The organism is Enterobacter sp. UNJFSC 003, assembly GCF_036903355.1.
Lineage (GTDB): Bacteria > Pseudomonadota > Gammaproteobacteria > Enterobacterales > Enterobacteriaceae > Enterobacter.
In genome coordinates, this window is sequence record NZ_JBAKHK010000003.1 from 284862 (window position 1) to 342532 (window position 57671).

Here is a 57671-nt window from a genome sequence, read left to right on the forward strand (position 1 = left end):
CGATGTTGTGTGCAGTCAGCCACTGAAAACTGTCGCTGTTTTCCAATCCGTCCCAGCGGGCCTCTTCGAGAAACTCGAGATAGCGAGCGTTATTCACATGCTGGTAAACATCGAGGTGGAAACCGCGTACTTTTATTTTTGTCTGCATAGCGCATGCCTTAAGCGTTATTATAGGATGAGAGGCCATAACTGGTATGACCTCTTTATTCTGGCAAATTTTTGCCGCTGTGCAAGTAATTATGTGATTACAACGTCAGGTGTGAGAGGTTGCGCTCAACCAGGGAACTGCCCATGCCCGGAACCTGCTTGAGATCGTCGACAGTTTTGAAGGGGCCATACTCTTCTCGGTAGCTGACGATAGCTTGCGCTTTCTTCAGCCCTACGCCATTCATTGCACGAGCGAGTTCTTCTGCAGACGCCGAATTAATGCTGACTCGCGTGCCGTCGTCCTCGGTATTGTTACTGGCGTCAGCTGCTTTGACGTGTAAGGGTGACTGCGCGGTTGGGTCGGATTTACTCTGCATAGCCTGCGTTTTGGCCGCGGGGGTTGCAGCCAGTACGCCAGTGGTCATCCCGGTAGTGGCAATAGCCAGCGTAATTAACAGTGCTTTGATTCCACGTTTCATGCTGTTTTCTCCTTGTTTGTTGACAGCCACGTCACGATAGCCGCAAGGAAAAACAGGCACAAACAGCAGATTCCAGATATGGAAAAGGCCGCGAAAGCGGCCTTTAGTTTTTGCAGTGCGTTACGAAAATCTGCGAGCAGATACGTAATTATTGCTGCTGAGTGATCGCATCGCCCAGCTTAATTTTGGCTTCTTTACGCAGGTTGCTCATCATCGCTTCAAAAGCGATCTGGGCATTGTTCTGAGTAATGCCCTGCACCATCGCTTTCTTCTGCGCTTCTGGCATCGTGCCCGCTTTTACCTCGTCCAGAGCCAGCAGAACAACGTTACCCTGCATATCGGTCGTGGTACCGAAGCTTGGCTTGTCCTTCGCCGGCAGGCTCAGACCAAATGCCGCCTGGCTGATGGGATCCTGACCGGTACGGCTCAGCGTTTTCGCCTCACCAAAGCTCAGGCCTGCTGCTTTCAGCGCATCATTTTTGCCTGCTTTCAGATCTGCAACGATCTTCTCAGCATCCAGTTTTGCCTGCTGAACCGCTTTGTTGTGCTTAACCTGCGCAACAACCTGATCCTTCACGTCTGCCAGCGGTTTTACCGCTTCAGCTTTGTGCTCGCTGACACGCAGAACGAACGCACGATCGCCATCGACGGTAATGATGTCTGAGTTACTGCCCGGCGCGCCGTTCTCGCCGATCAGGCCACCATTAAAGATGGCATCAGAAACCGGTTTAAAGTTCAGCTCTTCAGGCAGGGTGTCGTGACCGAACCAGCCTGTTTCAACCGCTTTCACGCCAGCCGCCTGCTCCGCACCCGCCAGGGATTCATTGTCGTTGCTCGCCGCATCGCTCACTTTCTGTTGCAGGGCATAGAATGAATCCAGTGCTTTTTCCTGCTTCACTTTCGCGGCGATATCATCACGCACGTCAGCCAGCGGTTTAGTTTTTGCGGCTTCGATATCGTCCAGGCGCGCGACCAGGAAACCGACCGAAGATTTGATGACTCCGGACAGCTGGCCTTTGTCTTTCAGACCGGCATTTTTCAGCTCATCTGGGGTGGTTGCATCTTCCAGCCAGCCCATATCTCCGCCGTTTTTGGCAGAGATAATATCGGTAGATTTTGCTTTCGCGACGGTGGCGAAATCAGCTCCTTTGTTCAGTTCATCCAGAACCGCCTTAGCATCTGCTTCGGTTTTGGTCTGGATAACGCTGTAGCGGTTACGCTGCGGCTGAGTGAACTGATCCTGATGCTGATCGTAATAAGACTGGATATCCGCGTCAGACACGTTTGCCTGCAGCGCAGCTGCGTCCAGCTTGATATAGCTCACGCGGAACTGCTCTGGTGCAACGAAGGTGTTTTTATTCTGCTCGTAGAACGCGTTAATTTCTGCGTCGCTAACCTGCTGTTTTGCCGCCAGCGCATTCACATCAATGGTTGCTTCACGAACAACACGCTGTTGAGCCACCAGCGCGGCCAGTTCGTCAGTTTCACCCTTGAGCATGAAATCGGTGCCAACAACCGCATTGATCAGCTGCTGAGTCGTCAGCTGGTTACGCAGCGCCTGTGCATACTGATCTGCAGTCATGCCCATCTGGTTCACAATGCTGTTGTAACGAGCGTTATCGAATTTGCCGTTTGACTGGAACGCCGGAGTAGAGAAGATGGCTTTTTTAACCTGCTCGTCGCTGATGCCCAGGCCTAAGTCTTTAGCGTACTGATCCAGCAGCGCTTCGTCGATAAGGCGGTTCAGCGTCTGCTGACGCAGGGTTTTCATATAACCTTCATTCGCCGCTAGCTCAGAGAATTGATCGCCCAGCTGTTGCTGCATACGGTTACGTTCACCGGCGAAAGCATTCTCGAACTGTCCACGGCTGATTTCCTGGCCATTCACTTTTGCGGCATAGTTTGCGCCACCGCCGATAAGGTAGCTACTCACGCCGGTCAAAATGAACGACACGATAATGATACCGAAAATAATCTTGAGCACGAGACTGTTAGCAGCCGTGCGTAAGCTGTCCATCATGGTGTGACAACACTCCGCTGTAGGTGACTGGTTACCTGACGCTGACGGAAAATCCTGACCGTCGCGCGTAAAGACGTATTGTGACAAGAAAACAGGGCAATTGTCAGCCCACAACTCGCATAAACTCGCACAAATCAGGTATGGACAAACAAAAAAGGCACATCAAATGATGCGCCCTTGTACTTTTGGCTTCCCTGAAACGGGAAAGCAATCAGTTTACTGCGTCTTTCAGCGCTTTACCTGCACGGAAACCCGGCACTTTAGCGGCAGCAATGGTGATCTCTTTACCGGTCTGAGGGTTGCGGCCAGTACGGGCAGCACGCTCTTTAACAGCAAAAGTACCGAAGCCTACCAGTGCAACGTCGTCCCCAGACTGCAGAGATTCAGTAACAGAAGCAATTAATGCATCTAACGCACGTCCAGCTGCAGCTTTAGAAATATCAGCACCAGCAGCAATTTTGTCAATCAGTTGAGATTTATTCACTGTTCTCTTCCTCTCTTTATAATTTATATCGCGCCTGAATCCTTCACAACGCGACCGCGCAGCAGTTATATCAGGCCTGCCATGACCTTACAACACCCGTTGTTGATGGCTGGCCTAATCAGCAATCTAAATTAGCTATACAAAAAAAGGCTGGCAAGTCCGAATTGACTTACCAACCTTGTTTTTATTGGCGCTCTTTGCGCGAGGTCACTATTTTGCGGTTACAACCTGCATTCCGGAGGGTTCATTCTGCAGTGCGAGAGTCAGAACTTCCTCAATGCGTTTCACCGGATGGATCTGCAGATCGGCAATCACGTTGTCCGGAATCTCTTCCAGATCGCGTTTATTCTCGTAAGGAATCAATACGGTTTTGATCCCTCCACGGTGTGCCGCCAGCAATTTTTCTTTTAACCCACCAATTGGCAGAACCTGACCACGCAGGGTAATTTCCCCCGTCATCGCCACATCGGCACGCACCGGGTTCCCTGTCAGACAGGAGACCAGAGCGGTGCACATGGCAATACCGGCGCTTGGGCCATCTTTCGGCGTTGCCCCTTCCGGTACGTGAACGTGAATGTCGCGTTTTTCGTAGAAATCTGGATTGATACCCAGTTTTTCCGCGCGCGCGCGTACCACGGTCAGTGCAGCCTGGATGGACTCCTGCATGACTTCACCCAGCGAGCCGGTGTAGGTCAACTTACCTTTACCTGGCACACAGGCGGTTTCGATGGTCAGCAGATCGCCGCCCACTTCCGTCCACGCCAGACCGGTCACCTGGCCAACGCGGTTTTCGTTGTCCGCACGACCATAGTCGAAGCGCTGAACGCCCAAATACGCGTGCAGATTATCGCCGTTAATCACGATATGTTTCAGGCTCTTATCCAGCAGCAGCTGTTTAACCGCCTTACGACACAGCTTCGAGATTTCCCGCTCAAGGCTACGCACGCCTGCTTCACGGGTGTAATAGCGAATAATGCCAACAATCGCGCTGTCCTCAACGGTCAGCTCGTTGGCTTTCAGGGCATTACGCTCAATCTGTTTCGGCAGCAGGTGCTGCTTCGCAATGTTCAGCTTCTCGTCTTCGGTGTAACCGGAAAGGCGGATCACTTCCATACGGTCCAGCAGCGGAGCCGGAATGTTCATGGAGTTAGACGTCGCGACGAACATCACATCGCTCAGATCGTAGTCCACTTCCAGGTAGTGATCGCTAAACGCCACGTTCTGTTCTGGATCAAGCACTTCCAGAAGAGCAGAGGCCGGGTCGCCACGCATGTCCGAGGACATTTTGTCGATCTCATCGAGCAGGAACAGCGGGTTTTTAACCCCCACTTTTGCCATCTTCTGGATCAGTTTACCCGGCATAGAACCGATGTAGGTACGGCGGTGACCGCGGATTTCCGCTTCATCGCGTACGCCACCCAACGCCATACGGATATACTTACGTCCCGTCGCTTTCGCGATGGACTGACCCAGAGAGGTTTTACCGACGCCAGGAGGTCCCACCAGGCACAGGATCGGGCCTTTAATTTTGTTCACACGGCTTTGTACCGCGAGATACTCAAGAATGCGGTCTTTCACGCGCTCTAAGCCGTAGTGGTCGGTGTCCAGAATCTCCTGAGCCTGACGCAGGTCTTTTTTGACCTTGCTGCGGGCATTCCACGGAACCTGCACCATCCACTCGATATAACCACGGACAACGGTCGCTTCTGCCGACATCGGAGACATCATTTTCAGCTTCTGCAGTTCCGCTTCGGCTTTTTCTTTTGCCTCTTTCGGCATTTTCGCCGCATCGATCTTACGTTTCAGCGCTTCGTTTTCGTCCGGGGCGTCATCCATTTCGCCGAGCTCTTTCTGGATGGCTTTCATTTGCTCATTCAGATAGTACTCACGCTGGGATTTCTCCATCTGCTTTTTCACGCGGTTGCGAATACGCTTCTCAACCTGCAGCAGATCGATTTCAGACTCCATCATCGCCATCAGGTATTCCAGACGTTCATTAACGTCGGACATTTCCAGCACAGACTGTTTGTCAGCCAGCTTCAGCGGCATATGTGCAGCGATGGTATCCGCCAGACGTGCAGGATCGTCAATGCTGTTCAGCGACGTCAACACTTCTGGTGGGATTTTCTTGTTCAGCTTGATGTAGCCTTCAAACTGGCTAATCGCGGTACGCACCAGCACTTCCTGCTCGCGCTCATCAAGTTCAGGCGAGTCAAGGTACTCTGCCTTGGCAGAGAAATGTTCGCCATCGTCTGACAAAGTGGTAATACGCGCACGCTGCAAGCCTTCTACCAGCACCTTCACGGTGCCGTCAGGCAGCTTCAGCATCTGCAAAATAGAGGCCACGGTCCCGACGGTGAAAAGATCGTTTACACCCGGCTCATCCGTTGATGCTTCTTTCTGCGCAACCAACATGATTTTTTTATCATGATCCATGGCGGCTTCGAGGCAACGGATAGATTTTTCCCGCCCTACAAATAAGGGTATGACCATGTGCGGATAAACCACCACATCGCGCAACGGCAATACGGGGATTTCAATGCGTTCAGAACGCTCAGGATTCATAGAGCTCTCTCTTAGTTTAGTGTCCGCCAGGTAATCTGGTCATGTAACTGTGCTTCACACAACCATTAACATGTAATCCAGTATATGGGGATGTTTCCCCTACATTCAACGCCATGAATACGGAAAAAGTAAAGGGGAGATAAAATCCCCCCTTTTTGATTAACTGCTTGTATGATTTGGTGAATTATTCGCCAGATGCCTGCTGTGCTTCCGGTTTCCCGTAAATCAGCAGTGGCTTGGTCTGACCGCCGATTACGGCTTCGTCAATAACCACTTTCTCAACGTCTTCCATAGAAGGCAGATCGTACATGGTATCCAGCAGCGCCGCTTCAACGATGGAACGCAGACCACGCGCGCCGGTTTTACGGATCATCGCTTTCTTCGCGATGGCGTCCAGCGCTTCGTCACGGAATTCCAGCTCAACGCCTTCCAGATTGAACAATGCCTGATACTGCTTGGTCAGCGCATTTTTCGGCTCTTTCAGGATTTGAATCAGCGCGTCTTCGCTCAACTCATTCAGCGTTGCCACAACAGGCAGACGCCCAATGAACTCAGGGATCAGACCGAACTTGATCAGATCTTCCGGTTCAACCTGCGACAGCAGTTCACCTTCGTTCGGTTTTTCTGACGTGGCCTTCACCGTCGCGCCGAAACCAATGCCGGAGCCGGTTTCAACACGGTGAGAAATCACTTTATCTAGCCCTGCGAAAGCTCCGCCACAGATGAACAGGATCTTGGAGGTATCAACCTGCAAGAACTCCTGCTGCGGATGCTTGCGACCGCCCTGCGGTGGAACCGCGGCAACCGTACCTTCGATCAGCTTCAGCAGTGCCTGCTGTACGCCTTCACCGGAAACGTCACGGGTGATCGACGGGTTGTCCGATTTACGGGAGATTTTGTCAATCTCATCGATGTAGACGATCCCGCGCTGTGCTTTCTGCACGTCGTAATCACACTTCTGCAGCAGTTTCTGAATGATGTTTTCAACGTCTTCACCCACATAGCCGGCTTCGGTCAGGGTGGTCGCATCCGCCATAGTGAACGGAACATCCAGAAGACGCGCAAGCGTTTCTGCCAGCAACGTTTTACCGGAGCCAGTTGGGCCGATCAGCAAAATGTTACTTTTGCCCAGTTCCACGCCATTGCTGGTGTCACCGTTACGCAGACGTTTGTAGTGGTTGTATACCGCTACCGCCAGCACTTTCTTCGCCTGCTCCTGACCGATGACATAGTCGTCAAGATGATGACGAATCTCATGCGGTGTTGGCAGCGCGCTACGCTCACGGTGAGGCGCTACTTCTTTAATCTCTTCGCGAATGATGTCATTACATAAGTCGACACATTCATCGCAGATATACACGGACGGCCCGGCAATCAGTTTACGCACTTCATGCTGGCTTTTGCCGCAAAAAGAGCAGTACAGCAGTTTGCCCGAACCATCTTTGCGTTTATCTGTCATGAGTCCAAACCTCTTTTTAAGTTCTTTGTGCCGCACATGACGACGCAAATGCCATTCTCAGACGCAAGCTGCTTACAGCAGCGTGCCGCCCTACCTTAGTATAGCGGCACACTCGCGTCGCGGGCATCAATTACGATGGGTCAAAACGGAGTCGACTAAGCCGTACTCAACTGCCTCAGGTGCAGAGAGGAAGCGATCGCGCTCGGTATCGCGCTCGATCTGCTCAAGAGATTGACCCGTATGCAGCGCCATAAGTTCATTCATGCGCGCTTTTACTTTCAGAATTTCGCGGGCGTGGATTTCGATATCCGTCGCCTGGCCCTGGTAACCACCCAGCGGCTGGTGAATCATCACGCGGGAGTTTGGCAGGCAGAAACGCTTACCTTTTGCCCCTGCGGTTAACAGGAAGGCACCCATAGATGCTGCCTGACCCATACAGATCGTGCTCACATCCGGCTTGATGAATTGCATGGTGTCATAAATGGACATACCCGCCGTAATCACGCCACCAGGGGAGTTAATATACAGGTAAATGTCTTTTTCTGGGTTTTCCGCTTCCAGAAACAGCATCTGCGCCACGATCAGGTTAGCCATGTGGTCTTCTACCTGGCCAGTCAGAAAGATAACGCGTTCCTTGAGCAGACGGGAATAGATATCAAAAGAACGCTCACCACGTGAGGTCTGTTCAATAACCATTGGCACCAGCGCCATATGGGGTGCAAAGTTATCTCGTTCGCCACTGTATGACATTTCCGTCTCCTGGATCTAAATTGAAAACACCTGCTGTACTGATTGTAACCTTATGGACGGATTATCAGCCAGTCTCATTGATCGTGATTACATACTTATGGGGTTCACATTGCCCTATTTCAAGCATAACAACCTTTTGTTGTTACGCTAACACTGAAAGGGCGTTTTAGCACTCTTCCTGGACTATTGGTGTGATAAAAAAAACCCGTCGCCGGAAGGCAACGGGTTTTCTGTTCAAACTTTAAACCGTTGGGGCGAAATTACGCCTGCTGGTTCATCAGTTCGTTGAAAGAGGTCGCTTTTTCGGACACTTTAGCTTTCGCCAGTACCGCTTCAACAGCCTGTTCTTCCAGTGCGACGTTGCGCATGTTGTCCATCAGCTCTTTGTTCTTGCCGTAGAACTCAACAACTTCTGATGGATCTTCGTACGCAGAAGCCATCTCTTCGATCAGGCCTTTCACGCGCTCTTCGTCAGCTTTCAGCTCGTGGGTACGAATAACTTCGCCCAACAGCAGGCCAACAACAACGCGGCGTTTTGCTTGCTCTTCGAACAGCTCACGCGGCAGTTCCATCGCTTGCTGCTGATTGCCACCGAAACGCTGTGCAGCCTGACGGCGCAGAACGTCGATTTCGCTGTCAATCAGTGCAGCGGGAACGTCAATGTCGTTCGCTTTCACCAGACCGTCGATTGCCTGAGATTTAACACGGTTACGCACAGCGCCGTTCAGCTCGCGCTCCATGTTTTTACGTACTTCGGCACGCAGACCAGCGACAGAACCATCTTCCACGCCGAAACGCTTGATGAACTCTTCGGTCAGTTCTGGCAGTTCGCGCTCTTCAACTTTCTTCAGGTTGATCACGAACTTCGCTGCTTTACCTTTCAGGTTTTCAGCGTGGTATTCTTCAGGGAAGGTCACGTCGATGGTGAACTCTTCGCCCGCTTTGTGGCCTTTGATACCGTCTTCGAAGCCAGGGATCATGCGACCCTGACCCATTGCCAGTACGAAGTCAGACGCTTTGCCGCCTTCGAACTCTTCGCCGTCTACTGAACCGGTAAAGTCGATGGTGACACGGTCTTCAGCGTCAACAGCGCCTTCTTTGTCTTTCCAGTTCGCCTGCTGCTTACGCAGGGTGTCCAGCATGCCGTCAACGTCTTCGTCAGTTACAGAAACAACCGGTTTCTCAACTTCGATGGACTCCAGACCTTTCAGCTCAACTTCCGGGTACACTTCAAACTCTACAGAGTAAGTGAAGTCTTCACCTTCTTTGTATTCGCCTGGAACGTAGTTTGGTGCGCCGGCCGGGTTGATTTTTTCTTTGATGATCGCATCGATAAAGTTGCGGCTCATCAGCTCGCCCAGCACATCCTGACGCACGGAAGCGCCATAACGCTGAGCAACAACATTCATTGGTACTTTGCCCTTGCGGAAGCCGTCAATACGTACTTTTTTTGCTACGTTGACCAGCTCGCTTTTCACAGCAGTTTCGATGCTGTCAGCAGCGATAGTAATCGTTACACGGCGGCCAAGGCCTTGAGTGGTTTCAACTGAAACTTGCATCTTGTTACCTCAAAAAAATCACAGTGCTCGGTCAACTCTGAATCTGTCTGTTATACCGGGATGCTCTCTTAGTGCAGATTCACATTCCCTGTCGCCAGAATCATCCCGAAGACATTCAATAAGACGCGGCATTATAGCGGCATCACTTAGGTGAGTCGAGAACGGTTGGGGCATGTAGCTGCGGCTTTTTTCACACTTTAAGGCTATTTTTAGTCTTAAATTCGCACCATCCGTTCAAAACTCAGACAAAACAAAACGGCCCGAAGGCCGTTTTGACGAAATCTGTATGCAACATACTGGAAAAACTCCGGCTGTTGCAAATCCGATTTATCAGGCTATGCTGCCTGCCCCGCGACAAGGCGGTGATGCGAAGACCGTATCCTGCAAACCTTCCCATTCCTTAATGGTATAGGTGTGCAACGCCAGCGCATGTACGGTCGTGGAGAGTTCTTCCGTCAAAGTACTGTAGATCAGGCGGTGTCGGTTCAGGAAACGTTCTCCCAAGAAACGATCGCTAACCAGAACCACTTTGAAGTGGCTTTCAGAACCTGCCGGCACGTTATGACGATAGCTTTCGTCGACAACTTCGAGGAACACAGGGTTGAACGCTGCCCTTAATTTATCTTCAATCTGCTCACGTATCATCATGAAATTACTCCTCCGACAACGCCAGGATGTCACCCATCCCTTTAAATGTTAGCCGCTTTTACCGTTTCCATTACAACAAGACAACAAATATTTAGCTTTCGTCTGATTTTCTCATTCAAACGAATGAAGTCTACTGTGAGGCTCATACGTTTTGTCATTCGCGGGTGGAGAAAAAAGGCACATTGGTCAGTTTTCAGACAAGGCGATGAATTTACATGCGTTGACCACTTCCCCTGGCCGTTGGCGATGTTATGATGGCGGCAATTTTTCTCTCTATATGCTTACGATTTGTTGAGAACCTGAAAATGTTAAAAAAACTCTTCTTTCCGTTGGTAGCACTTTTTATGCTGGCAGGTTGCGCTACCCCGCCAACGACAATTGATGTTTCACCAAAAATTACCCTGCCTCAGCAGGATCCAAGCCTGATGGGCGTAACGGTGAGCATTAACGGGGCTGACCAGCGTCAGGACCAAGCTCTGGCAAAAGTCACGCGTGACAACCAGCAGGTGACATTGACCGCATCCCGCGACCTGCGCTTCCTGCTGCAGGAAGTCCTGGAGAAACAGATGACCTCGCGTGGTTATATGGTTGGCCCAAGCGGCGCGGTTGATCTGCAGATCATCGTGAACAATCTGTACGCTGACGTTTCCCAAGGTAACGTTCGCTACAACATCGCCACCAAAGCGGACATTGCTATCATCGCTACCGCGAAAAATGGCAATAAGATGAATAAAAACTACCGCGCAAGCTATTCCGTTGAAGGCGCGTTCCAGGCCTCCAACAAAAATATTGCTGATGCTGTTAACAGCGTGCTGACCGACACCATCGCCGATATGGCGCAGGACACCAGCATCCACGACTTCATCAAGCAGAACGCGCGTTAATCCCGCGAACTGACCCGGTGTTGTACCGGGTCAGTTTTTAAAAACATGTCCAGTCATTACTTACGCATTTTCCAGCAACCGAAATCAGCCATTCTGCTGATCCTTGGTTTCGCCTCCGGTTTACCTCTCGCGCTCACCTCCGGCACCTTGCAGGCATGGATGACCGTCGAGAATATCGATCTCAAAACCATTGGGTTCTTCTCTCTCGTCGGCCAGGCTTACGTCTTTAAGTTTCTCTGGTCGCCAGTGATGGACCGCTACACCCCGCCGTTTTTGGGGCGTCGCCGCGGTTGGTTAGTGATTACTCAGCTCCTGCTGCTGTTGGCCATTGCCGCAATGGGGTTCCTTGAGCCGGCAACACAGCTACGCTGGATGGCCGCTCTGGCGGTAGTGATCGCATTCTGTTCGGCATCTCAGGATATCGTATTCGATGCCTGGAAAACGGACGTACTCCCGGCGGAAGAGCGCGGTGCTGGGGCTGCAATCAGCGTACTCGGCTATCGCCTGGGGATGTTGGTATCTGGCGGGCTGGCGCTCTGGCTTGCCGATCGTTACCTCGGCTGGCAGGGCATGTACTGGCTCATGGCCGCGCTGCTTATTCCCTGCATCATTGCCACCCTGTTTGCGCCGGAGCCAAGCGATGTTATCCCGGTTCCTCGCTCACTGGAGCAGGCCGTCGCCGAACCGTTACGCGACTTCTTTGGCCGCAATAATGCCTGGCTGATCCTGCTGCTGATTGTCCTTTATAAGCTCGGCGATGCGTTTGCGATGAGCCTGACGACCACGTTCCTCATCCGCGGTGTGGGATTTGATGCTGGAGAAGTCGGCGTAGTCAATAAAACCCTGGGGCTGCTGGCAACCATTGTTGGCGCATTGTACGGCGGTGTTTTGATGCAGCGCCTGACGCTTTTCCGCGCGCTTCTCATCTTTGGCATTTTGCAGGGAGCGTCTAACGCGGGCTACTGGCTGCTGTCCATCACCGATAAACACACGATCAGCATGGCAACAGCGGTGTTCTTTGAAAACCTCTGCGGCGGTATGGGTACCGCGGCGTTTGTCGCCCTGCTGATGACGCTCTGCAATAAGTCATTTTCAGCAACGCAGTTTGCCCTGCTGTCGGCGCTTTCCGCCGTCGGTCGCGTGTATGTTGGTCCTATTGCGGGCTGGTTTGTTGAAGCGCATGGCTGGCCGGCATTTTATCTCTTCTCTGTAGCTGCCGCTGTGCCGGGCATTTTACTGTTGCTGGTTTGTCGTCAGACGCTGGAATATACCCAGCGGACAGACCACTTTATGCCGCGCACCGAGTATCATCGTGCCTATCGTTTTGCTTTGCGTCTGTTAATGGTGGGCTGTCTCGCGCTGGCGCTGTGGCTTGTGGTGCTCATTATTAATGCCACCACGTCGTTGGTGCTTCCTTTCGAAACCCTTCTGCTGGATGCCGGAGCACTGCTGGCAATCGTTGGGATCCTGACCGGTGGGCTACTCGATTTTCTGGCTTTACGTAAAACTCGGATGAACTGAAGGTAAAAGCGAAAGGTTATTTCCCGTTGTAATCACGACACGAAATTATAACGGCGAAATAACCGACAGCCGCAAAAAAAATATTTGTTGTTTCGTGCGGGATAGCATTCGGAAATTATTGGAGCCAATTCCAAAATACTATTTTTCATTAAACGATTCAGCTTTTGAAAGATTGAATTTTCGTTTTTTAGTTGTCTTTTAATTGATAATTAATTGTTAATTTTTTGTTTATTTTTAACAATGGTTATACCAATTGCCCCATTTAGGGTATGCTTGGGGGTCCTTTCGTTATAAAGCCCGTACCGTGCGGCTTGTGTCTTAAAAAACGACATAATTTGCAACACTTGTGACATGTGCGGCAGAACCCAGTAACACCTTCCTGACACAGGCCTAATGATGTTTACAGTAATGTAACCTTCCCGTAAAATGCCCCCACACTTTAAACGCCACCAGACTCCGTGGAATTGAGGTCGTTAAATGAGACTCAGGAAATACAATAAAAGTTTGGGATGGTTGTCATTATTCGCGGGCACTGTATTACTCAGTGGCTGCGATTCTGCACTACTAGACCCCAAAGGACAGATTGGACTGGAACAACGTTCACTGATTTTGACGGCATTTGGCCTGATGATGATTGTGGTTATTCCAGCCATTTTGATGGCTGTTGGTTTCGCCTGGAAGTATCGTGCGAGCAATAAAGATGCGAAGTATAGCCCTAACTGGTCACACTCCAATAAAGTGGAAGCTGTGGTCTGGACGGTGCCTATTCTGATCATCCTGTTCCTTGCCGTGCTGACCTGGAAAACCACTCACGCGCTTGAGCCGAGCAAACCGCTGGTTCACGATGAGAAACCGATTACCATCGAAGTGGTCTCCATGGACTGGAAATGGTTCTTCATCTATCCGGAACAGGGTATTGCTACCGTGAATGAAATCGCCTTCCCGGCGAACACTCCGGTTCAGTTCAAAGTGACCTCCAACTCCGTAATGAACTCCTTCTTCATCCCGCGTCTGGGTAGCCAGATTTACGCGATGGCCGGCATGCAGACTAACCTGCATCTGATCGCGAATGAAGCAGGCACCTACGACGGTATCTCCGCCAGCTATAGTGGCCCGGGCTTCTCGGGTATGAAGTTCAAAGCTATCGCTACGCCAGACCGTGCCGCTTTCGACCAGTGGGTTGAAAAAGCGAAGCAGTCTACTAACACCATGTCTGACATGGCGGCGTTCGACAAAGTGGCTACTCCAAGCGAATACAACAAAGTGGAGTACTTCTCTAACGTGAAACCTGATTTGTTCAAGGACGTAATTGGCAAATTTATGGATCACGGCAAGAGCATGGACATGACCCAGCCTGAAGGTGAGCACAGCTCGCATGAAGGTATGGAAGGTATGGACATGAGCCACGCGGAAACCGCTCACTAAGGGGCCGAGGAAGAAAATGTTCGGAAAATTGACACTGGATGCGGTGCCGTACCACGAACCTATTATCGTGATTACGGTGGCTGCAATTATCATTGGTGGCGCAGCCTTACTGGGCTTGATCACTTACTTCGGTAAGTGGAGCTACCTGTGGAATGAGTGGCTGACTTCGGTTGACCACAAAAAACTCGGTATCATGTACTGCATCGTCGGTATCGTCATGTTAATTCGTGGCTTTGCGGATGCGATCATGATGCGTAGCCAGCAGGCGCTCGCGTCTGCGGGTGAAGCCGGCTTCCTGCCACCACACCACTACGATCAGATCTTTACCGCCCATGGCGTTATCATGATCTTCTTCGTGGCGATGCCGCTGGTTATCGGTCTGATGAACGTTGTCGTTCCGCTGCAAATCGGCGCACGCGACGTTGCGTTCCCATTCCTGAACAACCTGAGCTTCTGGTTCACCGTTGTCGGCGTTATTCTGGTTAACCTGTCACTGGGTGTGGGCGAATTCGCACAGACCGGCTGGCTTGCTTACCCGCCGCTTTCGGGAATTGAATACAGTCCTGGCGTTGGCGTCGATTACTGGATTTGGGCGCTACAGCTCTCCGGTGTCGGTACAACCCTGACCGGTATCAACTTCTTCGTGACCATTATCAAGATGCGTGCCCCTGGCATGACCATGTTCAAGATGCCCGTGTTTACCTGGGCATCTCTGTGCGCCAACATCCTGATTATCGCGTCATTCCCAATTCTGACTGTCACCGTCGCGCTGCTGACCCTGGACCGCTACCTGGGCACCCATTTCTTCACGAATGATATGGGTGGCAACATGATGATGTACATCAACCTGATTTGGGCATGGGGACATCCAGAAGTGTACATCCTGGTTCTGCCGGTCTTCGGGGTATTCTCCGAAATCGCTGCAACCTTCTCGCGTAAACGTCTGTTTGGTTACACCTCTCTGGTGTGGGCAACCGTGTGTATTACCGTGCTGTCGTTCATTGTTTGGCTGCACCACTTCTTCACCATGGGTGCGGGCGCAAACGTAAACGCCTTCTTCGGTATCACCACCATGATTATCGCAATCCCTACCGGGGTTAAGATCTTCAACTGGCTGTTCACCATGTACCAGGGCCGTATCGTGTTCCACTCAGCCATGCTGTGGACCATCGGCTTCATCGTCACCTTCTCTGTCGGTGGGATGACTGGCGTACTGCTGGCGGTGCCAGGTGCTGACTTCGTTCTGCACAACAGTCTGTTCCTGATTGCGCACTTCCATAACGTTATCATCGGTGGCGTAGTCTTCGGCTGCTTCGCTGGCGTAACTTACTGGTGGCCTAAAGCGTTCGGTTTCACCCTGAATGAAAAATGGGGTAAACGCGCGTTCTGGTTCTGGATCATCGGCTTCTTCGTTGCCTTTATGCCGCTATACGTGCTGGGCTTCATGGGTATGACCCGTCGCCTGAGCCAGCAGATTGATCCACAGTTCCACCCAATGCTGATGGTTGCAGCGGGCGGCGCGGTTCTGATTGCCTGCGGTATTGCGTCTCAGCTGATTCAGTTCTACGTTTCTATTCGCGACCGCGATCAGAACCGTGACCTGACCGGTGACCCATGGGGTGGCCGTACGCTGGAATGGGCGACCTCTTCTCCACCTCCTTTCTATAACTTCGCTGTTGTGCCGCAGATCCATGAACGGGACGCATTCTGGGAAATGAAAGAAAAAGGTGAAGCGTACAAGCAACCCGATCATTACGAAGAAATTCACATGCCGAAAAACAGCGGTGCGGGCATTGTTATTGCTGCCTTCGCGACGGTATTTGGTTTCGCCATGATCTGGCATATCTGGTGGATGGCGATTGTTGGCTTCGCTGGCATCGTAATCAGCTGGATTGTGAAGAGCTTTGACGAGGACGTGGACTACTACGTACCAGTCCGTGAAGTTGAAAAGCTGGAAAATCAGCATTTCGACGAGATTTCTAAAGCGGGGCTGAAAAATGGCAACTGATACTCTGGCGCACTCAACTGCCCACGCGCATGAGCATGCGCACCACGATACAGGACCGATGAAAGTCTTCGGTTTCTGGATCTACCTGATGAGCGACTGCATTCTGTTCTGCTGTCTGTTCGCGACCTATGCCGTTCTGGTGAACGGCACAGCGGGCGGCCCGGCGGGTAAGGACATTTTTGAACTGCCGTTCGTACTGGTTGAAACCGCACTGCTGTTGTTCAGCTCCATCACCTACGGCATGGCTGCTATTGCCATGTACAAAAACAACAAGAGCCAGGTTGTTTCATGGCTGGCGCTGACCTGGTTGTTTGGTGCTGGATTTATCGGGATGGAAATCTATGAATTCCATCACCTGATCATGGAAGGCTTCGGCCCGGATCGCAGTGGTTTCCTGTCCGCGTTCTTTGCGCTGGTAGGTACTCACGGTCTGCACGTAACGTCCGGTCTGATCTGGATGGCGGTACTGATGTTCCAGGTACACCGTCGCGGCCTGACCAATACTAACCGTACCCGTATCATGTGCCTGAGCTTGTTCTGGCACTTCCTGGACGTGGTATGGATCTGTGTGTTCTCTGTTGTTTATCTAATGGGGGCGATGTAATGAGTCATTCAAACGATCATGGCGCTTCCCACGGTAGCGTAAAAACCTACATGACAGGTTTCATCCTGTCGATCATCCTGACGGTTATCCCGTTCTGGATGGTGATGAACGGCTCTGCGTCTAAGCCGGTTATTCTGGGTGCAATCCTGGTAACCGCTGTGATTCAGATTCTGGTGCATCTGGTTTGCTTCCTGCACATGAACACCAAGTCCGATGAAGGCTGGAATATGACGGCCTTTATCTTTACCGTGATTATCATCGCTATCCTGGTAGTCGGTTCCATCTGGATTATGTGGAACCTTAACTACAACATGATGGTTCACTAAGAGCGGCGAGTATGTTTAAGCAATACCTGCAAGTAACGAAACCAGGCATCATCTTTGGCAACCTGATCTCCGTGATCGGAGGGTTCCTGCTGGCCTCTAAAGGCAGCATCGATTACACCCTCTTTATTTCTACGCTGGTCGGTGTGTCCCTGGTTGTTGCGTCCGGTTGTGTATTTAATAACTACATCGACATGGATATCGACAAGAAGATGGAAAGGACCAAAAATCGGGTGCTGGTGAAAGGCCTGATCGCCCCTTCCGTCTCGCTGGTGTACGCCACCTTGCTGGGTATTGCTGGCTTTATGCTGCTGTGGTTTGGCGCTAACCCGCTGGCCTGCTGGCTTGGGGTGATGGGGTTCGTGGTGTATGTAGGCGTATACAGCCTCTATATGAAACGTCACTCCGTCTACGGTACGCTGATTGGTTCTCTCTCCGGCGCTGCGCCGCCGGTGATTGGCTACTGCGCCGTCACGAACGAGTTCGACAGCGGTGCGCTGATTCTGCTGGCTATCTTTAGCCTGTGGCAGATGCCGCACTCCTATGCCATCGCGATTTTCCGCTTCAAGGATTATCAGGCAGCGAACATTCCGGTTCTGCCGGTCGTGAAAGGCATTTCCGTTGCCAAGAACCATATCACGCTGTACATCATCGCCTTTGCCGTGGCGACGCTGATGCTCTCTCTGGGCGGCTACGCTGGGTATAAATATCTGGTCGTGGCAGCTGCCGTGAGCGTCTGGTGGCTCGGTATGGCCCTGCGCGGCTACAAAGTGGAAGATGACAAAGTCTGGGCACGCAAGCTGTTTGTGTTCTCGATTGTGGCGATTACCTCTTTGTCCGTGATGATGTCCGTTGACTTCATGGTGCCAGACTCACATAACCTGCTGACTTACGTCTGGTAAGTCGCATCAGGTGAATAAAGGGGTGCTTCGGCACCCTTTTTTATTCGCTGAATCTATTAATAATGCATGTAATATTTGTTAAATAACCCTTTATTTACCCCGCCCCTTACCCGCACTACACTATGGCCTGCTTTTGAACTGAGGTGGTAATGAACGATTATAAAATGACGCCAGGCGAGTTGCGCGCAACCTGGGGTTTAGGGACTGTTTTCTCGCTGCGGATGCTTGGCATGTTTATGGTCCTGCCTGTTCTGACCACGTACGGCATGGCATTGCAGGGAGCCAGTGAGGCCCTCATTGGCCTGGCGATTGGCATCTACGGTTTGGCTCAGGCGGTATTCCAGATCCCCTTTGGCCTGCTTTCGGACCGCGTTGGCCGCAAGCCGCTGATTGTCGGCGGGCTGCTCGTCTTTGTGCTGGGCAGCATCATTGCCGCCCTCTCCCACTCCATCTGGGGCATTATCCTGGGCCGCGCCCTGCAGGGTTCCGGCGCAATTGCTGCTGCCGTAATGGCGCTGCTGTCTGATTTAACCCGTGAACAGAACAGAACCAAAGCAATGGCCTTCATCGGCGTCAGCTTTGGCGTCACCTTTGCCATTGCGATGGTGCTCGGCCCCATTATTACGCATAAATTAGGTCTGCATGCGCTGTTCTGGATGATTGCCGTGCTGGCGACCATCGGCATTGCCTTAACGCTGTGGGTTGTTCCTGACAGTAAGAATCACGTCCTGAACCGTGAATCCGGAATGGTGAAAGGTTGCTTTAGCAAGGTGCTCGTTGAGCCGCGCCTGTTGAAGCTGAACTTTGGCATTATGTGTCTGCACATTCTGCTGATGTCGACCTTTGTGGCCCTGCCCGGCCAGCTGGCAGCGGCGGGTTTCCCGGCCTCTGAGCACTGGAAAATCTACCTGGTGACGATGTTGATTTCATTCATCTCGGTAGTGCCTTTTATCATCTATGCCGAAGTGAAGCGTAAGATGAAGCGCGTCTTCGTGGGCTGCGTGGCGGTCCTGCTGATTGCCGAGATCGTGCTCTGGGGGTCAGGCCCGCACTTCTGGGAGCTTGTCGCTGGCGTGCAGCTATTCTTCCTGGCGTTTAACCTGATGGAAGCACTTTTGCCGTCGCTTATCAGCAAGGAATCACCGGCGGGTTATAAAGGCACGGCAATGGGCATTTACTCCACCAGCCAGTTTATTGGCGTGGCTATTGGCGGCGCGATCGGCGGGTGGGTAGACGGTCTGTTTGATTCGCAAACCGTATTTCTGGCGGGTGCGCTGCTGGCGATGGTCTGGCTGTTTGTTGCCAGCACCATGAAAGAGCCACGCTATGTGAGCAGCCTGCGTGTAGAAATACCTGACGGCATAGAAGCCAATGATGCGCTGAAACTGCGTCTTGAAGCCACGGAGGGGGTGAGTGAAGTGCTTATCGCCCCCGAAGAGCGCAGTGCCTATGTCAAAATTGACAGTAAGGTGACTAACCGCTTTGAAGTGGAGCAGGCCCTGAAAGCCTGAAAAAATGCCCGGTGTAACCGGGCATTTTTGTCTTAATCGCGGAAATTTTTGAACTGGAACGGCTGTCCCAGATCGCCGCCACGGATCAGCGCCATCACGCCCTGCAGATCGTCACGGGATTTCCCGGTTACGCGAATCTCTTCACCCTGGATTTGTGCCTGCACCTTCAGCTTGCTGTCCTTGATGAGCTTAACGATTTTCTTCTGTACCGCGCTCTCAATGCCCTGCTTCAGTTTGGCTTCAACAAACCAGGTTTTGCCGCTATGCACGAACTCTTCCGGTACATCCAGTGAGGTGCCTTCAATGCCGCGTTTTAGCAGCTTAGCGCGCAGGATATCCAGAAGTTGGTTAACCTGGAAATCTGATTCGCTCAGGACCTTAATGGTCTTATTTGCATCGTTCAGTTCAAACGTCGCCTCAACGCCACGAAAATCGAAACGTGACTCAACTTCGCGGCTTGCGTTATCTACGCCGTTGCGAACTTCCTGGATATCAACTTCGGAAACAATATCGAAAGATGGCATCTTTTCTTCTCCATTCATTTTTGTTGCGTTGCATAATACCCGCAACGAGGCATAACGAGAAGCTTAGCTGACGGCGCTATACTTAGGCCGTAACACCTGGCGCAGTTGCAGGTGAGGAGGAACAATGAAAATTACAGTGCTCGGATGCGGAGCTCTTGGTCAGCTGTGGTTGACCGCACTTTGCAAACACGGACACGAAGTGCAAGGCTGGCTGCGCGTGCCCCAGCCCTATTGTAGTGTAAACCTGATAGCTGAAGACGGAAGTATCTTCAACGAATCACTTATCGCAAACGATCCTGATTTTCTGGCACAAAGCGATCTGCTGCTGGTCACGCTCAAGGCGTGGCAGGTGTCAGATGCCGTAAAAGCGCTGGCCGCCCAACTCCCCTCCACATCACCGGTTTTGCTGCTGCATAACGGTATGGGTACGATTGATGAGTTAAAAAGCATCGCTCAACCGTTGCTGATGGCCACGACAACCCACGCTGCTCGGCGTGACGGCACGATCATCGTACATGTCGCCAGTGGGATAACGCATATTGGCCCGGCCCGCGAGCAGGATGGCGACTACAGTTACGTGGCGGATGTTCTGCAAACGGTCCTGCCGGACGTGGCCTGGCACAACAACATTCGCCCTCAACTGTGGCGCAAGCTGGCCGTTAACTGCGTGATTAACCCGCTAACCGCGCTGTGGGATTGTCCGAACGGTGAGCTGAAAAACCACCCGCAAGAAGTTGCCACGCTGTGCGCAGAAGTGGCCTCGGTTATTGAGCGCGAAGGCTTACACACATCGGCAGACGATCTCCGCCATTACGTCGAACAGATTATTGATAGTACAGCAGAAAATATCTCTTCGATGCTGCAGGATGTTCGGGCGCTGCGTCACACAGAGATCGACTACATTACGGGTTATTTGCTAAAACGCGCTCGCGCACACGGCATCACAGTGCCCGAGAACGCACGCCTGTATGACATGGTTAAACGTAAGGAGAGTGAGTATGAGCGCGTCGGCACTGGTATGCCTCGCCCCTGGTAGCGAAGAAATGGAAGCAGTCACTACCATTGATTTGATGGTGCGTGGTGGCATAGACGTAACAACTGCCAGCGTCGCCAGCGACGGTAATCTCGCTGTCACCTGCTCACGCGGGGTGACGATCCTGGCGGATGCGCCGCTTGTCCAGGTGGCTGATGGGGAGTATGACATCATCGTACTCCCCGGTGGCCTCAAGGGTGCAGAGTGTTTTCGCGATAGCCCCCTGCTGGTCGAAACCGTCAGGCAATTCCACCTTTCTGGCCGCATCGTTGCGACCATTTGCGCCGCAGCCGGAACGGTGCTGATTCCACACAACATTTTCCCTGTCGGCAATATGACCGGCTTCCCTGGGCTAAAGGATACGATTCCAGAGGAACACTGGGTGGATAAACGCGTCGTCTGGGATCCGCGCGTCAACCTGCTCACCAGCCAAGGGCCGGGTACCGCCATTGATTTTGCGCTGAAAATTATCGATCTGCTGGTTGGGCGAGAAAAGGCCTATGAAGTGGCGTCGTCGCTGGTAATGCCGGCGGGGATTTATAATTACTTTGAATAAAAGCAAAACGGCAACACAAGGTTGCCGTTTCATCGATTTTCTCCCTCTCCCCGTGTGAGAGGGAGAGAGTCGGGATCAGGGCCTTAGGCCGCACTCCCCTGCAATACACTATGGGCGATATACCTTCACGTTGGCAAAGCCCTGCTCGCGCAGATACAGCGCCTGCAGACGGCTCATTACCCCACGCTCGCACCACAGCAAATACGTTTTGCTCTTGTCGAGGTCGCCAAATTTTGTGCTCAGCTTGTAAAACGGCAGAGAAATCACCTCTACGCCTTCAACGTTCAGCGGGCTGGCATCCTGTTCGTCAATTGAACGAATATCCACAATCACATCGCTGTCGCCAAAACCGCTGACGGTTTCCACTTCAACCACGTCCTGCTGCGTCTGCTGGGCGATCTCGCGGATATCGATGTTAGACGCTTCCGCCACCACCTTCTCAAGAATAGCGAAATCGAAATTCTCTTCTTCCGCTTCAATCTTCGCCTTCACCGCTTTTACCGTCGGGCTTTTCGAGATCACACCGCAATACTCCGGCATGGTACGGGCAAAATCTTCTGTCCCGATTTCACGTGCCAGATCGATGATGTGCTCTTTATCATGAGAGATCAGCGGACGCAGGATCAGGGTGTCAGATACGTTGTCGATCAGGCGCAGGTTGGTCAGCGTCTGGCTGGAGACCTGGCCCAGCGCTTCGCCGGTGACCAGTGCCTGCACTCCGTAGCGCTCCGCCACTTTGGATGCCGCGCGCACCATCATGCGCTTCAGCACCACGCCCATCTGGCCGTCATCTACTTTTTCAAGGATTTCGCCAACAACCGGTTCAAAGTTGATCGCCACAAAACGCACGCGGTGTGAACTGCCGAAGCGGTTCCAAAGATAATGCGCCACCTGACGCACGCCAATTTCATGCGCGGCGCCGCCCAGGTTGAAGAAGCAGTAGTGTACGCGACAGCCGCGGCGCATCAGCATGTAGCTGGACACGCCGGAGTCGAAACCACCGGAGATCAGCGACAGCACATCCTCCTGGGTACCGATCGGGAAACCGCCGATCCCTTCATAGCGGCCTTTCACCAGCAGCAGGCGATCGTTTTCGATCTCCAGATTCACGGTGACTTCAGGGTTGGTCAGGCGCACGCGCGCGGACTCAACGTGCTGGTTCAGACCGCCACCAACGTAACGTTCCACCTCAATAGAGCTGAATTCATGTTTGCCGCGGCGCTTCGCGCGCACGCAGAAGGTTTTGCCTTCGATCTGATCGCGGTACTGGGCCAGCGCTTTTTCGAAGATGTCATGCATATCGGTGAAAGGAACATCTTCCACTTCCAGAATATGGTGGATACCTGGAATACGGGACAGCGCATCGCGGATATCAAGACGTTTGTTCTCGTCTTTCGCACGGACTTCAACGTGATCCCAGTGACGAACCACAGCGAGGGTTTCGTCGTAATGCTTTAATACGTTACGAATGTTCCCGGTGAGAATTTTAATAAAGCGCAAACGCACAGATTGGCTTTTGATGGTGATTTCAGGGAACAATTTAATGATAAACTTCATGGCGGCAATGTTTCTTAGGCAAGCGGATTAAGGCTTGTATTGGAAAATGATACAGCAGCCCACACCCGTGGCTGCATCCAGGCGCGCAAGTATACCACCAACGCGCCGCTCCTGTGCACATTGCGCGTTATTTGATAATTGCTCCGAGTCCGTTACCATGTCGGGGCGAAGAATATAAGAGTCAATTCACTATGCCGAAGAAAAACGACGCACCGGCCAGTTTTGAAACTGCGCTGAGTGAGCTGGAGCAGATTGTCACCCGCCTAGAGAGCGGTGATTTACCGCTGGAAGAGGCGCTCAACGAATTTGAGCGCGGCGTGCAGCTGGCGCGCCAGGGGCAGGTTAAACTGCAGCAGGCCGAGCAGCGCGTGCAGATCCTGCTGTCCGATAGCGAAGACGCCAAAACAACGCCATTCACACCGGACGCCGAGTAAATGGACTTTGCCAACCAGCTTCAGGCGCGCGTCATGCGCGCCAACGACGCCCTGCGCCGTTTTATCGAACCACAGCCTTTTCAGAACACTCCTCTGGTTGAGGCCATGCACTATGGCGCACTCTTAGGCGGTAAACGCCTGCGTCCGTTCCTGGTGTACGCCACAGGCAATATGTTTGGTATCAGCGATAACACGCTGGACGCCCCGGCAGCCGCCGTTGAGTGCATCCACGCCTACTCGCTGATCCACGACGACCTACCGGCCATGGACGATGACGATCTGCGTCGCGGTCAGCCGACCTGTCATATCAAGTTTGGCGAAGCCAGCGCTATTCTGGCGGGCGATGCTCTGCAAACGCTGGCGTTCTCGATTTTAAGCGATGCACCGATGGTTGAAGTGAGCGATCGTGACCGCCTGGCGATGGTGTCAGAACTGGCGATGGCCAGCGGCGTTGCAGGAATGTGCGGCGGTCAGGCGCTGGATCTCGAGGCGGAAGGCCGTCAGGTTAATCTGGAACAGCTGGAGCGAATTCATCGTCATAAGACGGGGGCATTAATTCGTGCAGCCGTTCGCCTGGGCGCACTGAGCGCGGGCGAGCAAGGGCGTAAAGCACTGCCGGTTCTGGACAGATACGCAGAAAGTATCGGTCTGGCATTCCAGGTTCAGGATGACATTCTGGATGTGGTGGGCGATACTGCAACATTGGGAAAACGTCAGGGTGCGGATCAGCAGCTTGGCAAAAGTACCTACCCCGCCCTGCTGGGCCTTGAGCAAGCCCAACGTAAAGCCCGGGATCTGATTGAGGATGCCCGCCAGTCGCTGAATCAGCTGGCCGCGCAATCGCTGGATACCTCGGCACTGGAAGCGCTAGCGGACTATATAATCCAGCGTGATAAATAAACACACTATCTCGATGAGCCTTTGATGAGTTTTGATATTGCCAAATACCCGACACTGGCGTTAGTTGACTCCACCCAGGAGTTACGTCTGTTGCCGAAAGAGAGCCTGCCGAAGCTGTGCGACGAACTGCGTCGCTACCTGCTCGACAGCGTTAGCCGCTCCAGCGGCCATTTCGCCTCCGGGCTTGGCACGGTTGAGCTGACCGTGGCGCTGCATTACGTTTATAACACGCCGTTCGATCAGCTGATTTGGGACGTAGGCCACCAGGCATATCCGCACAAAATTCTGACCGGTCGTCGCGATAAAATTGGTACCATCCGCCAGAAAGGCGGGTTGCACCCCTTCCCGTGGCGCGGTGAGAGTGAATATGACGTGCTAAGCGTCGGTCACTCGTCCACCTCTATCTCTGCGGGCATCGGTATTGCGGTCGCTGCCGAAAAAGAGAATAAACAGCGCCGCACCGTCTGCGTGATTGGCGATGGCGCGATCACCGCCGGTATGGCCTTTGAGGCCATGAACCATGCGGGCGATATCAAGCCGGACATGCTGGTTGTTCTCAACGATAATGAGATGTCGATCTCCGAGAACGTCGGCGCGCTGAACAACCATCTGGCCCAGCTGCTCTCCGGTAAACTTTACTCCACGCTGCGCGAAGGCGGTAAAAAAGTCTTCTCCGGCGTTCCGCCGATTAAAGAGCTGCTCAAACGCACCGAAGAACATATCAAAGGTATGGTGGTGCCCGGCACGCTGTTTGAAGAGTTGGGCTTTAACTATATCGGCCCGGTCGACGGCCACGACGTGCTGGGACTGGTCACGACGCTTAAGAACATGCGCGATCTGAAAGGCCCGCAGTTCCTGCACATCATGACCAAAAAAGGACGCGGTTACGAACCGGCGGAAAAAGATCCCATCACCTTCCACGCGGTACCCAAATTTGACCCGACCAGCGGCTGCCTGCCGAAAAGCAGCGGCGGCATGCCGAGCTATTCAAAGATCTTCGGCGACTGGCTGTGTGAAACCGCCGCAAAAGATAACAAGCTGATGGCGGTCACGCCGGCCATGCGCGAAGGCTCGGGCATGGTGGAGTTCTCTAAAAAATATCCTGACCAGTATTTTGACGTGGCGATTGCCGAGCAGCATGCGGTCACCTTCGCAGCAGGCCTCGCAATTGGCGGCTATAAACCCGTTGTCGCCATCTATTCCACCTTCCTGCAGCGCGCCTACGATCAGGTTATCCATGACGTTGCCATCCAGAAGCTGCCGGTGCTGTTTGCTATCGACCGCGCGGGCATCGTGGGGGCTGACGGCCAGACGCACCAGGGCGCATTCGACCTGTCGTTCCTGCGCTGCATCCCCGACATGGTTATCATGACGCCAAGCGACGAGAACGAATGTCGCCAGATGCTGTTTACCGGCTACCACTATCAGGATGGCCCGAGCGCGGTTCGCTACCCTCGCGGGAATGCCGTGGGTGTTGAACTCCAGCCGCTGGAAAAACTGGAAATTGGCAAAGGGCTGGTAAAACGTCGCGGTGAAAGAGTGGCGATCCTGAACTTTGGCACGCTGATGCCAGAAGCGGCAAAAGTCGCCGAAACGCTGAATGCTACCCTGGTGGATATGCGCTTTGTGAAGCCGCTCGATGAATCCCTGATCCTCAGCATGGCGGAAAGCCATGACGTGCTGGTGACCCTGGAAGAAAACGCCATTATGGGCGGCGCGGGCAGCGGTGTGAATGAAGTGCTGATGGCGAATCGTAAAGCCGTTCCGGTACTGAACCTCGGTTTGCCGGATCATTTCATTCCTCAGGGTACTCAGGACGAGGCCCGTGCGGCCGTTGGCCTGGATGCTGACGGTATCGAAGCTAAAATTCGTACCTGGCTGGCATAACATCTCCCCTGTTCCGCTCCTGCTATGCTTAAACGTAATATTTACAAAGCAGGAGTGGAACCGTGCAATACACGACGCTAGGACAAACAGACCTTAACGTTTCCCGACTTTGCCTGGGCTGCATGACCTTTGGCGAGCCTGACCGGGGAAAACACGCCTGGACGCTACCGGAAGAGAGTAGCCGTCCCATCATCAAACATGCTCTCGACAGAGGCATTAATTTCTTTGATACCGCCAATAGCTACTCAGACGGCAGCAGCGAAGAGATCGTAGGCCGCGCCCTGCGCGATTTTGCCCGGCGTGAAGATGTCGTTGTGGCCACCAAGGTTTACCATCAGGTGGGCGACCTGGAAGAAGGCCTTTCCCGTGCGCAAATCCTGCGCTCAATCGATGATAGCCTCCGTCGCCTGAACATGGACTACGTCGATCTGCTGCAAATCCATCGCTGGGATTACAACACCCCTATCGAGGAGACGCTCGATGCCCTGAACGACGTAGTGAAGGCAGGCAAAGCGCGTTATATCGGCGCATCCTCTATGCATGCTTCGCAGTTCGCTCAGGCGCTTGCTCTCCAGGCCCAGCACGGCTGGGCACGGTTTGTGACCATGCAGGATCACTACAATCTGATCTATCGAGAAGAAGAGCGCGAGATGCTGCCCCTCTGCTACCAGGAGGGCGTGGCGGTGATCCCATGGAGCCCACTGGCGCGCGGGCGTTTGACCCGCCCGTGGGGTGAAACGACGGCTCGCTCTGTGTCGGATGAGTTTGGCAAAACCCTGTATGAGGGAACCGAGGGCAGTGACGCCTTGATTGCCGAGCGTCTGGCAGGTATCGCAGACGATACGGGTGCCACGCGCGCACAGGTGGCGCTGGCTTGGGTGCTGAGCAAACGCGGCGTTGCAGCACCTATTATCGGGACATCACGGGAAGAGCAGCTGGATGAACTGCTGAGCGCGGTGGATTTAACCCTGACGCCGGAGCAGATTGCTGAACTGGAGACGCCGTACCAGCAGCATCCGCTAGCGGGGTTTAAGTAAGCCTCATCCTCCCTCCCCCCTCTCCCCGAAGGGATGAGGGGGGAGTAGCGAAGATGCGTTACGCGAAATGGTCATAACCTTTCCAGTCGAGCGCCACAGGTACACCCTCTTTCACAAACTTCAGCCCTTCACTCTCGGGCATAATCTGCCCGATACAGGTAAACGTCGCGCCAAGATGGGCTAATGCTACGTCGAGCGTTCCCCGGTTGAGTTCCGGTACGGTAAAGCACAGCTCATAGTCTTCGCCGCCAGAGAGCGCCCATCGCAGGGCCTGCTCAGGTTCAACGTGGCGAAGCAGTTGCTCTGACAGCGGGAACAGATCCAGATCGATACGTGCGCCAACGCCGCTGGCTTTGAGGATATGCCCCAGATCGGAAACAAGCCCGTCAGAGAGATCGATGGCCGAACTCGCACGTTCGCGCAGCGCCTGACCGTGAAGAATACGCGGTGTTGGACGCAGATGACGCTTCACAAGATACGCGGAGTCCTCGCTATCCTTCACGACTAAACGATCCTGAAGAATGGCGAGCCCCGCCGCGCTATCTCCCGGCGTACCGGTTACGTAGATCCAGTCACCCGGCTTAGCGCCCGAGCGTTTTAGCGCGCGTCCGACAGGGACATAGCCGTGGATCGCCAGCGTCATCGACAGCGGGCCGGCTGTGGTATCGCCGCCAATCAGCTGCATATCGTAATAATTAAGCTGTTCGAATAACGCGTCGCTGAAGGCCTCAAGCCAGGGTTCATCGACATTCGGCAGGGTTAAGGCCAGCGTTAGCCATGCCGGATCGGCACCCATTGCCGCCAGATCGCTCACATTAACGGCCAGCGCTTTATACGCCAGGTCGGCAGGATCGATATCCGGCAAGAAATGACGCCCGCACACTAAGGTGTCGGTGCTGATCGCCAGCGTCTGTTTTTCGGGAATATTGAGAAGTGCACAGTCATCGCCGATGCCGGTTTCAACATCAAGACGAGAGGTTCTGACACGGTCAAAATAACGCGCAATCAGGGAGAATTCGCCGCAAGCCATACGTTATGCCTCAGCAAAGGAAATAAAAAAACCGGAGCCGCACTGCCGGTAAGGCAACGCAAGACTCCGGTTTGCGGATCACTTTTTGCGGGGACGGATCGCAGGGGCGGCTTTATCCAGCACGCCGTTAACAAACTTGTGGCTGTCTTCAGCACCGAAGGTTTTGGCCAGTTCGATCGCTTCGTTGATGGCCACTTTGTACGGCACATCATCACGTTTGGACAGCTCAAACAGCGCGATACGCAACACTGCTTTTTCCACCTGACCCAGTTCTTCAAGCAAACGGGAGAGGTATGGCTTCATCAGACCGTCGAGATACGCGCTATTAGTCGCCACTCCCGACAGCAGTTCACGGAAGTACAGAACGTCAACGTCTTTCACGTCCTGTTCTGACAGGAACTGGTATTCAACATCAGCGATGTCGTTCTGGGACAACTGCCAGGAGTAAAGCGCCTGAACGGCACATTCACGGGCGCGGCGACGAGCAGCAGGTTTCACGGAATTCCCCTTACAAAAAAATCAGGCCTTGATGGCTTTCAATACATTGATCATTTCAAGCGCGGTCAGTGCAGCTTCTGCACCTTTGTTACCGGCTTTGGTGCCAGCACGTTCGATGGCTTGCTCAATACTTTCGGTGGTCAGCACGCCAAACGCGACAGGAATTTCAGCATCCTGCGCAACGTGTGCCAGACCATTGCTTGCACCGCCCGCAACGTATTCGAAGTGCGCAGTGCCGCCACGAATAACAGTACCCAGTGCAATCACCGCGTCGTATTTACCGGTTTTTGCCAGCGCGCCAGCTGCCAGTGGCAGTTCGTAAGCACCTGGAACCCAAACAACGGTAATGTTGTCATCTTTAACCTGGCCGATACGTTTCAGTGCGTCGATAGCACCTTCCAGCAGGCTGTCGTTGATGAAGTTGTTGAAACGCGCAATGGTGATGGCGACGCGAGCGTCCGGGGTAGCTACAGCAGCTTCAATAATGTTCATACTCTTCCTTTACGGGTTCATTTGGCCCCGCAGGGGGGCGGATTTTATCATAATACTTTGCGCACTGCTTCCCTATTTCAGGAGCAATTACGCTGTCGTCAAATGGAGGCAGACATCCGGGCCAACCGGACGAATCTCGCTAAATTTGAGTTGTGGGGCGTCGGCCAGTTTTTCAAGGCCGGGCAGCACAAACAGACCGCGCGCATCGCTGCCTAACAGTTTAGGCGCTACGTAGACGAGAAGCTCATCCACCAGCCCAGCCTGCAGCAGCGCGCCGGCAAGCGATGGACCCGCTTCCACCCAGATGCTGTTCACCTGCTGTTTGCCCAGCAGCATCATCAGCACCACGAGATCGAGATGCCCGTTATGCTCCGGCACCATAATGCTGCGCACGCCTTCAGGCCATTCACGCGTATCTTCTTGAGTGCGGGCAATCCAGGTCTCACCGGGCTGTTGCACGATACGGTGCTCCGGTGTCACGCGGTTCTGACTATCAATGATAATACGCAGCGGCTGACGCAGGTTTTGCTGCGGATAGAGCGCCTGAGTATCGGTATTCAATTCGTCCCAGCGCACGGTCATGGCCGGATCGTCAGCCAAAACCGTTTCACTGCTGGTGAGGATAGCATGACTTTGCGCGCGCAGACGTTGCACATCGCGCCTTGCCTGTGGAGAGGTGATCCACTGGCTCTCACCGTTCGCCATCGCTGTACGTCCATCCAGCGAGGCGCCCAGCTTGAGCTGAATGTACGGGAAACCCGTGCGCATGCGCTTCAGGAAGCCTTTGTTGAGCGCTTCTGCGTCTTGCATCATCAGCCCGTGGCTGACGTCGATGCCTTCCTGCTGAAGACGATACAGGCCCCGCCCGGCAACCTGCGGATTGGGATCCTGCATAGAGGCGACAACGCGTGAAACGCCCGCTGCAATCAGCGCTTCGCAGCACGGCGGCGTGCGTCCGTGGTGGCTGCAGGGTTCAAGCGTCACGTAGGCTGTGGCTCCGCGCGCCTTCTCACCGGCCATGCGTAACGCGTGCACTTCGGCATGCGGTTCGCCCGCGCGGTAGTGAAAACCTTCACCCACTACCTCGCCGTCTTTAACAATGACGCACCCCACGTTGGGATTGGGATGGGTAGTGAAACGCCCTCGCTGCGCCAGCTTCATGGCGCGAGCCATGTAAATCTCATCCTGCATGGGCTTAATCCTGTAAGCGGGCGATCTCTTCGCCGAACTCTTTGATATCTTCAAAGCTGCGGTACACAGAGGCGAAGCGGATATAGGCGACTTTATCGAGCTTTTTCAACTGCTCCATCACCAGGTTGCCGATCATTTTGCTCGGCACCTCACGCTCGCCTAAGCCACGAAGATGAGATTTGATGTGGTTTAACGCCATTTCAACGTCATCTGCGCTGACAGGACGTTTTTCCAGCGCTTTCAGCATCCCGCTGCGCAGCTTCTCTTCGTTAAACGGCTCGCGCACGTCGTTACTTTTTACCACGCGCGGCATCACCAGCTCCGCAACCTCGAAGGTCGTGAAACGCTCGTTGCACACCAGACACTGCCGACGGCGGCGTACGGAAGACCCTTCGCCCACCAGGCGAGAGTCGATGACTTTGGTATCCACAGCGGAGCAGAATGGGCAATGCATACGGTATCCCTGTTATCCAGTTAACTGATTTTCATTTTACCCTGATCTGGCCTGACAACAAAGGAAGAGCTTTTTGAGACAAAGGATCTATGCCTCCCGTGACGAAGCTGGCTACCATTACCAAGATCCGTTATTTCAAGGAATTAAACGCAATGACAAGACGTTACCTGAAAATTCTGCTGGTGGGGAGCCTCTTTACCCTTAGCGCCTGTGCACAGCAAACTGAAGTCCGCCAGATGAAACAAAGCGTGAACACGCTTAATACGGCAATGAATAAACTGAACAAAGAAACGGTGAAGATTACCCAGCAAAACGCGCTGAACGCGAAATCCAGCAGCGGGGTGTATCTGCTGCCGGGTGCGAATACCCCTGCGCGACTCAATAGCCAGGTTGGCATGCTAAAAATGTCGCTGGTTAACGTTGCGGCCAACGCGGATGGTACGCGCGCAACATTGCGCATACAGGGTGAATCCAACGATCCGCTGCCCGCCTTTAGCGGCACCGTAGAATGGGGGCAGATTCAGGGCACCACGGAAAGCTACCAGGAAGTGAACGTGAAAAATCAGCTCTTCACCGCCCCCGCCAGCACGCTGGCTCCGAGCGATGTTGATATCCCGCTTCAACTGAGCGGCCTTTCGCCTGAGCAGTTAGGTTTTATCCGCATCCACGACATCCAACCCGCCGCGCAATAACCTCCCTTAGCGGAGTGCAATGTCACTCCGCTAACATTTACATCCCGCAAAGATTGGCAACAGAAATGATTGCCGTTACAATCCCGGCCGTTTAAAGTACGCAAACGTGAACGCAATCGATTACGTATGTGAGAGATATGTGAAACAACACGTATTTTTGTGAGCAAGGATTCCTATAATAGGCTCGCAGAAACATGAAATATTTAGAAACGCAATTCGCGCATTTTTCACTCCCGGAAGGGAATTTCAATCAGTGGCATGATTATGAAAAAAACATTACTCGCAGCTGGCGCAGTGCTGGCACTGTCATCCTCTTTCACTGTTAACGCAGCGGAAAACGATAAACCTCAGTACCTCTCCGACTGGTGGCACCAGAGCGTAAACGTGGTTGGCAGCTACCACACCCGTTTCGGACCACAAATCCGTAACGATACCTACCTGGAATACGAAGCCTTCGCCAAGAAAGACTGGTTTGATTTCTACGGCTATATGGATGCGCCGGTCTTCTTCGGCGGTAACACCCAGGCTAAAGGTATCTGGAACCACGGTTCACCACTGTTCATGGAAATCGAACCACGCTTCTCCATTGATAAGCTGACCGGCACCAGCCTGGCGTTTGGTCCGTTCAAAGAGTGGTACTTCGCGAACAACTACATCTACGACATGGGCCGCAACAAATCCGGTCGCCAGAGCACCTGGTACATGGGTCTGGGTACGGACATCGACACCGGCCTGCCAATGAGCCTGTCTCTGAACGTGTACGCTAAGTATCAATGGCAGAACTACGGTGCCGAGAACGAAAATGAGTGGGATGGCTACCGTTTCAAAGTGAAATACTTTGTACCAATCACCCAGCTGTGGGGCGGTAACCTGAGCTATATCGGCTTCACCAACTTCGACTGGGGTTCAGATCTGGGCGATAAGAGCGGTTACGCAGAGAACGGTATTAAGCAGCGTACCAACGACTCCATCGCCTCCAGCCACATCCTGGCGCTGAACTACGATCACTGGCACTACTCTGTAGTGGCACGTTACTGGCACAACGGTGGTCAGTGGAACGATGATGCCGACCTGAACTGGATGAAAGAAAACGTCCGTTCTACCGGTTGGGGTGGTTACCTGGTCGTGGGTTACAACTTCTGATGTGCATTAAGCCAGCTTAACCGCTGGCTTTTTACTGCTTCACCTTGCGCAGAAAATCGGCCAGCGACCTGTCTGCACTCTCGCTAAACCGCCGCTCCGTCAGCACAATGTTGAGACACCTGTCGAGTCGAAAACAACGATAGTCATTGCGCCGTTCACACCATGCGGCGAGCAGCCAGTGTTCCCCCCAGAAGAATAGCCCCAGCGGCTGAACCTCACGCTTTGAGAGCTGCCCGGCTTCATCCCGATAATGCAGCGCCAATACGCGCTGTGCAGATATCGCCTGATGAATCACATCGAAACCGCTACGTGAATGCGGCTGAAGCGCGATATCGGGCGCATAAATTCGCGTCTGCTCCGCCTTTCGACGACTCTCCTCTGGCAAAATAGCCAGCACCTTCTCCTGAGCCGATTCCAGCTCACGCGACAGCGATTCCCCTCCCCAGGTTTTGAGCAGGCGAATCGCCACCATCAGCGCTTCGGATTCCTTATGGGTCAGCATTAACGGCGGAAGGTCGAAACCCGACATCAGCCTGTAGCCACTTCCCGCCTCGCCTTCCACCGGCACGCCGGAGAGCGACAGGTCGCGGATATCGCGATAGACCGTACGCTCGGAAACGTTCAGCCTCTCTGCCAGATGCGCTGCCGTTGTCAGACGTCTACCCCGGAGGATCTGCACAATCTGAAACAAACGGTCAGCGCGTCGGGTCATGTTATTTTAGCTCTCAAACGGGTTGATGAAGGCCGACGCGATTACCTTCGCTGTCGGTAAACAGGGCAATCGTGCCAATACCGTTAGGTAAATCCAGCGGACCAAACACGCACGCACCGCCTGCAGAAGCAATGCGGTCTAGCGTGGCCGCCAGATTGTCAGTATGCAGGTAAATAATAGCGCCCTGCAACGAAGGTGTAATACCGTCAAATTTTGCCAGCGCACCGCCGGTTCCCGGGTCTTCATGCGGGAAAACAGCAAGTTCCGCACAGTCCATTTTCTCGCGACGCAGCGCCAGCTGCATCACCGGCTCATAAAATTTGATGGCGCGATCCATATCAGCGACGGGGATCTCAAACCAGTTAATTACACTTTTCATAGGTACTCCTTCCTGTTTTTTCGGTTCAGAAGGAGTCTACGACAGGGCTCCTGACAGCATACTGTCAGGAGTGTTTGTCAGGAGCAGACAAAAAAAATCCCGGCCATCAGACCGGGATTTCGATAACGCGCTAAACGTCGCCTTACGGCAGAATGGACGGCTGATCCGCCCCTTCTTTTTCGACCTTCTGCTGGAGCAAGTGCTCACGCTTCATGCCGAGTTTCAGTGCCAGTGCAGATGCCACGTAGATAGAAGACGCAGTACCGATAGTCACACCAATCAACATGGTCAGCGAGAAGCCTTCCAGTACCGGACCACCGAAGAGATACAGCATCAGGATAACCATCAAGGTGGTCCCGGATGTGATCAACGTACGGTGCAGCGTCTGGGTCAACGACACGTTAAAGATTTCGTACGGCGTGCCGCGACGGATCTTACGGAAGTTTTCACGAATACGGTCAGATACCACGATACTGTCGTTCAGTGAGTAACCGATAACGGACATCAGGGATGCCACGATAGTCAGGTCAATCTCAATGTGGAACAGAGACAGTATGCCCATGGTGATCACCACGTCGTGCGCCAGCGCGATAACCACACCTGCCGCCAGTCGCCACTCAAAGCGGAAACCAACGTAAATCAGGATGGAAATCAGCGCCACCATCAGCGCCATCGCACCGGTCTGCGCCAGGTCAGCACCCACGCTTGGACCGACGAACTCGATACGCTTCACCGTCGCATTCTGGCTGGTCGATTCGTTAATCACGTTTAAGACCTTGCTGCCCAGCTCCTGGCTACCGTTGGCATCGTGTACCGGCGGCATACGCACCATGATGTCACGGCTGCTGCCGAAGTTCTGCAGCAGCGGCTCTTCAAAGCCCGCTTTCTGCAGAGACAGACGCATCTCGTCCATATCGACCGGTTTTTCCAGGGTGATTTCAATCACCGTACCGCCGGTGAAATCCAGACCCCAGTTAAAGCCTTTTACGCCCATAATGACGATGGACACAATCAGCAGAAAACCTGAAATGCCGAAGGCCCAGTAGTCCCAGCGCATAAAGTCCCAGACTTTACGGCCGTGGTTCAATTGTTCAACAGTATATTCCTGTGCCACAACGCACTCCTCAGATAGACAGCTTTTTGACGCGCTTGCCGCCATACAGCAGGTTCACGATGGCACGGGTGCCGACAATAGCGGTAAACATCGACGTTGCGACACCGATACCGGTTGTAATCGCAAAGCCTTTGATAGCGCCAGTCCCCACTGCATACAGGATAAGAACCTTAATCAGTGTTGTTACGTTCGCATCGAAGATGGAGCTGAACGCCCCTTTATAGCCTTCTTCAATCGCCTGTTGTACAGAGCGACCGTTGCTCAGCTCTTCTTTAATACGTTCGTTTATCAGTACGTTGGCGTCGACCGCCACCGCAAGGGTGAGAACGATACCCGCTATACCCGGCATGGTCAGCGTCGCCCCCGGCAGCAGGGACATGATACCGATGATCAGCACCAGGTTAGCCACGAGCGCGGACGTCGCAATCAGACCAAACTTCTTGTAGAAGAAGATCATGAAGAGGATCGAGACCACCAGACCGGCCAGACAGGCTTCCAGACCCTGTTTGATGTTCTGCATACCCAGAGTTGGACCAATGGTACGTTCTTCAACAATCTGAATTGGCGCAATCAGCGCACCGGCACGCAGCAGCAGGGAGAGCTGGCGCGCTTCGTTCGGGTTGTTGATACCGGTGATACGGAAGCTGTTACCCAGACGAGACTGGATGTTGGCGATGTTAATCACCTCTTCTTCTTTCACCAGCACCGCGCGGCCGTTAGCATCTTTCTTACCGCTGTCTTTGTACTCCACGAACAGGGTCGCCATCGGTTTGCCGATGTTGTCCTTGGTGAAGTTAGACATAATGTTACCACCCGCGCTATCAAGCGAGATGTTAACCTGCGGCTGGTTGTACTCATCCTGGCTTGAAGTGGAGTCGGTGATGTGGTCACCGGTCAGGATCACGCGTTTGTACAGCACAACCGGCTGCCCTTCGCGGGTCTGTTTCACTTCAGAGTCGCCTGGGATACGGCCAGAGGCAGCAGCGGACTGATCGACGTTAGAGTTAACCAGACGGAATTCCAGAGTAGCGGTTGCACCCAGAATCTCTTTCGCACGAGCGGTATCCTGGATACCCGGCAGCTCTACCACGATACGGTCAGCACCCTGACGCTGTACCAGCGGCTCAGCCACACCCAATTGGTTTACACGGTTACGCAGAATGTTGATGTTCTGCTGAACGGCGTATTCACGCGCTTCACTCAGACGCGCATCTGTCATCACCGCACGCAGCTGATTGCTGCCCTGAGAGGTGATCACCAAATCGCGGTGACGCTGAGACAGGTAAGTTACAGCCTGATCGCGTGCCGCACTATCGCGGAACGTGATGCTCATGCCGTAGTTATCTTCTTTACGCACGGTGGTATAGGCGATGCCTTTTTCACGCAGATCGCTGCGCAGGCTGTCGATATTCTGTTCCTGCAGCTTGCCAAGTGCGGTGTCCATATCCACTTCCATCAGGAAGTGAACGCCACCACGCAGGTCAAGACCCAATTTCATTGGCTCTGCATTCAACGCAGCCAGCCAACGCGGGGTTGCAGGAGCAAGGTTAAGCGCCACGACATATTTATCACCCAGCACGCCCATCAGCGCTTCACGAGCGCGGAGCTGCGTGTCGGTGGTGTCGAAGCGAGCAAGAATAGCGCCCTCTTCCAGTGCCACAGACTTAGCGGTAATTTTTTCTTCTTGTAACGTTTTCTGGACCTGGATCAGCGTTTGCTCACTGGCGGCGACACCGCGCGCGCCAGTGATTTGAACGGCCGGATCCTCACCATACAGGTTGGGAAGCGCATACAGAAGGCCGACAACAATGACGACCACCAGCATGACATACTTCCACAAAGGATAACGGTTTAACACGGCAGTTCCCTTTGGGAAAAGTTGGGATTACAGCGCCTTCATAGTGCCTTTCGGCAGAACGGCAGCTACGAAGTCACGTTTGATAACCACTTCTGTGGTGTCATTCAGGGCGATAGCAATGTAGCCGCTTTCCGCTACTTTGGTCACGCGACCCACCAGGCCACCGTTGGTCAGCACTTCATCGCCTTTCGCGATAGAGTTCATCAGGTTTTTGTGCTCTTTGGTGCGCTTCTGCTGTGGGCGCAGGATCATGAAGTAGAAGATCAGACCGAACACAACCAGCATCAGAATCAGAGACATTGGGCTGCCCTGAGAAGGCGCGCCAGTTGCTGCTACCGCATCAGAAATAAAAAAGCTCATTCAAATTCCCTCATTATTAAAATTAATCAACGTTCAAAGGTGGAACATCCCGACCCTGGCGTTGGTAGAAATCGGTCACGAAGCTCTCTAATTTACCCTCTTCGATAGCCTTACGTAAACCAGCCATTAAGCGCTGATAATAACGAAGATTATGAATGGTATTGAGACGCGCACCTAAAATCTCGTTGCAACGATCGAGATGATGCAGGTACGCGCGAGAATAATTGCGACAGGTATAGCAATCGCACTCGGAATCGAGCGGGCTGGTGTCACTCTTATGCTTCGCGTTACGGATTTTCACCACGCCATCGGTAACGAATAAATGGCCGTTACGCGCGTTGCGGGTTGGCATGACGCAGTCGAACATATCAATGCCGCGACGTACGCCTTCCACCAGATCCTCTGGTTTACCCACACCCATCAGGTATCGTGGCTTGTCTGCCGGGATTTGCGGGCAAACATGCTCCAGAATGCGGTGCATATCTTCCTTCGGCTCACCCACAGCCAAACCGCCGACAGCGTAGCCATCAAAACCTATCTCTACCAGACCTTTAACGGAGATATCACGTAAATCTTCGTAAACGCTGCCCTGAATAATGCCGAACAGCGCATTTTTATTCTGCAGGGAGTCAAAGCGGTCACGGCTGCGCTGCGCCCAGCGCAGAGACATCTCCATAGAACGCTTGGCGTAATCCCAATCTGCCGGGTATGGCGTACATTCGTCGAAGATCATCACGATATCGGAGCCGAGATCGTACTGAATCTCCATCGATTTTTCCGGATCGAGGAAAATCGGGTCGCCGTTGATCGGGTTGCGGAAGTGCACGCCCTGTTCGGTGATCTTACGGATATCACCCAGGCTGAAGACCTGGAAACCGCCTGAGTCGGTGAGGATTGGACCTTTCCACTGCATAAAATCGTGCAGATCGCCGTGCAGCTTCATGATCTCCTGACCAGGACGCAGCCACAGGTGGAAAGTGTTACCGAGGATAATCTGCGCGCCAGTGGCTTCAACTTCTTCCGGCGTCATCCCTTTTACGGTGCCGTAAGTGCCGACAGGCATAAACGCGGGGGTTTCTACCACGCCGCGATCAAACACCAGGCGACCGCGACGCGCGCGGCCATCGGTGGTATCGAGTTCAAATTTCATTTTTTCTCCGACGTCAGAAAAACAGTCCAACGTTGCCATACGGTGCCGCGGACTTATTCCCCGACACGCTCATTCAAAGCCTGCGGATTGTACGTGATAAACATCGCGTCCCCGTAGCTAAAAAAGCGATATTTTTGTTCTACCGCAGACTTGTATGCGTTCATCGTATGCTGATATCCCGCAAACGCGGACACCAGCATAATCAGCGTGGATTCAGGCAGATGGAAGTTGGTGACGAGCGCATCAATCACTTTGTACTGATAGCCCGGGTAGATAAAGATCTGCGTATCGCCGAAGAAAGGCTCGATAAGGCCATTTTCAGCGGCTTGGGCGGCACTCTCAAGAGAACGTACGGACGTCGTGCCTACGGCGATCACGCGGTTTCCACGACCTTTTGCCGCCAGAACAGCCTCTACAACCTCTTGCGGTACTTCGGCATACTCGGAATGCATGATGTGATCTTCGATGCTGTCGACGCGCACAGGCTGGAAAGTCCCCGCCCCCACGTGCAGCGTCACAAAGGCCATCTCAATCCCTTTTACACGCAGTTTTTCCAGCAAAGGCTCATCAAAGTGCAGGCCAGCCGTCGGCGCCGCCACCGCGCCAGGTTTCTCGCTGTAGACGGTCTGATACAACTCGCGATCGGCCTCTTCGTCCGGGCGCTCAATGTACGGTGGCAGCGGCATATGGCCGATGGTGTTGAGGATATCAAGCACCGTACGCTCGTCGTTGAACTCTACTTCGAACAACGCATCGTGACGCGCGGTCATGGTCGCCTTGATGCTCTCGTCGTCACCCAGCAGCAGCTCCGCGCCCGGTTTCGGTGCTTTGGATGCGCGAATATGTGCCAGAATACGTTTATCATCGAGCATACGTTCGACCAGCACTTCAATTTTGCCGCCGCTGGCTTTACGGCCAAACAGACGCGCGGGGATCACGCGGGTATTGTTAAAGACCAGCAGATCGCCAGGGTTGAGCTTGTCGAGCAAATCGGTGAAAGTACCGTGCGTCAGCTCGCCCGTTGGCCCGTCCAGTGACAGTAAGCGACAGCTACTGCGCTCAAGCATTGGATAGTGAGCAATCAGGGATTCAGGTAGTTCAAAGGAGAAATCGGCGACGCGCATGACGTATACTCGTGACTTAAAAACAGGCGGCATAGTCTAGTGCTCACACCCCTTTGCTGCAACAACTAGCCGCCACCGGACAAATAAAAACGCATGAATTTTCTCGCTCACCTGCATCTCGCCCACCTCGCTAACAGCTCCCTTTCCGGAAATTTGCTGGCCGATTTTGTTCGTGGAAACCCCGCAGAGGCCTATGCCCCTGACATCGTCGACGGGATTTTTATGCATCGCCGCATTGACGTCCTCACCGATAATTTGCCTGAAGTGACGGAAGCAAAAGCGTGGTTTCGCCCGCAGACGCGGCGTGTGGCGCCAATTACGCTCGACGTGATGTGGGATCATTTCCTGTCGCGCCACTGGGCACAGCTCTCGCCGGACATGCCGCTGACCGAATTCGTGCGTTACGCGCATGCGCAGGTATCAACAATTTTGCCGGACTCGCCGCCGCGCTTTGTGAACCTGAATAATTACCTGTGGTCAGAACGCTGGCTGGAGCGTTACCGCGAGATGGATTTTATTCAGAATGTCTTGAATGGAATGGCAAGCCGCCGCCCGCGTCTGGACGCGCTGCGCGACTCCTGGCACGATCTGGATGAACACTACGATGCCCTTGAAACGCGTTTTTGGCAGTTCTACCCGCGTATGATGACGCAAGCGAAAAACAAACAACTTTAATAGAACAATGATTGATAGGTGAAAGCTTGCGGAACGATTGTCACCACCTCTTTGTCTTATCCATGAACACTCTCTATACTGGCTCGCGTTGCGTTCCAAATAACCTTAGTATCTACAGGAGAATCACATGGTTCTGGTAACTCGTCCGGCTCCGGATTTTACAGCTGCAGCAGTTCTGGGCAACGGTGAAATCGTTGAAAACTTCAACTTCAAACAGCACACCAACGGTAAAGCGACCGTTCTGTTCTTCTGGCCAATGGACTTCACTTTCGTTTGCCCGTCTGAGCTGATCGCGTTCGACAAACGTTATGAAGAATTCCAGAAGCGTGGCGTAGAAGTGGTTGGCGTCTCCTTCGACTCTGAATTTGTACACAACGCATGGCGTAACACCCCTGTCGAAAACGGCGGCATCGGTGCGGTTAAATACGCGATGGTTGCGGACATCAAACGCGAAATCCAGCAGGCTTACGGTATCGAACATCCGGACGCTGGCGTTGCACTGCGTGGTTCTTTCCTGATCGACGCAAACGGCATCGTTCGTCACCAGGTTGTGAACGATCTGCCGCTGGGTCGTAACATCGACGAAATGCTGCGCATGGTTGACGCGCTGCAGTTCCACGAAGAGCACGGCGAAGTGTGCCCGGCTCAGTGGGAAAAAGGTAAAGAAGGCATGAACGCGTCTCCAGACGGCGTCGCTAAATACCTGTCTGAGAACGTATCCAGCCTCTAATCGGCACGGTTTACGAAAAAGCCCGCTTATGCGGGCTTTTTTTATAAAAAACATCCTGCCCTCTCATGAACCAAATCAGGCTTTTTTGAGCCATCCTGCAAACAGACGGGTCACAATAGGCATCCACAGCCAAACCACCAGCGCGACCACACAGGCATCGTTAATAAAATGCAGCAGCAGTGAGCCTTTCAGCCCCGGCAGCAGCGCGCCGGTTACCAGCGGAACCACGTTGGTACTGGGGAAAATGACCAGCAGGGTGATGAGGAATTGTTTCCACTGTTTAGGTTTACGCACGTGTGGTTCAGGTGGGGTAAACCAGAATGCCGCCTCTGTGCGGACTTCAGTTTTATCCCCTTCGGCCAGCAGCGGTTCGATCTCTTTCACCAGTGCATTGCGGGTGTCAGACTGCGTCCACGCATAGAGATGCTCGAGAGTGTCGAAGCGAATAATCACCGTCCACAACGCCTGACCTTCAGAAGGGCGAATTACGTTTGCCCCAAGATGGCCAGGAAATTCTGCGGCGATGGGCATGATTTTGCCTAGCCACGCCTCGTATTGCTCAGCCTGTCCCGGAAGTAACGTATGGGTGATCACCAGCGTGACATGTGATGTTTGCGCCATTGAATATTCCTGATCGTAAATGGGCGGGAAAGCCAGCCCGAAAAGGGGAGAAGAGCCCTGATAGATAACGTAATTTGAGTATAGCGAGAACGGATTGAGCGGATAGTAAAGATATTTGTCCCCTCTGTTGAATTAATCAGAATAACCGAGGGAATTTCTGCAACCGATATAAGAACCGGCTGCAGAGGAGTATCAATTACCAAACCAGACGGTTGAGGAAATCGCGGGTAATGAGAGGATGCCTTCCTGAATCGAGCCTTTACCCTCTTTACACTGCCACATGCTCACGTTGAGCAGCGGTGAATCGTCCAGCACCACTTCACAGGCCTCACCCCGGTTAATGGCCACCAGCACGCGCTGCTGGTTATGGACGCGGGCAAATACCACCACGTTGTCATGCGCATAGACCACCTGACAGCCGCCATAGCGCAGGGCGAGACTCTGCTTGCGAAGCGTCGCCAGCCGCTGATACAGGCTGAACAGTACCTTGTCCTGTTTCTCTGGCTCCCACGGGAAGGTTTTGCGGCAGAACGGATCGTTGTTGCCGTCCAGGCCCACTTCATCGCCATAGTAGATGCAGGGGACACCAGGCCAGGTGAAGAGCCAGGTAACGGCCAGCGGCAGGCGCGCCACGTCCTTGCCAAGCAGGGATTTAAAGCGCGCGGTATCGTGGCTATCAAGCTGGTTAAACATCCGCAACTGTTGCTGATGCGACAGCCCGGCGCGGTAGTTCTCCATCCACGCTATACAGGTTTCGGCGTCGATATGATTGGGATCGTAGGAGATGTCCGTATTGGCGAGGAATCCCCACAATGGGAAGGTAAAGCCGCGATAGTTCATCGCGGAATCTTCTGCATCCGCCTGCAGCCACTGGCGTGCGTCGCCAAAGTGCTCGCCAAAGACAAACGCCTCCGGCTGCACCGCTTTCGCCGCGCGGGTGATACCTGCAACGTGCTGAAGGTTATTACGTGCCCCACCCGCCTCACCGAGCATATGCACCACGTCCAGGCGCCAGCCGTCCATATTCCACGGGGCCTTTAGCCAATGACGCACAATGCTGTCTTCACCACCGTAAATCTCGTTGACCAGAGAAGGAGACTGGAAATCCAGCTTCGGCAAGCTTGCATAGCCCAGCCAGTCCAGCGCACGCCCCTCGTCATTAAAGCTGTACCAGTCGCGCTGCGCGGAGTCCGGGTTATGGCACGCGCCGCCCATAGACTGATTATGGCGATCGAACCAGGCGTGAGAGTCGCCGCTGTGGTTGAAGACGCCGTCAAGAATCAGGCGCATGCCTTGATGCTTCGTATTCTTTCTCAGGCGCAGCAACGCGTCATCACCGCCAAACTGTTCGTCGACGTGACGATAATCCTCGGTATCGTACTTATGTACGCTCGGCGCTTTAAACACCGGGTTCAGGTACAGCGCGGTAACGCCCAGTTTTTTCAGGTACGGCAGTTTTTCGACGATCCCGTCCAGATCGCCGCCGTAAAACGTCGACCCACCCGCCTGCGCGGTAAGCGCTTCATCCCACGCTTTTAGAATGATGTCATGGCCCGCCGCATGATGGTAATAGACCTTATCCTGCTGCGCAGTCCGCTTCTTGCTGCGGGCAAAGCGGTCCGGGAAGATCTGGTAAAAGACCTGATCGTTAACCCACTGCGGACCATTATCCGGATAATCAACAGCAAACTGTTCCAGTCGCGCAGGCGGGAAACGACTAAACCCCTGCGGGGTAAACCACAGCTGACGATTATTCCACAGCAGTTTGAAGCTATAACGTCGGCGCGGCTGTCCGCTGCTCAGGTCGATATTCGCCCGCCATGCCGTAATACCCGGCTGCGGCTGGCTGCGCTGTTTGTGCATTTTAAGCGTGGTTTCTTCGTTATCCACTTCGGCGCGAAGCGTCACGCGTTCAGGCTGGTTCTCTCCCGCCAGCCACAGCGTAATCATGAGGTTGTCTTTGTTTTGCTTAACAAATGGGGCAACCGGAAGGTGCCAGGCATTTAACATCACGAATCCCCTTTGATGAAATTGACGTCACCTTGCCACAGGGTGGTTAAGGATAGCTCATCACGATCGGGATTATTGGGGGAGGAGAGCCGAGGAGGAGGCAAAAATACCCTCTCCCGCGGGGAGAGGGATTAAAAATGTTACTGCGCTTGCGCCAGCTGACGGTCATGGCGGCGTTTAAACATCCACCCCACCAGCAGCAGAACAATCCACGCGAAGCCCACATAAAGAGAAATACGGGTATCTGGGTGGTAACCAATCAGGGCAATGATGAAGACCAGGAAGACCAGCCCAACCGCCGTGGTTGCCACGCCGCCCGGTACTTTGAACTTCAGCGCTTTCGCCTCTTCTGGCGACAGACGGCGACGGAACGCAATCTGTGAGAGCAGGATCATGATCCACACCCACACCGTCGCGAAGGTCGCCAGCGACGCGATCACCAGGAAGACGTTCTCCGGCATGATGTAGTTCAGATACACCGAGAACAGCAGCGCAACGGTCATCACCACGACCGTGACCCACGGAGTACCGCGACGTGAGGTTTTCGCAAACACCTTCGGTGCACTCCCCTGCTCTGCCATACCGTGCAGCATACGGCCAACGCCAAAGACGTCGCTATTGATCGCGGACAGTGACGCGGTCAGCACCACAAAGTTCAGAATGCTGGCGGCAAAGGCGATTCCCATATGCTGGAAGGTCAGCACAAACGGGCTGCCGTTGGTGCCCACCTGGTTCCACGGATAGATGGACATAATCACGAACAGCGTGCCCACATAAAAGACCAGAATACGCATCGGTACAGAGTTGATCGCACGCGGAATGGATTTCTCCGGGTCTTTCGCTTCACCGGCCGTGATACCAATAATCTCAATACCGCCGTAGGCAAACATCACCATCTGTAGCGACATGATCATCCCGAGCCAGCCATTGCTGAAGAAGCCGCCGTTGCTCCAAAGATTATGAATGCCGGTCGGCTGGCCGCCGTTGCCAATCCCCCAAATGATGATGCCGAAACCGGCGAGGATCATGATGATAATGGTGGCGACCTTGAAGAAGGAAAACCAGAACTCCAGCTCACCAAAGACCTTCACGCTCATCAGGTTGACGGCGCAGATGATCAGCACCACGCTTAGCACCCAAATCCAGTGCGGGACCGCCGGGAACCAAACGCCCATATAGATGCCGAAGGCGGTAACGTCGGCAATCGCCACGATCAGGATTTCGAAACAGTAGGTCCAGCCGGTGATAAACCCAGCCAACGGGCCTAAGTTTTCCTGGGCGTAACGTGAAAAGGAGCTGGCAGACGGGTTGTGAACCGACATCTCACCCAGCGCACGCATGATGATATAGGCCGCCACGCCACCGATGATGTAAGCCAGCAGAACGCTTGGGCCGGCCATTTTGATGGCATCTGCCGAGCCATAAAAAAGACCGGTTCCAATAGCAGACCCCAGCGCCATAAAGCGGATGTGGCGCGTGCTTAACCCGCGTTTGAGTTTGTTAGTGCTTTCCATTTAAATCTTGCCATTCAACACGAAAAAAACAAAAAACCACGGGGCCTTAAGCCCCGTGGTTAAACAGTTTGTTGCCGTTGATTAATGGGCGTTCGATGCGACCTGACGCCCTGCAGCACGGTCCCAGATAATGGCCAGAACCAGTGCAACAACGGTAGGCATCAGCCAGGCCAAACCTTGCTCGGACAGCGGCAGACGCTGTGTCCATGCAGGCAGTATTCCTGCGAATGCTGATGCTTTAATGCCGTCAAGGATACCAAAAATCAGGCTGATAAACATGGCTGGCGCAATAATTCGTGAGGAGTTGTTCCACCATGAGCGAGTAAAGCTCAGCACCACCAGCACAATACACGGTGGATAGATGGCCGTCAGCACCGGAATAGAGACCTGAATCAGGTGGCTCAGCCCCAGGTTTGACACCGCCATGGAGAAGATCCCCAGGATAAACACCAGCGTGCGGTATGAGAGCGGCAGATACTGGGCGAAGAACTCGGCACAAGCGCAGGTCAGGCCAACCGCAGTTACCAGACATGCCAGGAAGATCAATGCCGCCAGCAGCATACTGCCCGCACCGCCGAAGGTGTGCTGAACGTAAGCGTGCAGGATTGCTGCACCGTTCGCGTTCTGATCAACCAGCGTTGCGCTGTCGGAACCCAAGCGGAACAGCGCCAGGTAAAGCAGCGTCAGGCCGACACCGGCCATCAGACCCGCCCAAATGGTGTAGCGGGTCAGCAGACGCGCTTCTGTCACCCCACGAGAACGGGCGGCGTTAACAATAACGATACCAAACACCATGGCGCCCAGCGTATCCATCGTCAGATAGCCGTTCACAAAGCCGTTCGAGAAGGCCGCGTTTTGATACGCATCCATCGCGCTGCTAATAGGACCGGCTGGCCAAACGATGGCCGCAACCGCCAGCACGATCAGCGCCACGATTTTCAGCGGTGCCAGGAAGTTGCCCACGGTATCCAGCAGCTTGCCCGGATAAAGGGAAACCAAAATAACGATAGCGAAATAGACCAGGCTGTAGATAAACAGCGGCATCGCGCCGTCGCCGGTCAGCGGGGCAATCCCCACTTCGAAGGAAACGGTCGCGGTACGCGGCGTGGCAAACAACGGGCCAACGGCGAGATAGCAGACGGTAGCCAGAAGAACGCCCGCCACTTTACCAATCGGGGTGCTGAGGCTATCCACACCGCCGCCGACTTTCGCCAGGGCGACAACGGTCAGAACCGGGAGACCCACGGCAGTGATCAGGAAACCAAATGCAGCGGTCCAGACGTGTTCACCCGCCTGTAAGCCAACCATTGGAGGAAAAATGATGTTACCTGCGCCAACGAACAGCGCAAATGTCATAAAGCCCAGCGCGATGATGTCACGCGATTTCAAGTGATGGGTCATAAAACCTTACTGCCTGTGGATGTGGTGTTGAAAACGTTGAGATCTCCGCCATCCCTGACGGGACAATACAGCGGAAAATTTGCTCAATTTCAGCGGGATATGCTCCCGTCCTGGCGTGGCGAAGAATAGTTTTTCGATTTACCACGCAAATACAGTCGGTCTGACAGTATCTGGGGGGCAATTTAAACGCTTATAACGTTTAAAGGCAAGGAGGGATCGTAAAACCAGAACAATATGCCAGCATGAAAATACCAACCAGCACAATCCGCTAAGTATAAGAAAAACCCATGGCTAATCATGCGAACAAAAAAACATCAACCGTATAATATTCACTCGGGTTTTACTTGACTGCAAAGCAAACGGGCCAGCAATGACTGGCCCGTGGCAAGGAAAAGTGACGCGCCTGAATTCAAGCGCTGTTTTTGGCAATTAATCGTTCCGGGATGACGAAGCTAAAACGGGTTCCTTTGCCCAGCGTGCTCTGAATATCGAGTCGGCTTTCGTGGTGATTAACCGCGTGCTTAACAATGGCCAGGCCCAGCCCGCTTCCCCCAGTCTGCCGCGAACGGGCTTTATCCACCCGGTAGAATCGCTCGGTCAGGCGCGGTATGTGCTCAGGCGAAATACCGGGGCCATTGTCCTCAACGCTAAACTCGGCACCCGTTGAGGTATGCTGCCAGCGCACCACAATGTGCGTCCCTTCAGGGGTGTGATTTACCGCGTTATACACCAGGTTAGAGATGGCGCTTCGCAGTTCGTCTTCGCTACCGAGCACCTTCAGGGTGTTCTCTACCTCAAATGTAAGCTCATGTTTTTTATGACTTAAGGTTTGCGCTTCTCGCTCGACCACCCGCAGCATCATCGGCACATCAATGGTGTCTGTGAGCGCAAGAGTGGGTGCTGCCTCAATTTTAGACAACGTCAGAAGCTGTTTCACCAGGCCTTCCATCCGGTGCGTTTGCTCGCGCATGGTATGCAGCGCTTTCTCACGCGGTGCCCCTTCCAGCGTTTGCTCCTGCATCATCTCAAGATAACCCTGAAGCACCGTCAGCGGCGTGCGTAGCTCGTGGCTGACGTTGGCAAAAAAGTTACGTCGCGCCCCTTCAAGCTGGTACATCTGGGTGACATCACGCGCCACCATCAGCCACTGCCGATCGCTGTAGGGCATCACGCGAATTTCAAGATGGTGCCCATTGTTGAGCTTAAGATTGTGCGGGCGCGTAAAGTCACGCTTTTTCAGATACTGCGTAAACTCGGGATAACGCAGCAGGTTAAGGATGTTCTGACCATTATCGTCCGGCCAGCGCAGGCCCAGCAGCTGTTGCGCGAGACCATTACACCAGAAGATGGTTCCTTCTTCCGTGGTCAATATCACCGCATCCGGCAGCGACTCCGCCCCGCTGCGAAAGCGTTTGATCAGGCTTCCCAGCTCGCGACGGCGCTTTTTATTACGCATCTGCATTTGATGCAGACCGTACAGAAGCGGCTCCCAGCTTCCGCTTCCCGGCGGAGGCGTCATACTTCTGTCAACCCATAGCCACCAGGAGAGGCGCAGTAAATTCCAGAAATGCCAGATCAGTAATCCTGTAACCGATGCCAGCAAAAACCACGGTAAATATCCAAGAAAGGCCCCCAGAATGAAGGCCGGAATACAGCATAAGATCAGTTCAAAGACGAGCCTTTTCCATGACAGACGTTCCAGCACGCGTCACACTCCTGTCATTGTTCAGAAACGGGTCGAAAAACGATAACCCGTGCCGCGGACCGTCTGCACCATGCGATCGTGGCCGCTCAGTTCCAGCGCTTTACGCAGGCGGCGAATATGGACGTCGACCGTCCGGTCTTCGACATAGACGTTAGTTCCCCAGACGTTATTCAGCAACTGTTCGCGGCTGTAAACACGTTCCGGATGCGTCATAAAGAAGTGCAGGAGCTTAAATTCAGTCGGCCCCATATCGAGAGGGTTTTCACCGGTCATCACGCGATGTGAGGTGGGGTCAAGGCTCAGCCCCTGCATTTCAATCACCTCTTCCACCGCCATCGGTGAAATACGGCGCATCACCGCTTTGATGCGAGCAACCAGCTCTTTTGGCGAGAACGGTTTAGTAATGTAATCGTCCGCGCCGGTTTCCAGGCCGCGCACACGATCCTCTTCTTCACCGCGCGCCGTGAGCATTACAACCGGAATATCGCGGGTCATCGCTTCACGTTTGATGTGTTTGATAAACTGCAGACCGGAGCCGCCAGGCAACATCCAGTCAAGCAGAATCAGATCGGGCCAGGGTTCATTCAGCTGGTTCACCGCGCTGTCATAATCTTCCGCTTCAACCGGCTGGAAGCCATTTTGTTCGAGCACGAAGCACACCATTTCACGAATTGGAGCTTCATCTTCTACGACCAGAATACGTCTCGCCATACTTTGCCCTGTCTTATCTTATTTAAGTTACAAGTTTGTAATGCGGCGTCATTATGCGTCAGATTTATGACAGATTTATGAAAAACATTACCACCATAAATGGCAAACCGTTGTTTTATTACAGCGGTTATTTTCCGTTCTCTGAAAGTTTATAATCCCCATCATCATTTTTCGCCACGGATCTCTTATGCGCCTACTTCACACCTCGGACTGGCATCTGGGTCAAAATTTTTACAGCAAAAGCCGCGCCGCTGAACATGAAGCGTTCCTGAACTGGCTGCTGGATACCGCCCTGGCGCAGGACGTTGACGCGATTATTGTGGCAGGCGATATTTTTGACACCGGTCAGCCGCCAAGTTATGCACGTGAGTTATATAACCGTTTTGTGGTCAATCTCCAGCAGACGGGTTGTCATCTGGTGATTGTTGCCGGAAACCACGACTCCGTCGCAACGCTGAACGAATCTCGCGACATTCTGGCCTTCCTCAATACCACCGTGGTCGCCAGCGCCGGTCATGCCCCGCAGATCCTAAATAAACGCGATGGCACGCCGGGCGCGGTGCTGTGCCCGGTTCCGTTCCTGCGCCCCCGCGATATCGTGCAAAGCCAGGCGGGGCTCTCCGGCGGAGAAAAACAGCAGCACCTGTTGCAGAGCATTACCGACTATTATCACCAGCAATACGCTGATGCCTGTACCCTGCGCGGTGAACACTCTATCCCCGTGATCGCTACCGGGCACCTGACGACGGTCGGAGCCAGTAAAAGTGACGCGGTACGTGACATTTATATTGGTACGCTGGATGCTTTCCCGGCACAAAACTTTCCCCCTGCCGATTACATTGCGCTCGGGCATATTCACCGCGCGCAGATAATCGGCGGCTGCGAGCACATTCGCTACTGCGGCTCGCCCCTCGCCCTCAGCTTTGATGAAACCGGCAAAGCCAAATGCGTGCATCTGGTGAGCTTTAGCGAGGGCAAACTCAGTGCCGTTGCGTCGCTGGAGGTGCCCGTAACCCAGCCGCTGGCGGTGTTGAAAGGCGATCTGGCCGCCATTACCGCTCAGCTTGAGCAGTGGCGTGGCGTAGAGCAAGCTCCCCCCGTCTGGCTGGATATCGAAATCACCACCGATGACTACCTGCACGATATGCAGCGTAAAATTCAGGCCCTAACGGAAGACCTGCCGGTCGAGGTTTTACTGGTGCGCCGCAGCCGCGAACAGCGTGAGAAAATCCTGCTCAGCGCACAGCGAGAAACGCTCAGCGAACTCACCGTTGAAGAGGTATTTGAACGCCGGTTATCTCAGGAAGAGATCGACGATGCGAAACGCGCGCGGCTTAACGAATTATTCACCCATACCCTGCAGGCGCTCAATGACGAGGAAGAAAACGCATGAAAATTCTCAGCCTGCGTCTGAAAAACCTTAACTCCCTCAAGGGCGAGTGGAAAATCGACTTCACCGCAGAACCCTTTGCCAGCAACGGACTGTTCGCCATTACCGGCGCCACCGGTGCCGGAAAAACGACCCTGCTCGACGCCATCTGTCTGGCGCTCTACCACGAGACGCCGCGCCTGCAGAAAGTTTCTCAAGCACAGAACGACCTGATGACGCGCGATACCGCGGAGTGTCTGGCAGAAGTTGAATTTGAGGTGAAAGGCACCGCCTACCGAGCCTTCTGGAGCCAAAACCGGGCGCGCAACCAGCCGGACGGAAACCTGCAGGCGCCGCGCGTTGAACTGGCGCGCTGCGCGGACGGTAAAATCCTCGCCGACAAAGTCACGGATAAGCTGGAGCAGACCGCAGCGCTCACCGGGCTGGATTATGGCCGTTTTACCCGTTCGATGCTGCTTTCCCAGGGACAATTTGCCGCCTTCCTCAACGCCAAACCGAGCGATCGCGCCGAGCTGCTGGAAGAGCTAACCGGTACCGAGATCTATGGGCAGATTTCAGCGATGGTCTTTGAGAAGCACAAGGCCGCTCGCAATACCCTGGAGATGTGCGAAGCGCAGGCCGCGGGCGTTGTCCTGCTGAGCGAAGAGCAGCAGCAACAGTTGCAGCAAAGTTTGCAGGTACTCACTGACGAAGAGAAAACCCTGCTGGCACAGCAGCAAAGCCATCAGAAAGATTTTCAGTGGCTGACGCGCAATGATGAACTTATCCGCGAGCAGCAGCGCGCGACGGTCCAGCAACAGCAGGCGCAGCAGGCGCTTGCAGACGCGGGGGCTGAGCTGGCTAAACTCCAGCTGGCGCTGCCTGCCGCCCAGCTACGTCCTCTTTGGGAACATCAGCAGGAGCAAGCCGTTCGCCTGGCACAAACGAAGCAGCGAATTGTTGACGTAAATACTCGCTTACAGGCCAGAACCTCGCTGCGCTCGCGTATCCGCAATGGCGCCCTGCGCAGCCATGAGCAACTGCAGGCCGAGTTTTCCACGCTGGCACAGTGGCTGGCAGAACACGATCGCTTCCGCTTATGGGGTCAGGAAATCGCCGGCTGGCGCGCGCACTTCTCTCAGCTTGGTCGTGATAAAAAGCAGCTCGCGGCCCTTACCGCTGGCCTGGCTGAATTACGTCAGAAGCTGGCTGGCCTGCCCGTTACGCCCCTGACGCTAACGGCAGATGAGGTCACCGCAGCGATGGAGCAGCAGGCGCAGTCCCGAACGTTGCGTCAGCGGCTGACTTCACTTCATGCCCGCTATCAGCCGCTGCAAAAACGTCTGCATCAGAACGCGGAAAGCGTGAAAAAAGCGCAGACGGAGCAGGGAGCGCTCGACGAAACGCTGGCACAACGTCGCCAGCAATACAAAGAGAAAAATCAGCACTTCGCCGATCTCAAAGCGTTATGTAAACAAGAAGAGACGATCAAAGACCTTGAAGGCTATCGCGCGCGGCTTGAAGCTGGACAGGCTTGCCCCCTTTGCGGTGCCACTGAACATCCCGCCGTGGCGGCGTATCAGGCATTAGAAATCACGGACAATCAGCGTCGTCGCGATGCGATGGAAAAAGAGGTTAAGCAACTGGAAGAAGAAGGACTTCTTCTTCGCGGTCAGCTTAAGGCGAAAATCGAGCAGATCCAGCGCGAAACAAACGAAGCGCAGACGCTCTCTCAGGAAGAGCAAGCGCTCACTAAAGAGTGGCTTGAGGTTTGCGCCGCGCTGAATATCACTCTGAATATACAGGACGATATTGCCGTCTGGATGAGCGAACAGGAGCACTTTGAGCGCCAGCTTTATCAGCTCAGCCAGCGCCTGACGCTGCAAAATCAGCTCAACGATCGCGAAGAGCAGGAGCGCCAGTATAAACACCAGCTGACGACAACACGTCAGGGGCTGGAAAATGCGCTGGCCGTGCTGTCGCTTAGCATGCCTGAAGAGGGCACAGAGGCCGACTGGCTGACGTCTCGCGAAGCTGAATTTATGCAGTGGCAGGAAAAACAGGCCCAGCATGGTGCGACTCATGAACGCATTAACGCCCTGAAGCCACTGCTCGACATGCTTCCAGCCACGGAGAGCACAGAAGCGGAAGCGTCAATCCCCGAAAACTGGCGCGACATTCACGACGACTGTGTCTCACTTCAAAGTCAGCTTGCCGCTCAACAGCAGCAGGAGACGCTGGAGAATGAGCGCTTGCAGCAGTCGCTGGCACAATTCACCGCGGCGCTGAAGTCCAGTCACTTTGCCGACCAGGAAGCCTTCCTTGCCGCGCTGCTGGATGAAGATACCATTCGACGCCTCGAGCAGTTAAAACAAACGCTGGAAAACCAGATCCAGCAGGCAGCAGCGCTGCACGGACAAGCAAACCAGCTGCTGCAGACGCATCAGGCGCAGCGTCCTGAAGGATTGGACGCTGACACGCAAACATTACAAATGCAGCTGCAGCTGCTGGCCCAGCAGCTGCGTGACAACACGACCCATCAAGGGGAGATTCGCCAGCAGCTTAAGCAGGACAGCGATAATCGCCAGCACCAGCAGGCATTAATGCAGCAAATTGAAGAGGCGGCACGTCTGGCAGACGACTGGGGCTATCTGAACTCACTGATCGGTTCCAGCACCGGTGACCGCTTCCGTAAGTTCGCCCAGGGGTTGACGCTGGATAACTTGGTCTGGCTCGCCAATCAGCAGCTTAACCGCCTCCACGGGCGCTACCTGCTTCAGCGCAAAGTCAGCGACGCGCTGGAGCTGGAGGTGGTCGATACCTGGCAGGCTGATGCGGTCCGCGATACCCGCACGCTCTCCGGCGGCGAAAGCTTCCTGGTGAGTCTGGCCCTTGCGCTGGCGCTTTCTGATTTAGTCAGTCACAAAACGCGGATTGACTCCCTGTTCCTGGATGAAGGTTTTGGCACGCTTGATAGCGAAACGCTGGATACCGCGCTGGATGCGCTCGATGCCCTCAACGCCACGGGTAAAACCATCGGTGTGATAAGCCACGTCGAGGCGATGAAAGAGCGTATTCCAGTGCAGATCAAAGTGAAGAAGATTAATGGGCTGGGGTACAGCAGGCTGGATAAAGCGTTTGCGGTGGAGTGAACGTGCTCCCTACAAAAAAAATGTGGGCACGGATGCCCCCTCGCCCCTGTGGGGAGAGGGCTGGGGTGAAGGGTTTACTCCGGCCACAGCCAGGCCGCGCCGCGCACGCCGCTGGAATCCCCGTGTACCGCTTTGCGGATCGGGGTTTCACACTCGCCGCCAAATACCCACTGCTTCACCAGATTCGGCACCGTGGCGTAAAGCCGGTCAACGTTACTCATGCCGCCGCCGAGCACAATCACGTCGGGATCGAGGATATTTACCACATGAGCCAGCGATTTCGCCAGCCGCATTTCGTAACGGCTGAGCGCCAGTTCAGCCACCGGATCCTGCTCCTCAACCAGACGCATAATCTCATTCCCCTTGAGTGGCTGGCCGCTTAAGCGATGATAATCCGTCGCAAATCCGGTCCCCGAGATGAAGGTTTCAATGCAGCCCTGCTTGCCGCAGTAGCACGGTACTTCAGCACGGTATTTGAGTTCATCTTCATCCATCCACGGCAGCGGATTATGTCCCCATTCGCCCGCTGTGCCGTTACCGCCAATATGAGAACGCCCGCCGAAGGCAACGCCCGCACCGCAGCCGGTACCGATGATGACCGCAAATACGGTTTGCGCCCCCGCTGCCGCACCGTCAATCGCTTCAGACACAGCCAGACAGTTAGCATCATTCGCCAGACGCACCTCGCGATTCAGGCGCGTGCTTAAGTCGTTATCAAAGGGCTGCCCGTTGAGCCAGGTCGAGTTGGCGTTTTTAACCACGCCAGTATAAGGCGAAATGGAGCCAGGAATCCCCATCCCCACGGTGCCGGTCTGCCCTGTAGCCTGCTCTGCCATGTCAACAAGCCGGGCAATCGTCTCGATAGTCTGGTGATAATCGTCACGCGGCGTCGGCAGACGATGGCGGAACAGCTGTTCGCCTTGCTCGCTCAGCGCGATGACTTCTGTTTTGGTGCCGCCTAAATCGATCCCAATACGCACAAGACTCTCCTCATTATTTTGATTATCAACAGAGTAGAAGCACGCTCCCCGATTAGCAATGCAAGCGGTGCGACAATTCGTTATCATGCCCGCTGATTTAACGACAAGGCCGTGGAAATTATCATGCTGTGGTTCAAAAATTTGATGGTTTACCGTCTCAGCCGCGACGTTTCGCTGCGTGCAGAAGAGATGGAAAAACAGTTAGCCGCTTACACCTTTTCCCCTTGCGGTAGCCAGGATATGGCAAAAACCGGCTGGGTTCCGCCAATGGGTTCACAAAGCGATGCCCTGACCCACGCCAGCAGCACGGGTCAAATCGTCGTTTGCGCCCGCAAAGAAGAGAAAATCCTGCCAACGCCGGTGGTGAAGCAGGCGCTCGAAGCTAAAATTTTCAAGCTGGAAGCCGAACAGGGCCGCAAGCTGAAAAAGACCGAAAAAGATTCCCTGAAAGACGAAGTATTGCACTCGCTGCTGCCGCGCGCCTTTAGCCGCTTCAGCCAGACGATGATGTGGATCGACACCGTTAACGGGCTGATCATGGTGGACTGCGCCAGCGCCAAGAAAGCGGAAGATACGCTTGCCCTGCTGCGTAAAAGCCTCGGTTCCTTACCGGTTGTGCCGTTGGCGCTGGAAACCCCTATTGAGTTAACCCTGACCGAATGGGTGCGCAGCGGTACCGCCGCGCAGGGCTTCCAGATCCTCGATGAAGCAGAGCTGAAAGCCCTGCTGGAAGACGGCGGCGTGATCCGGGCGAAAAAGCAGGATCTGGTGAGCGACGAGATTGCCGTCCACATCGAAGCGGGCAAAGTGGTCACCAAGCTTGCACTCGACTGGCAGCAGCGTATTCAGTTTATGATGTGCGACGACGGCTCCATAAAGCGTCTGAAGTTCTGCGATGAGTTGCGCGATCAGAACGAAGATATTGACCGTGAAGATTACGCCCAGCGCTTTGACGCGGACTTTATCCTCATGACCGGGGAACTGGCAGCGTTAATTCAAAGTCTGGTGGAAGGCCTCGGCGGAGAAGCCCAGAGGTAATTCTGCCCCTCTCCCTACAGGGGAGAGGGGGAAAACATTACTTGAGATACCGGCACAGGTACGAGGTTGGCTCAGCAACCTGCAGATGGAACTCGCTGTGACCAGGGACATTGAAGACTTGTCCAGCAGCGTAAACTTTCCATTCCGTTTCACCCGGTAACAAGACGTTCAGCGCACCGCTGACAACGGTCATCTCTTCAGCTTCAGCTGTGCCAAAGGTGTACTCCCCTTCAGCCATAACGCCAACGCTGGCGCGGCCAGTGCTGCTGCTGGTAAACCCAATGGATTTCACTTTACCGGAAAAGTATTCGTTACTCTGAAGCATGAACAGGCCCTTATATTTATAGATAAAAATCCACTATAGGGGCCATGCTCATACCCTGTCACGCAAAATCATTACACCAGTAATTCTGAGGCCAGACGCGCCATAAGAACATTAGAGAGCAGCACTGGGACATCCAGCGCCTTTTGCAATAAATCACGGTGATGCTGATGGAAACCCAGGCAGTCCAGCATCAGGACGTCCGCCCCTCTCTCTAGCAACTCTTGTCCTGCCGCAATAAGCTTGGCTTCGCTATCCCAGAAGGGATTGGCCAATGCGTACAACGGTATTCGCTCAAGCGCGCCCCATTTCGCGACCTGGTTATCCAGAAGCTCCTCGATAGGAACAATGACGCCCACCTGATGACCATCCACAATAGAGGCCACCAGCGGGGGAATAATCCGCATCGGCTCCAGCAAAATGGCGTTGCGCGCGATGAGCCCCTTAATCGGTGCGGTACTCATCAGTAAAATAACGTCGTAACCTTGATTATCGAGAACTTCAATTACCCCCTGCAGAGAGCGCTCGATTTTCTGGCGTGAAACATTCGCCAGTTTACCGTCACTTAATAACGTCGGTAGGGGATCCTCCCCGGCTTCTACAGCGTAGTCTTCCATGACCTCTTCCCGACTCATCTTACCCAACAGACTAAGATGGGTGATCTGCTGTTCAGAGACATGCTCCGTGAGGAGCGGTAACACTTCGCTTACAGGAACCACACCAATGGTGAGGATCGCCAACGTCGCCTTCATTATGATCGCCTTCCATTACTACCCTTGCCGTCACACAGGTACAGGCTCACTACGCTGCACGGTTCATTTTTTCAACAAAACAGCACCAAGCGTAGCAGGCGATCTCTGCATCGAAATGTAAAGATCGCCCTGCCTTTCCGAATCTACCTGTAATAACTAAATATTAACTCCTGCTTAACATTCACGACGAGTAAAAAGTGTGATTGGGGTAGAGTTTTAGGCCGTTTAAGAATCCTTTTCAGGACTTGTCAGGATCTTCATAGCGCTGCTTCGCATCCAGCGCTTCCTGTTCGGTTTCGTGCTCGCTGATCAGCGAGTCAGGTTTTGGATGGTCTGCACGCAGCTGATACCAGGTCACGGTCTGACCGGCATTACCTTTTTCGACGGTAACAATGCGCGCTTCACGCGGATAGGGAGGTCTGGTCGGCATAGCTCGTCCTTTTTTATGTCAGAGCTATCAGTATAGACGGCGGTTAGCTCGCGCAAGCCAAACGCAGGAGGGTAATAATCTGAATAACAACCTGCTCGGGCGACGCAGAGGCATCCACAATATGATGAGCCGCCCCACGGTATAACACGTCACGTTCGGCCAGCACCTCACTCACCTCTTCACTGAGCGGTTTCGCGGTCAGTGCAGGGCGCTGACCTTCTTCCGGAAAGGCTTCCAGACGCGCGACCAGGGTCGAAACCGGGGCACAGAGATAAATCACAATCCCTTTTTCGCGCATAAACTGCCGATTATGCTCGGCCAGAATAATACCGCCTCCGGTGGCAACAATGGTGTCGGGCGCCGTTACCGCTTCCAGCGTGGCTGTTTCGCGCGCGCGAAAGCTCTCCCAGCCCTCTTTCTCGACAATCTCTGCGATGGTTTGGCCAGCATTGTCCTGCAGCCAGCGATCGGTGTCGACAAACTGACTTTGGCACACGCGCGCCAGTTCCAGACCAACGGTGGTTTTCCCACAGCCGCGGGAGCCAACTAAAAAGATGGGTTGGTTCATAACCAGGTGTTCCCCTTGATGCCGGAAGGCTGAAGACTGTAAAGAAATGATTGCAGAAGATGTTGCGTTTACTTTACTGCAAAGCGGTACGGGATGACAACCCTGTGGAGGCCATACTGTACCACAAATTGACAATAATTATCATTACGCCGTGCGGCGCTTCACTTCCAGCAGCCATTTATCCAGCTCCGCGGCAAATTGCTGGCGGTCGCGCTGAGACAGGCTGTCCGGCCCACCGGTTTGTATACCGCTGGACCGCATCGTATCCATAAAATCGCG

General features: G+C 53.8%; 56 protein-coding genes (2 of these 56 cut by a window edge). 21 read left to right on the forward strand and 35 right to left on the reverse strand.

Going from position 1 to position 57671, the window contains the following annotated elements:
* The 9 genes from V5P19_RS11545 to bolA form a co-directional block, all read right to left on the reverse strand.
* On the reverse strand, positions 1 to 148 hold the 5' portion of the coding sequence (locus tag V5P19_RS11545) for a YbgC/FadM family acyl-CoA thioesterase (protein ID WP_334403321.1). Its footprint begins 251 nt before the window's first position; only the first 148 of its 399 coding nucleotides appear in the window; the start codon lies at positions 146 to 148; the stop codon falls past the left edge of the window.
* A gap of 97 nt (positions 149 to 245) precedes the next feature.
* Entirely contained in the window at positions 246 to 626 is a 381-nt protein-coding gene (locus V5P19_RS11550; protein WP_334403323.1) for a helix-hairpin-helix domain-containing protein, read from the reverse strand.
* Between the two features lie 148 nt (positions 627 to 774).
* Positions 775 to 2646, reverse strand: a complete 1872-nt coding sequence (gene ppiD, locus V5P19_RS11555; RefSeq protein ID WP_334403325.1) for a peptidylprolyl isomerase — start codon at positions 2644 to 2646, stop codon at positions 775 to 777.
* A 211-nt stretch (positions 2647 to 2857) separates the two neighbouring features.
* Positions 2858 to 3130: a nucleoid-associated protein HU-beta gene (hupB, locus tag V5P19_RS11560; protein WP_010428111.1), complete on the reverse strand. Its 273-nt coding sequence runs from the start codon at positions 3128 to 3130 to the stop codon at positions 2858 to 2860.
* Positions 3131 to 3340: 210 nt separating this feature from the next.
* A complete protein-coding gene (gene lon, locus V5P19_RS11565; RefSeq protein WP_006809878.1) occupies positions 3341 to 5695 on the reverse strand; it encodes an endopeptidase La in 2355 nt (784 codons plus the stop codon).
* 184 nt (positions 5696 to 5879) lie between these two features.
* A complete protein-coding gene (gene clpX / locus V5P19_RS11570) occupies positions 5880 to 7154 on the reverse strand; it encodes an ATP-dependent protease ATP-binding subunit ClpX (protein ID WP_334403334.1) in 1275 nt (424 codons plus the stop codon).
* A gap of 126 nt (positions 7155 to 7280) precedes the next feature.
* A complete protein-coding gene (clpP, locus tag V5P19_RS11575; protein WP_334403336.1) occupies positions 7281 to 7904 on the reverse strand; it encodes an ATP-dependent Clp endopeptidase proteolytic subunit ClpP in 624 nt (207 codons plus the stop codon).
* A 260-nt stretch (positions 7905 to 8164) separates the two neighbouring features.
* Positions 8165 to 9463: a trigger factor gene (gene tig / locus V5P19_RS11580; RefSeq protein WP_334403338.1), complete on the reverse strand. Its 1299-nt coding sequence runs from the start codon at positions 9461 to 9463 to the stop codon at positions 8165 to 8167.
* A gap of 330 nt (positions 9464 to 9793) precedes the next feature.
* Positions 9794 to 10111 carry a transcriptional regulator BolA gene (gene bolA / locus V5P19_RS11585; protein ID WP_334403340.1) on the reverse strand — a complete coding sequence of 106 codons (318 nt, stop codon included), beginning with the start codon at positions 10109 to 10111 and terminating at the stop codon, positions 9794 to 9796.
* A 305-nt stretch (positions 10112 to 10416) separates the two neighbouring features.
* On the opposite strand from bolA, the gene V5P19_RS11590 reads away from it, so the two are divergent.
* The 8 genes from V5P19_RS11590 (at position 10417) to V5P19_RS11625 (ending at position 19289) form a co-directional block, all read left to right on the forward strand.
* Positions 10417 to 10995: a lipoprotein gene (locus tag V5P19_RS11590; protein WP_334403342.1), complete on the forward strand. Its 579-nt coding sequence runs from the start codon at positions 10417 to 10419 to the stop codon at positions 10993 to 10995.
* A gap of 45 nt (positions 10996 to 11040) precedes the next feature.
* Complete coding sequence (ampG, locus tag V5P19_RS11595) at positions 11041 to 12516, forward strand: muropeptide MFS transporter AmpG (protein WP_334403344.1); 1476 nt, start codon at positions 11041 to 11043, stop codon at positions 12514 to 12516.
* 477 nt (positions 12517 to 12993) lie between these two features.
* Positions 12994 to 13941 (forward strand): cytochrome o ubiquinol oxidase subunit II, encoded by a 948-nt coding sequence (gene cyoA / locus V5P19_RS11600; RefSeq protein ID WP_334403346.1) that lies wholly within the window; start codon positions 12994 to 12996, stop codon positions 13939 to 13941.
* Positions 13942 to 13957: 16 nt separating this feature from the next.
* Positions 13958 to 15949 carry a cytochrome o ubiquinol oxidase subunit I gene (cyoB, locus tag V5P19_RS11605; RefSeq protein ID WP_334403348.1) on the forward strand — a complete coding sequence of 664 codons (1992 nt, stop codon included), beginning with the start codon at positions 13958 to 13960 and terminating at the stop codon, positions 15947 to 15949.
* Positions 15939 to 16553, forward strand: a complete 615-nt coding sequence (locus tag V5P19_RS11610; protein WP_119935298.1) for a cytochrome o ubiquinol oxidase subunit III — start codon at positions 15939 to 15941, stop codon at positions 16551 to 16553. Before cyoB ends, V5P19_RS11610 begins: the two co-directional genes overlap by 11 nt.
* On the forward strand, positions 16553 to 16879 hold the full coding sequence (locus V5P19_RS11615) for a cytochrome o ubiquinol oxidase subunit IV (protein ID WP_006809888.1): 327 nt from the start codon (positions 16553 to 16555) through the stop codon (positions 16877 to 16879). Before V5P19_RS11610 ends, V5P19_RS11615 begins: the two co-directional genes overlap by 1 nt.
* Before the next feature lie 11 nt (positions 16880 to 16890).
* Entirely contained in the window at positions 16891 to 17778 is an 888-nt protein-coding gene (gene cyoE / locus V5P19_RS11620; protein ID WP_182059825.1) for a heme o synthase, read from the forward strand.
* A 149-nt stretch (positions 17779 to 17927) separates the two neighbouring features.
* The gene (locus V5P19_RS11625) at positions 17928 to 19289 is read left to right on the forward strand and encodes an MFS transporter (protein WP_334403352.1); all 1362 of its coding nucleotides are present in this window, start codon (positions 17928 to 17930) and stop codon (positions 19287 to 19289) included.
* A gap of 32 nt (positions 19290 to 19321) precedes the next feature.
* On the opposite strand, the gene V5P19_RS11630 is transcribed toward V5P19_RS11625, so the two are convergent.
* Entirely contained in the window at positions 19322 to 19813 is a 492-nt protein-coding gene (locus tag V5P19_RS11630) for a YajQ family cyclic di-GMP-binding protein (RefSeq protein ID WP_042320808.1), read from the reverse strand.
* 124 nt (positions 19814 to 19937) lie between these two features.
* On the opposite strand from V5P19_RS11630, the gene panE reads away from it, so the two are divergent.
* Together panE and yajL are read left to right on the forward strand one after the other, a co-directional pair.
* On the forward strand, positions 19938 to 20849 hold the full coding sequence (panE, locus tag V5P19_RS11635; protein WP_334403357.1) for a 2-dehydropantoate 2-reductase: 912 nt from the start codon (positions 19938 to 19940) through the stop codon (positions 20847 to 20849).
* Positions 20812 to 21402 (forward strand): protein deglycase YajL, encoded by a 591-nt coding sequence (gene yajL / locus V5P19_RS11640; RefSeq protein WP_334403359.1) that lies wholly within the window; start codon positions 20812 to 20814, stop codon positions 21400 to 21402. Before panE ends, yajL begins: the two co-directional genes overlap by 38 nt.
* A gap of 108 nt (positions 21403 to 21510) precedes the next feature.
* On the opposite strand, the gene thiI is transcribed toward yajL, so the two are convergent.
* Positions 21511 to 22959: a tRNA uracil 4-sulfurtransferase ThiI gene (gene thiI, locus V5P19_RS11645; protein ID WP_334403361.1), complete on the reverse strand. Its 1449-nt coding sequence runs from the start codon at positions 22957 to 22959 to the stop codon at positions 21511 to 21513.
* Positions 22960 to 23150: 191 nt separating this feature from the next.
* Here thiI and xseB point away from each other — a divergent pair, with 191 nt between their 5' ends.
* The 4 genes from xseB (at position 23151) to V5P19_RS11665 (ending at position 27217) form a co-directional block, all read left to right on the forward strand.
* The gene (gene xseB, locus V5P19_RS11650) at positions 23151 to 23393 is read left to right on the forward strand and encodes an exodeoxyribonuclease VII small subunit (protein ID WP_008503331.1); all 243 of its coding nucleotides are present in this window, start codon (positions 23151 to 23153) and stop codon (positions 23391 to 23393) included.
* Positions 23394 to 24293: a (2E,6E)-farnesyl diphosphate synthase gene (gene ispA, locus V5P19_RS11655; protein ID WP_334403363.1), complete on the forward strand. Its 900-nt coding sequence runs from the start codon at positions 23394 to 23396 to the stop codon at positions 24291 to 24293.
* A 24-nt stretch (positions 24294 to 24317) separates the two neighbouring features.
* Complete coding sequence (gene dxs / locus V5P19_RS11660) at positions 24318 to 26180, forward strand: 1-deoxy-D-xylulose-5-phosphate synthase (protein WP_334403365.1); 1863 nt, start codon at positions 24318 to 24320, stop codon at positions 26178 to 26180.
* 62 nt (positions 26181 to 26242) lie between these two features.
* On the forward strand, positions 26243 to 27217 hold the full coding sequence (locus tag V5P19_RS11665) for an aldo/keto reductase (RefSeq protein WP_334403367.1): 975 nt from the start codon (positions 26243 to 26245) through the stop codon (positions 27215 to 27217).
* Between the two features lie 58 nt (positions 27218 to 27275).
* On the opposite strand, the gene thiL is transcribed toward V5P19_RS11665, so the two are convergent.
* The 5 genes from thiL to nrdR all read right to left on the reverse strand — a co-directional run bounded on the left by thiL (position 27276) and on the right by nrdR (position 30882).
* A complete protein-coding gene (thiL, locus tag V5P19_RS11670; protein ID WP_334403369.1) occupies positions 27276 to 28247 on the reverse strand; it encodes a thiamine-phosphate kinase in 972 nt (323 codons plus the stop codon).
* Positions 28248 to 28325: 78 nt separating this feature from the next.
* On the reverse strand, positions 28326 to 28745 hold the full coding sequence (gene nusB, locus V5P19_RS11675; RefSeq protein WP_131633282.1) for a transcription antitermination factor NusB: 420 nt from the start codon (positions 28743 to 28745) through the stop codon (positions 28326 to 28328).
* Positions 28746 to 28766: 21 nt separating this feature from the next.
* Entirely contained in the window at positions 28767 to 29237 is a 471-nt protein-coding gene (gene ribE, locus V5P19_RS11680) for a 6,7-dimethyl-8-ribityllumazine synthase (protein ID WP_006176874.1), read from the reverse strand.
* 87 nt (positions 29238 to 29324) lie between these two features.
* Positions 29325 to 30428, reverse strand: a complete 1104-nt coding sequence (gene ribD / locus V5P19_RS11685) for a bifunctional diaminohydroxyphosphoribosylaminopyrimidine deaminase/5-amino-6-(5-phosphoribosylamino)uracil reductase RibD (RefSeq protein WP_334403374.1) — start codon at positions 30426 to 30428, stop codon at positions 29325 to 29327.
* Between the two features lie 4 nt (positions 30429 to 30432).
* On the reverse strand, positions 30433 to 30882 hold the full coding sequence (gene nrdR, locus V5P19_RS11690) for a transcriptional regulator NrdR (protein ID WP_006176872.1): 450 nt from the start codon (positions 30880 to 30882) through the stop codon (positions 30433 to 30435).
* A gap of 152 nt (positions 30883 to 31034) precedes the next feature.
* Between nrdR and V5P19_RS11695 the strand changes: the two genes are divergently transcribed.
* Both V5P19_RS11695 and V5P19_RS11700 read left to right on the forward strand, forming a co-directional pair.
* Positions 31035 to 31574 carry a DUF3251 domain-containing protein gene (locus V5P19_RS11695; RefSeq protein ID WP_334403376.1) on the forward strand — a complete coding sequence of 180 codons (540 nt, stop codon included), beginning with the start codon at positions 31035 to 31037 and terminating at the stop codon, positions 31572 to 31574.
* A 264-nt stretch (positions 31575 to 31838) separates the two neighbouring features.
* On the forward strand, positions 31839 to 32717 hold the full coding sequence (locus V5P19_RS11700) for a nucleoside-specific channel-forming protein Tsx (RefSeq protein WP_334403378.1): 879 nt from the start codon (positions 31839 to 31841) through the stop codon (positions 32715 to 32717).
* 31 nt (positions 32718 to 32748) lie between these two features.
* Here the strand turns inward: V5P19_RS11700 and V5P19_RS11705 are convergent, their stop codons facing one another.
* From V5P19_RS11705 to queA, 7 genes are all read right to left on the reverse strand, one after another.
* The gene (locus V5P19_RS11705; RefSeq protein WP_334403380.1) at positions 32749 to 33429 is read right to left on the reverse strand and encodes a YafY family protein; all 681 of its coding nucleotides are present in this window, start codon (positions 33427 to 33429) and stop codon (positions 32749 to 32751) included.
* Positions 33430 to 33442: 13 nt separating this feature from the next.
* Complete coding sequence (locus V5P19_RS11710) at positions 33443 to 33808, reverse strand: VOC family protein (protein ID WP_334403382.1); 366 nt, start codon at positions 33806 to 33808, stop codon at positions 33443 to 33445.
* A 142-nt stretch (positions 33809 to 33950) separates the two neighbouring features.
* A complete protein-coding gene (gene secF, locus V5P19_RS11715) occupies positions 33951 to 34922 on the reverse strand; it encodes a protein translocase subunit SecF (protein WP_334403384.1) in 972 nt (323 codons plus the stop codon).
* 10 nt (positions 34923 to 34932) lie between these two features.
* The gene (gene secD, locus V5P19_RS11720; protein ID WP_119935315.1) at positions 34933 to 36780 is read right to left on the reverse strand and encodes a protein translocase subunit SecD; all 1848 of its coding nucleotides are present in this window, start codon (positions 36778 to 36780) and stop codon (positions 34933 to 34935) included.
* Positions 36781 to 36807: 27 nt separating this feature from the next.
* Positions 36808 to 37140, reverse strand: a complete 333-nt coding sequence (yajC, locus tag V5P19_RS11725) for a preprotein translocase subunit YajC (protein WP_042320789.1) — start codon at positions 37138 to 37140, stop codon at positions 36808 to 36810.
* 22 nt (positions 37141 to 37162) lie between these two features.
* Positions 37163 to 38290, reverse strand: coding sequence for a tRNA guanosine(34) transglycosylase Tgt (gene tgt / locus V5P19_RS11730; protein ID WP_253378931.1), 1128 nt, complete (start codon positions 38288 to 38290; stop codon positions 37163 to 37165).
* 53 nt (positions 38291 to 38343) lie between these two features.
* A complete protein-coding gene (queA, locus tag V5P19_RS11735) occupies positions 38344 to 39414 on the reverse strand; it encodes a tRNA preQ1(34) S-adenosylmethionine ribosyltransferase-isomerase QueA (protein WP_334403392.1) in 1071 nt (356 codons plus the stop codon).
* 93 nt (positions 39415 to 39507) lie between these two features.
* Here queA and acpH point away from each other — a divergent pair, with 93 nt between their 5' ends.
* Entirely contained in the window at positions 39508 to 40089 is a 582-nt protein-coding gene (gene acpH / locus V5P19_RS11740) for an ACP phosphodiesterase (protein WP_334403394.1), read from the forward strand.
* 127 nt (positions 40090 to 40216) lie between these two features.
* Positions 40217 to 40819 carry a peroxiredoxin C gene (locus V5P19_RS11745; protein ID WP_010428037.1) on the forward strand — a complete coding sequence of 201 codons (603 nt, stop codon included), beginning with the start codon at positions 40217 to 40219 and terminating at the stop codon, positions 40817 to 40819.
* Between the two features lie 75 nt (positions 40820 to 40894).
* Here the strand turns inward: V5P19_RS11745 and V5P19_RS11750 are convergent, their stop codons facing one another.
* From V5P19_RS11750 to phoB, 6 genes are all read right to left on the reverse strand, one after another.
* Positions 40895 to 41440: an antibiotic biosynthesis monooxygenase gene (locus V5P19_RS11750; protein ID WP_334403396.1), complete on the reverse strand. Its 546-nt coding sequence runs from the start codon at positions 41438 to 41440 to the stop codon at positions 40895 to 40897.
* Between the two features lie 192 nt (positions 41441 to 41632).
* On the reverse strand, positions 41633 to 43450 hold the full coding sequence (gene malZ, locus V5P19_RS11755; RefSeq protein WP_334403398.1) for a maltodextrin glucosidase: 1818 nt from the start codon (positions 43448 to 43450) through the stop codon (positions 41633 to 41635).
* 140 nt (positions 43451 to 43590) lie between these two features.
* Entirely contained in the window at positions 43591 to 44964 is a 1374-nt protein-coding gene (gene proY, locus V5P19_RS11760; RefSeq protein ID WP_334403400.1) for a proline-specific permease ProY, read from the reverse strand.
* 81 nt (positions 44965 to 45045) lie between these two features.
* Positions 45046 to 46365 (reverse strand): branched-chain amino acid transporter carrier protein BrnQ, encoded by a 1320-nt coding sequence (gene brnQ, locus V5P19_RS11765; protein WP_334403402.1) that lies wholly within the window; start codon positions 46363 to 46365, stop codon positions 45046 to 45048.
* 409 nt (positions 46366 to 46774) lie between these two features.
* Positions 46775 to 48070, reverse strand: a complete 1296-nt coding sequence (gene phoR / locus V5P19_RS11770; RefSeq protein WP_334403404.1) for a phosphate regulon sensor histidine kinase PhoR — start codon at positions 48068 to 48070, stop codon at positions 46775 to 46777.
* A 21-nt stretch (positions 48071 to 48091) separates the two neighbouring features.
* A complete protein-coding gene (gene phoB, locus V5P19_RS11775; RefSeq protein WP_003859122.1) occupies positions 48092 to 48781 on the reverse strand; it encodes a phosphate response regulator transcription factor PhoB in 690 nt (229 codons plus the stop codon).
* Positions 48782 to 48968: 187 nt separating this feature from the next.
* Here phoB and sbcD point away from each other — a divergent pair, with 187 nt between their 5' ends.
* Both sbcD and sbcC read left to right on the forward strand, forming a co-directional pair.
* The gene (sbcD, locus tag V5P19_RS11780) at positions 48969 to 50174 is read left to right on the forward strand and encodes an exonuclease subunit SbcD (protein WP_334403406.1); all 1206 of its coding nucleotides are present in this window, start codon (positions 48969 to 48971) and stop codon (positions 50172 to 50174) included.
* Entirely contained in the window at positions 50171 to 53302 is a 3132-nt protein-coding gene (gene sbcC / locus V5P19_RS11785; protein ID WP_334403408.1) for an exonuclease subunit SbcC, read from the forward strand. Before sbcD ends, sbcC begins: the two co-directional genes overlap by 4 nt.
* Positions 53303 to 53376: 74 nt before the next feature.
* Here sbcC and mak read toward each other — a convergent pair whose 3' ends face one another.
* Entirely contained in the window at positions 53377 to 54282 is a 906-nt protein-coding gene (gene mak / locus V5P19_RS11790; protein ID WP_334403410.1) for a fructokinase, read from the reverse strand.
* Between the two features lie 123 nt (positions 54283 to 54405).
* Here mak and rdgC point away from each other — a divergent pair, with 123 nt between their 5' ends.
* On the forward strand, positions 54406 to 55320 hold the full coding sequence (rdgC, locus tag V5P19_RS11795; RefSeq protein WP_334403412.1) for a recombination-associated protein RdgC: 915 nt from the start codon (positions 54406 to 54408) through the stop codon (positions 55318 to 55320).
* 37 nt (positions 55321 to 55357) lie between these two features.
* Here the strand turns inward: rdgC and ppnP are convergent, their stop codons facing one another.
* The 5 genes from ppnP to V5P19_RS11820 form a co-directional block, all read right to left on the reverse strand.
* Complete coding sequence (gene ppnP / locus V5P19_RS11800) at positions 55358 to 55645, reverse strand: pyrimidine/purine nucleoside phosphorylase (RefSeq protein WP_008503270.1); 288 nt, start codon at positions 55643 to 55645, stop codon at positions 55358 to 55360.
* 71 nt (positions 55646 to 55716) lie between these two features.
* The gene (locus tag V5P19_RS11805) at positions 55717 to 56394 is read right to left on the reverse strand and encodes an AroM family protein (RefSeq protein ID WP_334403414.1); all 678 of its coding nucleotides are present in this window, start codon (positions 56392 to 56394) and stop codon (positions 55717 to 55719) included.
* A gap of 238 nt (positions 56395 to 56632) precedes the next feature.
* Positions 56633 to 56824 carry a protein YaiA gene (yaiA, locus tag V5P19_RS11810; protein ID WP_334403416.1) on the reverse strand — a complete coding sequence of 64 codons (192 nt, stop codon included), beginning with the start codon at positions 56822 to 56824 and terminating at the stop codon, positions 56633 to 56635.
* A gap of 43 nt (positions 56825 to 56867) precedes the next feature.
* A complete protein-coding gene (aroL, locus tag V5P19_RS11815; RefSeq protein WP_334403418.1) occupies positions 56868 to 57392 on the reverse strand; it encodes a shikimate kinase AroL in 525 nt (174 codons plus the stop codon).
* A gap of 144 nt (positions 57393 to 57536) precedes the next feature.
* A protein-coding gene (locus tag V5P19_RS11820) for a YaiI/YqxD family protein (protein WP_334403420.1) crosses the window boundary here: on the reverse strand, positions 57537 to 57671 show its final stretch. It continues 324 nt past the right edge of the window; only the last 135 of its 459 coding nucleotides appear in the window; its start codon lies off the right edge, out of view; its stop codon occupies positions 57537 to 57539.

What these genes read in the sequence shown, in the direction of transcription:
- V5P19_RS11550 (WP_334403323.1), bottom strand. Translation starts at nt 626, where the DNA reads ATGAAACGTGGAATCAAAGCACTGTTAATTACGCTGGCTATTGCCACT.
- ppiD (WP_334403325.1), bottom strand. Translation starts at nt 2,646, where the DNA reads ATGATGGACAGCTTACGCACGGCTGCTAACAGTCTCGTGCTCAAGATT.
- lon (WP_006809878.1), bottom strand. Translation starts at nt 5,695, where the DNA reads ATGAATCCTGAGCGTTCTGAACGCATTGAAATCCCCGTATTGCCGTTG.
- clpX (WP_334403334.1), bottom strand. Translation starts at nt 7,154, where the DNA reads ATGACAGATAAACGCAAAGATGGTTCGGGCAAACTGCTGTACTGCTCT.
- clpP (WP_334403336.1), bottom strand. Translation starts at nt 7,904, where the DNA reads ATGTCATACAGTGGCGAACGAGATAACTTTGCACCCCATATGGCGCTG.
- tig (WP_334403338.1), bottom strand. Translation starts at nt 9,463, where the DNA reads ATGCAAGTTTCAGTTGAAACCACTCAAGGCCTTGGCCGCCGTGTAACG.
- bolA (WP_334403340.1), bottom strand. Translation starts at nt 10,111, where the DNA reads ATGATGATACGTGAGCAGATTGAAGATAAATTAAGGGCAGCGTTCAAC.
- V5P19_RS11590 (WP_334403342.1), top strand. Translation starts at nt 10,417, where the DNA reads ATGTTAAAAAAACTCTTCTTTCCGTTGGTAGCACTTTTTATGCTGGCA.
- ampG (WP_334403344.1), top strand. Translation starts at nt 11,041, where the DNA reads ATGTCCAGTCATTACTTACGCATTTTCCAGCAACCGAAATCAGCCATT.
- cyoA (WP_334403346.1), top strand. Translation starts at nt 12,994, where the DNA reads ATGAGACTCAGGAAATACAATAAAAGTTTGGGATGGTTGTCATTATTC.
- cyoB (WP_334403348.1), top strand. Translation starts at nt 13,958, where the DNA reads ATGTTCGGAAAATTGACACTGGATGCGGTGCCGTACCACGAACCTATT.
- V5P19_RS11610 (WP_119935298.1), top strand. Translation starts at nt 15,939, where the DNA reads ATGGCAACTGATACTCTGGCGCACTCAACTGCCCACGCGCATGAGCAT.
- V5P19_RS11615 (WP_006809888.1), top strand. Translation starts at nt 16,553, where the DNA reads ATGAGTCATTCAAACGATCATGGCGCTTCCCACGGTAGCGTAAAAACC.
- cyoE (WP_182059825.1), top strand. Translation starts at nt 16,891, where the DNA reads ATGTTTAAGCAATACCTGCAAGTAACGAAACCAGGCATCATCTTTGGC.
- V5P19_RS11625 (WP_334403352.1), top strand. Translation starts at nt 17,928, where the DNA reads ATGAACGATTATAAAATGACGCCAGGCGAGTTGCGCGCAACCTGGGGT.
- V5P19_RS11630 (WP_042320808.1), bottom strand. Translation starts at nt 19,813, where the DNA reads ATGCCATCTTTCGATATTGTTTCCGAAGTTGATATCCAGGAAGTTCGC.
- panE (WP_334403357.1), top strand. Translation starts at nt 19,938, where the DNA reads ATGAAAATTACAGTGCTCGGATGCGGAGCTCTTGGTCAGCTGTGGTTG.
- yajL (WP_334403359.1), top strand. Translation starts at nt 20,812, where the DNA reads ATGAGCGCGTCGGCACTGGTATGCCTCGCCCCTGGTAGCGAAGAAATG.
- thiI (WP_334403361.1), bottom strand. Translation starts at nt 22,959, where the DNA reads ATGAAGTTTATCATTAAATTGTTCCCTGAAATCACCATCAAAAGCCAA.
- xseB (WP_008503331.1), top strand. Translation starts at nt 23,151, where the DNA reads ATGCCGAAGAAAAACGACGCACCGGCCAGTTTTGAAACTGCGCTGAGT.
- ispA (WP_334403363.1), top strand. Translation starts at nt 23,394, where the DNA reads ATGGACTTTGCCAACCAGCTTCAGGCGCGCGTCATGCGCGCCAACGAC.
- dxs (WP_334403365.1), top strand. Translation starts at nt 24,318, where the DNA reads ATGAGTTTTGATATTGCCAAATACCCGACACTGGCGTTAGTTGACTCC.
- thiL (WP_334403369.1), bottom strand. Translation starts at nt 28,247, where the DNA reads ATGGCTTGCGGCGAATTCTCCCTGATTGCGCGTTATTTTGACCGTGTC.
- ribE (WP_006176874.1), bottom strand. Translation starts at nt 29,237, where the DNA reads ATGAACATTATTGAAGCTGCTGTAGCTACCCCGGACGCTCGCGTCGCC.
- ribD (WP_334403374.1), bottom strand. Translation starts at nt 30,428, where the DNA reads ATGCAGGATGAGATTTACATGGCTCGCGCCATGAAGCTGGCGCAGCGA.
- nrdR (WP_006176872.1), bottom strand. Translation starts at nt 30,882, where the DNA reads ATGCATTGCCCATTCTGCTCCGCTGTGGATACCAAAGTCATCGACTCT.
- V5P19_RS11695 (WP_334403376.1), top strand. Translation starts at nt 31,035, where the DNA reads ATGACAAGACGTTACCTGAAAATTCTGCTGGTGGGGAGCCTCTTTACC.
- V5P19_RS11700 (WP_334403378.1), top strand. Translation starts at nt 31,839, where the DNA reads ATGAAAAAAACATTACTCGCAGCTGGCGCAGTGCTGGCACTGTCATCC.
- V5P19_RS11705 (WP_334403380.1), bottom strand. Translation starts at nt 33,429, where the DNA reads ATGACCCGACGCGCTGACCGTTTGTTTCAGATTGTGCAGATCCTCCGG.
- V5P19_RS11710 (WP_334403382.1), bottom strand. Translation starts at nt 33,808, where the DNA reads ATGAAAAGTGTAATTAACTGGTTTGAGATCCCCGTCGCTGATATGGAT.
- yajC (WP_042320789.1), bottom strand. Translation starts at nt 37,140, where the DNA reads ATGAGCTTTTTTATTTCTGATGCGGTAGCAGCAACTGGCGCGCCTTCT.
- tgt (WP_253378931.1), bottom strand. Translation starts at nt 38,290, where the DNA reads ATGAAATTTGAACTCGATACCACCGATGGCCGCGCGCGTCGCGGTCGC.
- queA (WP_334403392.1), bottom strand. Translation starts at nt 39,414, where the DNA reads ATGCGCGTCGCCGATTTCTCCTTTGAACTACCTGAATCCCTGATTGCT.
- acpH (WP_334403394.1), top strand. Translation starts at nt 39,508, where the DNA reads ATGAATTTTCTCGCTCACCTGCATCTCGCCCACCTCGCTAACAGCTCC.
- V5P19_RS11745 (WP_010428037.1), top strand. Translation starts at nt 40,217, where the DNA reads ATGGTTCTGGTAACTCGTCCGGCTCCGGATTTTACAGCTGCAGCAGTT.
- V5P19_RS11750 (WP_334403396.1), bottom strand. Translation starts at nt 41,440, where the DNA reads ATGGCGCAAACATCACATGTCACGCTGGTGATCACCCATACGTTACTT.
- malZ (WP_334403398.1), bottom strand. Translation starts at nt 43,450, where the DNA reads ATGTTAAATGCCTGGCACCTTCCGGTTGCCCCATTTGTTAAGCAAAAC.
- proY (WP_334403400.1), bottom strand. Translation starts at nt 44,964, where the DNA reads ATGGAAAGCACTAACAAACTCAAACGCGGGTTAAGCACGCGCCACATC.
- brnQ (WP_334403402.1), bottom strand. Translation starts at nt 46,365, where the DNA reads ATGACCCATCACTTGAAATCGCGTGACATCATCGCGCTGGGCTTTATG.
- phoB (WP_003859122.1), bottom strand. Translation starts at nt 48,781, where the DNA reads ATGGCGAGACGTATTCTGGTCGTAGAAGATGAAGCTCCAATTCGTGAA.
- sbcD (WP_334403406.1), top strand. Translation starts at nt 48,969, where the DNA reads ATGCGCCTACTTCACACCTCGGACTGGCATCTGGGTCAAAATTTTTAC.
- sbcC (WP_334403408.1), top strand. Translation starts at nt 50,171, where the DNA reads ATGAAAATTCTCAGCCTGCGTCTGAAAAACCTTAACTCCCTCAAGGGC.
- rdgC (WP_334403412.1), top strand. Translation starts at nt 54,406, where the DNA reads ATGCTGTGGTTCAAAAATTTGATGGTTTACCGTCTCAGCCGCGACGTT.
- ppnP (WP_008503270.1), bottom strand. Translation starts at nt 55,645, where the DNA reads ATGCTTCAGAGTAACGAATACTTTTCCGGTAAAGTGAAATCCATTGGG.
- V5P19_RS11805 (WP_334403414.1), bottom strand. Translation starts at nt 56,394, where the DNA reads ATGAAGGCGACGTTGGCGATCCTCACCATTGGTGTGGTTCCTGTAAGC.
- yaiA (WP_334403416.1), bottom strand. Translation starts at nt 56,824, where the DNA reads ATGCCGACCAGACCTCCCTATCCGCGTGAAGCGCGCATTGTTACCGTC.
- aroL (WP_334403418.1), bottom strand. Translation starts at nt 57,392, where the DNA reads ATGAACCAACCCATCTTTTTAGTTGGCTCCCGCGGCTGTGGGAAAACC.